Origin of the sequence: Paenibacillus sp. TC-CSREp1 (assembly GCF_050171015.1) — a bacterium.
GTDB lineage: Bacteria > Bacillota > Bacilli > Paenibacillales > Paenibacillaceae > Paenibacillus > Paenibacillus silvae.
In genome coordinates this window covers 173,015-230,685 of sequence record NZ_JBNOKM010000001.1, presented here as the reverse complement: position 1 = coordinate 230,685, position 57,671 = coordinate 173,015, and the positions used below count along the sequence as shown (strand labels likewise).

At 48.8% G+C, this 57,671-nt stretch carries 48 protein-coding genes (2 of these 48 running past the window's edge); 38 read left to right on the top strand and 10 right to left on the bottom strand.

The window, feature by feature from the left end; genetic code table 11:
* Positions 1-509: the 3' portion of a shikimate kinase gene (locus tag ACQSGY_RS01050; RefSeq protein WP_253299272.1), read on the top strand. Its footprint begins 1 nt before the window's first position; 509 of the gene's 510 nt are visible here — the last part of the coding sequence; the start codon is cut by the window's left edge — 2 of its three bases fall inside, at positions 1-2; its stop codon occupies positions 507-509.
* A gap of 127 nt (positions 510-636) precedes the next feature.
* Here ACQSGY_RS01050 and ACQSGY_RS01045 read toward each other — a convergent pair whose 3' ends face one another.
* Positions 637-942, bottom strand: a complete 306-nt coding sequence (locus ACQSGY_RS01045) for a rhodanese-like domain-containing protein (protein WP_111271090.1) — start codon at positions 940-942, stop codon at positions 637-639.
* Between the two features lie 158 nt (positions 943-1,100).
* Here ACQSGY_RS01045 and aroA point away from each other — a divergent pair, with 158 nt between their 5' ends.
* The 4 genes from aroA (at position 1,101) to ptsP (ending at position 6,679) form a co-directional block, all read left to right on the top strand.
* Positions 1,101-2,396, top strand: coding sequence for a 3-phosphoshikimate 1-carboxyvinyltransferase (gene aroA, locus ACQSGY_RS01040; RefSeq protein WP_111271089.1), 1,296 nt, complete (start codon positions 1,101-1,103; stop codon positions 2,394-2,396).
* Between the two features lie 36 nt (positions 2,397-2,432).
* Positions 2,433-2,867 carry a CoA-binding protein gene (locus tag ACQSGY_RS01035; protein WP_111271088.1) on the top strand — a complete coding sequence of 145 codons (435 nt, stop codon included), beginning with the start codon at positions 2,433-2,435 and terminating at the stop codon, positions 2,865-2,867.
* Between the two features lie 174 nt (positions 2,868-3,041).
* A complete protein-coding gene (locus ACQSGY_RS01030; RefSeq protein ID WP_111271087.1) occupies positions 3,042-4,922 on the top strand; it encodes a glucose PTS transporter subunit IIA in 1,881 nt (626 codons plus the stop codon).
* A complete protein-coding gene (gene ptsP / locus ACQSGY_RS01025; RefSeq protein ID WP_427050328.1) occupies positions 4,919-6,679 on the top strand; it encodes a phosphoenolpyruvate--protein phosphotransferase in 1,761 nt (586 codons plus the stop codon). The genes ACQSGY_RS01030 and ptsP overlap by 4 nt, the downstream gene beginning before the upstream one ends.
* Before the next feature lie 205 nt (positions 6,680-6,884).
* Here ptsP and ACQSGY_RS01020 read toward each other — a convergent pair whose 3' ends face one another.
* Positions 6,885-7,418 (bottom strand): type 1 glutamine amidotransferase domain-containing protein, encoded by a 534-nt coding sequence (locus ACQSGY_RS01020; RefSeq protein ID WP_111271093.1) that lies wholly within the window; start codon positions 7,416-7,418, stop codon positions 6,885-6,887.
* Between the two features lie 287 nt (positions 7,419-7,705).
* On the opposite strand from ACQSGY_RS01020, the gene ACQSGY_RS01015 reads away from it, so the two are divergent.
* From ACQSGY_RS01015 to ACQSGY_RS01000, 4 genes are all read left to right on the top strand, one after another.
* Positions 7,706-8,119, top strand: coding sequence for a hypothetical protein (locus ACQSGY_RS01015; RefSeq protein ID WP_111271085.1), 414 nt, complete (start codon positions 7,706-7,708; stop codon positions 8,117-8,119).
* 122 nt (positions 8,120-8,241) lie between these two features.
* Positions 8,242-8,589: a bacillithiol system redox-active protein YtxJ gene (gene ytxJ / locus ACQSGY_RS01010; protein WP_111271084.1), complete on the top strand. Its 348-nt coding sequence runs from the start codon at positions 8,242-8,244 to the stop codon at positions 8,587-8,589.
* 92 nt (positions 8,590-8,681) lie between these two features.
* Positions 8,682-9,689: a catabolite control protein A gene (gene ccpA / locus ACQSGY_RS01005; protein WP_110898550.1), complete on the top strand. Its 1,008-nt coding sequence runs from the start codon at positions 8,682-8,684 to the stop codon at positions 9,687-9,689.
* A 166-nt stretch (positions 9,690-9,855) separates the two neighbouring features.
* Positions 9,856-10,551 carry a 5'-methylthioadenosine/adenosylhomocysteine nucleosidase gene (locus ACQSGY_RS01000; RefSeq protein ID WP_427050327.1) on the top strand — a complete coding sequence of 232 codons (696 nt, stop codon included), beginning with the start codon at positions 9,856-9,858 and terminating at the stop codon, positions 10,549-10,551.
* A gap of 99 nt (positions 10,552-10,650) precedes the next feature.
* On the opposite strand, the gene ACQSGY_RS00995 is transcribed toward ACQSGY_RS01000, so the two are convergent.
* On the bottom strand, positions 10,651-11,283 hold the full coding sequence (locus ACQSGY_RS00995; RefSeq protein WP_111271082.1) for a GNAT family N-acetyltransferase: 633 nt from the start codon (positions 11,281-11,283) through the stop codon (positions 10,651-10,653).
* Between the two features lie 269 nt (positions 11,284-11,552).
* On the opposite strand from ACQSGY_RS00995, the gene acsA reads away from it, so the two are divergent.
* Positions 11,553-13,277, top strand: coding sequence for an acetate--CoA ligase (gene acsA / locus ACQSGY_RS00990; RefSeq protein WP_111271081.1), 1,725 nt, complete (start codon positions 11,553-11,555; stop codon positions 13,275-13,277).
* A gap of 291 nt (positions 13,278-13,568) precedes the next feature.
* Here the strand turns inward: acsA and ACQSGY_RS00985 are convergent, their stop codons facing one another.
* From ACQSGY_RS00985 to rpsD, 3 genes are all read right to left on the bottom strand, one after another.
* Positions 13,569-16,670 (bottom strand): transglycosylase domain-containing protein, encoded by a 3,102-nt coding sequence (locus ACQSGY_RS00985; protein ID WP_111271080.1) that lies wholly within the window; start codon positions 16,668-16,670, stop codon positions 13,569-13,571.
* 247 nt (positions 16,671-16,917) lie between these two features.
* Complete coding sequence (locus tag ACQSGY_RS00980) at positions 16,918-19,023, bottom strand: methyl-accepting chemotaxis protein (protein WP_427050326.1); 2,106 nt, start codon at positions 19,021-19,023, stop codon at positions 16,918-16,920.
* 185 nt (positions 19,024-19,208) lie between these two features.
* Positions 19,209-19,808, bottom strand: a complete 600-nt coding sequence (gene rpsD / locus ACQSGY_RS00975; RefSeq protein ID WP_111271078.1) for a 30S ribosomal protein S4 — start codon at positions 19,806-19,808, stop codon at positions 19,209-19,211.
* A 463-nt stretch (positions 19,809-20,271) separates the two neighbouring features.
* On the opposite strand from rpsD, the gene ACQSGY_RS00970 reads away from it, so the two are divergent.
* The 5 genes from ACQSGY_RS00970 to ACQSGY_RS00950 all read left to right on the top strand — a co-directional run bounded on the left by ACQSGY_RS00970 (position 20,272) and on the right by ACQSGY_RS00950 (position 25,314).
* Positions 20,272-22,263: a sensor domain-containing diguanylate cyclase gene (locus ACQSGY_RS00970; protein WP_111271077.1), complete on the top strand. Its 1,992-nt coding sequence runs from the start codon at positions 20,272-20,274 to the stop codon at positions 22,261-22,263.
* 102 nt (positions 22,264-22,365) lie between these two features.
* Positions 22,366-23,223 carry a hypothetical protein gene (locus ACQSGY_RS00965; protein ID WP_427050325.1) on the top strand — a complete coding sequence of 286 codons (858 nt, stop codon included), beginning with the start codon at positions 22,366-22,368 and terminating at the stop codon, positions 23,221-23,223.
* Positions 23,224-23,333: 110 nt separating this feature from the next.
* On the top strand, positions 23,334-24,449 hold the full coding sequence (locus tag ACQSGY_RS00960; RefSeq protein WP_145404006.1) for an aminopeptidase: 1,116 nt from the start codon (positions 23,334-23,336) through the stop codon (positions 24,447-24,449).
* A 95-nt stretch (positions 24,450-24,544) separates the two neighbouring features.
* Positions 24,545-24,790, top strand: coding sequence for an HPr family phosphocarrier protein (locus ACQSGY_RS00955; RefSeq protein WP_090923662.1), 246 nt, complete (start codon positions 24,545-24,547; stop codon positions 24,788-24,790).
* A 230-nt stretch (positions 24,791-25,020) separates the two neighbouring features.
* Positions 25,021-25,314, top strand: coding sequence for a YlaN family protein (locus ACQSGY_RS00950; RefSeq protein WP_111271074.1), 294 nt, complete (start codon positions 25,021-25,023; stop codon positions 25,312-25,314).
* A gap of 189 nt (positions 25,315-25,503) precedes the next feature.
* On the opposite strand, the gene cax is transcribed toward ACQSGY_RS00950, so the two are convergent.
* A complete protein-coding gene (gene cax / locus ACQSGY_RS00945) occupies positions 25,504-26,574 on the bottom strand; it encodes a calcium/proton exchanger (protein WP_145404005.1) in 1,071 nt (356 codons plus the stop codon).
* Between the two features lie 184 nt (positions 26,575-26,758).
* Between cax and ACQSGY_RS00940 the strand changes: the two genes are divergently transcribed.
* On the top strand, positions 26,759-27,121 hold the full coding sequence (locus ACQSGY_RS00940) for an Asp23/Gls24 family envelope stress response protein (protein ID WP_105410238.1): 363 nt from the start codon (positions 26,759-26,761) through the stop codon (positions 27,119-27,121).
* 68 nt (positions 27,122-27,189) lie between these two features.
* On the opposite strand, the gene ftsW is transcribed toward ACQSGY_RS00940, so the two are convergent.
* Positions 27,190-28,476, bottom strand: coding sequence for a putative lipid II flippase FtsW (gene ftsW / locus ACQSGY_RS00935; RefSeq protein ID WP_427050324.1), 1,287 nt, complete (start codon positions 28,474-28,476; stop codon positions 27,190-27,192).
* Between the two features lie 11 nt (positions 28,477-28,487).
* A complete protein-coding gene (locus tag ACQSGY_RS00930) occupies positions 28,488-28,835 on the bottom strand; it encodes a YugN family protein (RefSeq protein ID WP_090923657.1) in 348 nt (115 codons plus the stop codon).
* 209 nt (positions 28,836-29,044) lie between these two features.
* Here ACQSGY_RS00930 and ACQSGY_RS00925 point away from each other — a divergent pair, with 209 nt between their 5' ends.
* From ACQSGY_RS00925 to ACQSGY_RS00890, 8 genes are all read left to right on the top strand, one after another.
* Entirely contained in the window at positions 29,045-30,217 is a 1,173-nt protein-coding gene (locus ACQSGY_RS00925; protein WP_426333082.1) for a M20 metallopeptidase family protein, read from the top strand.
* A gap of 106 nt (positions 30,218-30,323) precedes the next feature.
* Positions 30,324-32,045: a DNA repair helicase XPB gene (locus tag ACQSGY_RS00920; protein WP_427050323.1), complete on the top strand. Its 1,722-nt coding sequence runs from the start codon at positions 30,324-30,326 to the stop codon at positions 32,043-32,045.
* Positions 32,046-32,065: 20 nt separating this feature from the next.
* Positions 32,066-33,898 carry a hypothetical protein gene (locus tag ACQSGY_RS00915; RefSeq protein ID WP_427050322.1) on the top strand — a complete coding sequence of 611 codons (1,833 nt, stop codon included), beginning with the start codon at positions 32,066-32,068 and terminating at the stop codon, positions 33,896-33,898.
* A gap of 158 nt (positions 33,899-34,056) precedes the next feature.
* Positions 34,057-34,494 carry a YlbF family regulator gene (locus tag ACQSGY_RS00910; RefSeq protein WP_111271068.1) on the top strand — a complete coding sequence of 146 codons (438 nt, stop codon included), beginning with the start codon at positions 34,057-34,059 and terminating at the stop codon, positions 34,492-34,494.
* 101 nt (positions 34,495-34,595) lie between these two features.
* Entirely contained in the window at positions 34,596-34,859 is a 264-nt protein-coding gene (locus tag ACQSGY_RS00905) for a YlbG family protein (protein WP_056696929.1), read from the top strand.
* Positions 34,860-35,023: 164 nt separating this feature from the next.
* Positions 35,024-35,461: a hypothetical protein gene (locus ACQSGY_RS00900; protein ID WP_427050321.1), complete on the top strand. Its 438-nt coding sequence runs from the start codon at positions 35,024-35,026 to the stop codon at positions 35,459-35,461.
* Positions 35,462-35,602: 141 nt separating this feature from the next.
* Positions 35,603-36,514: a selenium metabolism-associated LysR family transcriptional regulator gene (locus ACQSGY_RS00895; protein ID WP_184187545.1), complete on the top strand. Its 912-nt coding sequence runs from the start codon at positions 35,603-35,605 to the stop codon at positions 36,512-36,514.
* Between the two features lie 96 nt (positions 36,515-36,610).
* Positions 36,611-37,480 carry a PHP domain-containing protein gene (locus ACQSGY_RS00890; protein WP_427050320.1) on the top strand — a complete coding sequence of 290 codons (870 nt, stop codon included), beginning with the start codon at positions 36,611-36,613 and terminating at the stop codon, positions 37,478-37,480.
* Between the two features lie 977 nt (positions 37,481-38,457).
* Here ACQSGY_RS00890 and ACQSGY_RS00885 read toward each other — a convergent pair.
* Positions 38,458-40,242: an Rqc2 family fibronectin-binding protein gene (locus tag ACQSGY_RS00885; RefSeq protein ID WP_427050555.1), complete on the bottom strand. Its 1,785-nt coding sequence runs from the start codon at positions 40,240-40,242 to the stop codon at positions 38,458-38,460.
* A gap of 355 nt (positions 40,243-40,597) precedes the next feature.
* Between ACQSGY_RS00885 and ACQSGY_RS00880 the strand changes: the two genes are divergently transcribed.
* From ACQSGY_RS00880 to ACQSGY_RS00815, 14 genes are all read left to right on the top strand, one after another.
* Entirely contained in the window at positions 40,598-43,456 is a 2,859-nt protein-coding gene (locus ACQSGY_RS00880) for a cation-translocating P-type ATPase (RefSeq protein ID WP_427050319.1), read from the top strand.
* Positions 43,457-43,715: 259 nt separating this feature from the next.
* Positions 43,716-44,549, top strand: coding sequence for a diaminopimelate epimerase (dapF, locus tag ACQSGY_RS00875; protein WP_111271062.1), 834 nt, complete (start codon positions 43,716-43,718; stop codon positions 44,547-44,549).
* A gap of 253 nt (positions 44,550-44,802) precedes the next feature.
* The gene (locus ACQSGY_RS00870; protein WP_427050318.1) at positions 44,803-46,692 is read left to right on the top strand and encodes a bifunctional homocysteine S-methyltransferase/methylenetetrahydrofolate reductase; all 1,890 of its coding nucleotides are present in this window, start codon (positions 44,803-44,805) and stop codon (positions 46,690-46,692) included.
* A gap of 19 nt (positions 46,693-46,711) precedes the next feature.
* Entirely contained in the window at positions 46,712-47,611 is a 900-nt protein-coding gene (locus tag ACQSGY_RS00865) for a YicC/YloC family endoribonuclease (RefSeq protein ID WP_111271060.1), read from the top strand.
* 51 nt (positions 47,612-47,662) lie between these two features.
* A complete protein-coding gene (remA, locus tag ACQSGY_RS00860) occupies positions 47,663-47,923 on the top strand; it encodes an extracellular matrix/biofilm regulator RemA (RefSeq protein WP_006209218.1) in 261 nt (86 codons plus the stop codon).
* A gap of 13 nt (positions 47,924-47,936) precedes the next feature.
* Complete coding sequence (gene gmk, locus ACQSGY_RS00855) at positions 47,937-48,509, top strand: guanylate kinase (protein WP_110898576.1); 573 nt, start codon at positions 47,937-47,939, stop codon at positions 48,507-48,509.
* A gap of 159 nt (positions 48,510-48,668) precedes the next feature.
* Positions 48,669-48,881 (top strand): DNA-directed RNA polymerase subunit omega, encoded by a 213-nt coding sequence (gene rpoZ, locus ACQSGY_RS00850; protein WP_110898577.1) that lies wholly within the window; start codon positions 48,669-48,671, stop codon positions 48,879-48,881.
* Between the two features lie 157 nt (positions 48,882-49,038).
* The gene (gene coaBC / locus ACQSGY_RS00845) at positions 49,039-50,304 is read left to right on the top strand and encodes a bifunctional phosphopantothenoylcysteine decarboxylase/phosphopantothenate--cysteine ligase CoaBC (protein ID WP_427050317.1); all 1,266 of its coding nucleotides are present in this window, start codon (positions 49,039-49,041) and stop codon (positions 50,302-50,304) included.
* A 3-nt stretch (positions 50,305-50,307) separates the two neighbouring features.
* On the top strand, positions 50,308-52,857 hold the full coding sequence (gene priA, locus ACQSGY_RS00840; RefSeq protein ID WP_427050316.1) for a primosomal protein N': 2,550 nt from the start codon (positions 50,308-50,310) through the stop codon (positions 52,855-52,857).
* Positions 52,858-53,011: 154 nt separating this feature from the next.
* Positions 53,012-53,500 carry a peptide deformylase gene (gene def, locus ACQSGY_RS00835; RefSeq protein ID WP_110898580.1) on the top strand — a complete coding sequence of 163 codons (489 nt, stop codon included), beginning with the start codon at positions 53,012-53,014 and terminating at the stop codon, positions 53,498-53,500.
* A gap of 12 nt (positions 53,501-53,512) precedes the next feature.
* A complete protein-coding gene (fmt, locus tag ACQSGY_RS00830; RefSeq protein ID WP_253299273.1) occupies positions 53,513-54,472 on the top strand; it encodes a methionyl-tRNA formyltransferase in 960 nt (319 codons plus the stop codon).
* A 119-nt stretch (positions 54,473-54,591) separates the two neighbouring features.
* A complete protein-coding gene (gene rsmB / locus ACQSGY_RS00825) occupies positions 54,592-55,953 on the top strand; it encodes a 16S rRNA (cytosine(967)-C(5))-methyltransferase RsmB (RefSeq protein WP_427050315.1) in 1,362 nt (453 codons plus the stop codon).
* 268 nt (positions 55,954-56,221) lie between these two features.
* Positions 56,222-57,262: a 23S rRNA (adenine(2503)-C(2))-methyltransferase RlmN gene (gene rlmN / locus ACQSGY_RS00820; RefSeq protein WP_111271055.1), complete on the top strand. Its 1,041-nt coding sequence runs from the start codon at positions 56,222-56,224 to the stop codon at positions 57,260-57,262.
* A 7-nt stretch (positions 57,263-57,269) separates the two neighbouring features.
* A protein-coding gene (locus tag ACQSGY_RS00815) for a Stp1/IreP family PP2C-type Ser/Thr phosphatase (RefSeq protein ID WP_184187566.1) crosses the window boundary here: on the top strand, positions 57,270-57,671 show its 5' portion. The gene runs 375 nt beyond the window's last position; only the first 402 of its 777 coding nucleotides appear in the window; its start codon is at positions 57,270-57,272; its stop codon lies off the right edge, out of view.

Sequence of the window (57,671 nt, the reverse complement as noted above, 5' to 3'; positions counted from 1 at the left end):
TGAGCAAGTCTAAAAATATTATTCTCATCGGCATGATGGGAACCGGCAAGTCAACTGTTGCCCAGATGCTTTCACAGGAACTGGAGTATCAGCTCATTGATGTGGATGCTGCGGTGGAGCAGGAGGAAGGCTGTACGATTCCGGAATTATTTACGGCTAAGGGAGAGTCCTATTTCCGTGATGCCGAGAGCCGAATGTTATGCTCGGTACTGGAGAACGATGCACAGGTCATTGCAACTGGTGGCGGCGTTGTGCTTCGGGCAGAGAACTGCGAAGTGATGTCGACCAACGGATGGGTCGTTGCCTTGACAGCAGACCCTGCAGTTATTGTAGAACGTGTTAGCGGCTGTGATAATCGTCCATTGCTGGCGGGCAACGCGGAGGAGCGAATTCGCACCATTATGGAAGAACGCAAAGATGCTTATCGATTCGCACATTATACAGTGGATACAACGGCGCTGTCTGCGGCCGAAGTGACTCGTTTAATTTTAGCGCATTACCGCGTCTAAGCTTGTGATCGCTGCAGTTGAATGAGTTGTAAATTGAATTGAAGATGTAAATAACAGTTCAATTTATATAGAATTGCGTAGCAAGTAGAACGTATCAAAAAACGGGCCCTGCGGCCCGCTTCGGAGGTTAGCTTTCTTGCTCCCATTGAAGCATGCCGCCAACCATATTCGTACAGCCATCATAGCCGAGCTGCTGCAAATATTCACAAGCTCGTTCGCTGCGATAACCGCTGCGGCAGATGATAATGATCTCGCCTGACTTATCAATCTCGGACAAGCGATCGGGAATCTGTCCCAGCGGAATATGCTTGGCCCCCTCGATCATACCTTGTGCGACTTCTTCATCCTCGCGGACGTCGATCATCTGCAGCTTCTCTCCTGCCTGTAAACGGCGGCGCAGCTCAGATGTTTGAATTTCAGCGACTTGTGTCATATTCAGGTCCTCTTTTCTATATGGACTTAACGCCTATTCATGATACCCAAGGGATACGGGGGATGTCAATTTGGCCTTATCTGACCCTGCTCCTTGGTACAGCCTTACACTAGTTATTACAGCTTTCTCACTAACATTATAAAAGGAGAATATCATCCATGGACGTTATCGTTAACCCTACCCCTGAGCTGAATGGGGAAATCGGAGCCTTGTCCTCCAAAAACTACACAACTCGTTACCTGCTAGCTGCTGCGCTGGCGGAAGGAACGAGCACCATTCACTTCCCTGCACATAGTGAGGACAGTGACGCTATGCGCAGATGTATTCGCGATCTTGGTGCGGTACTGGAAGAAGATGACAGCAAAATCGTTATTCAAGGCTTTGGCAGCCACCCTCGCGATGTGCGCGAATTAAATGTTGGCAATGCCGGTGCGGTGCTTCGTTTCCTGATGGGTGTTACAGCGCTGTGCCCTGAGGTCACCTTTGTGAATACGTATCCCGATTCTCTGGGTAAACGTCCCCATGACGATCTGATTGATGCTCTGGGTCAAATGGGTGTACAGGTCGAACATCAGCAAGGACGTCTTCCAATCACCATTAAAGGCGGCGAGGCCAAGGGTGGACACATTCGGGTGTCCGGCTCGGTAAGTTCCCAGTATTTGAGCGCCCTGCTGTTTGTGACACCTTTGCTTGCTGAAGACAGCACAATCGAGGTTCTGAACGATTTGAAATCGAAAGTGGTCATCGGGCAAACGCTGGAAGTGCTTGAACAAGCCGGCATCGTTATTCATGCAAGCGAGGACTACATGTCGTTCCAGGTTCCTGGCCGACAAGCATACAAGCCAACAACATACACCGTTCAAGGAGACTATCCGGGCTCGGCTGCTGTACTTGCTGCTGCAGCGGTTACCCATTCGGATGTGAAAATCCTCAGATTGATGGAGCGGAGCAAACAAGGGGAACGTGCCATTGTTGATGTGCTGCGCATGATGGAAGTACCGCTTACTCATGAAAATGACATCGTTCACGTTCAAGGAAACGGCCGATTAAAGGCGATTGAGTTCGACGGAGATGCTGCTACAGATGCTGTATTGGCCATGGTAGCTGCGGCTGTATTTGCGGAAGGCACGTCACGGTTTTATAATGTAGAGAACCTGCGTTACAAGGAATGTGACCGTATTACGGATTATTTGAATGAACTGCGCAAGGCAGGAGCAAACGTGGAGGAGCGTCAGGCCGAGATTATCGTGCACGGACGTCCTGAAGGTGTCGAGGGCGGCGTAGAGATTAATGCTCACTATGATCACCGCGTTATTATGGCCCTTACGGTCGTAGGTCTTCGTGCCAAGCAGCCTCTCCGTATTCGGGATGCACACCATGTAGCCAAGTCATATCCGCAATACTTTGATCATTTGCAGGCGCTTGGCGCCTCGGTTGAATGGGTAAAAGAGTAAATTAACACGTTAAGCAGAAAAGGATGGTGCTTGAACATGGAATTTAACAACCCTACTCGCGAAGAAATCGGACATATTTTGCGCAATGCAGGCAACATCGCTGTTGTCGGCTTATCGGACAAATCGGATCGTACCTCGTATATGGTTGCGGAAGCGATGCAGAGCAGGGGATATCGCATCATTCCTGTGAATCCACAGGCACAAGGAGAGATTCTTGGCGAGAAGGTGTATGCCACACTTGCAGATATCCCGGAGCCGGTGGACATTGTGAATGTTTTTCGGCGTGATGAGTTTTGTGCGGAAGTAGCTCGGGAAGCTGCTGCAATCAAAGCTAATGTGTTATGGCTCCAGCTCGGTATTCATAGCGATGAGGCTGTCCAGATTGCCGCAGAGAACGGTATGACGGCAGTAACCAATCGTTGTATCAAGGTAGAGGATTCCATCGTTCTGCGTGGCGCTGGCCGGGGCTAACAGGCCGTGCTGAAGTTATCAATTCGTTCATGGCATCGCAGATTCAACTTAAAATTCTAATGAGCATCCCGTGATCTTTCGAAATCACGGGATTTTTCATGTTCGACATGCCGCTTTTGCTTTGACAAAATGCTGTTCAAAGCTTACCATCTAGGATAGAAAGGAGAGGTCGCCATGAATTGGCTCGGATCCTTGCAGCAGCTCGGAAGAGCGGTTATGCTGCCTACAATGGTCCTGCCCGCTGCCGCCATTCTGCTCAGTGTGGGTAGTCTGCCCTGGAACGCCTGGGGTTTGGGAGTGGTTGGTGAAGTGTCTACCGTGGCCGGACACGGTATTTTTTATTTTTTGCCGTATTTGTTCGCTGTTGGCGTGGCGCTTGGACTCTCCAATCAGGCCGGGCAAGCGGGACTCGCGGCGCTGGCTGGTATCGTTATTTATGATCAGGTCACCAAACACTTCGGTGATGGTACAGTACAGCCTGCTTCATTAATTGGAATTATTCTCGGCGCCTTTGCCGGAGGCATGCATAATCGGTTCAAAAGCATTAAACTGCCCGAAATATTACAATTTTTTGGTGGTTCAAGGTTTGTTTTATTGATCGTCGGGCTCTGCTCGGCCCTGTTTTCTTGCTTTATGTTGTGGCTTGCCCCCATCCTGCAAGAGGGCTTGAACTCCATTGCAACCTGGGAATACAGTCTTGGCGGCTTCGGGCTGTTCATCTATGGCGTATTATACCGGGTGCTGGTAGCTTTTGGACTTCACCATCTGCTTAATAACGTATTCTGGTTCCAGCTGGGAACTTACGAAACACCGGGCGGTCAGATTGTACAGGGAGATCTTCCGCGCTTCTTCGCGGGTGATCCGTCAGCCGGATTTTTTATGGCGGGGCTTTTTCCTATTATGATGTTTGCTATTCCTGCTATCGCACTTGCGATTATTCAGGAGGCCAGGGAAGACCTGAAGCCAAAGATCAGAAAAACATTTCTCACGTCTGCACTCGTCTGTTTTTTAACAGGGGTGTCGGAGCAGATTGAGTTTGCCTTTCTTTTTGCGGCGCCGTATCTGTTTATCGTACATGCAGTGATGTCCGGGGTAGCGATGTGGCTCAGTTATTGGCTGGATATTCGTCACGGCTTTTCGTACTCGGCGGGTGTCATTGACTACATACTCAATTTCCATCTGTCCGAGAATGCTTGGAAGCTTATTCCGATTGGCATACTATATGGGCTGGTTTATTATTTCTTGTTCCGCTGGGCGATTCGTACGTTCAAAATACCGACGCCTGGACGGGAAGAAGGGTCTATGCTGGAAGATTGGGTAGGCAATATCCCTTATCAGGCGCCGTTGATTCTCGAAGCGTTGGGCGGAAAAAGCAATATTGTGCAGGTAGAGGCGTGTATTACACGTCTGCGTCTGACGGTTCATGACGATCGTTTGATCGATACAGGCGCGATGAAAAACCTGGGATCCGCAGGTTTGATCAAGCTGGGCGGCGGCAACGTGCAGGTCGTATTTGGCACCTATTCCGAATTGATTCGGGAGGAGATTGCCAAGCTGCTGGAACGGGATTTGCAGCAGGTATTGTTTGCAGCGCCAGTTCAAGGCAAGATGCTGCCGATTGAGGAAGTGCCGGATCAGATTTTTGCAGCCAAACTGGTGGGAGACGGTGTTGCCTTTGTGCCGGAGCGTGGAGAACTGGTGTCACCTGTGTTCGGAACGATTATGCACTTGTATCCGACGATGCATGCCCTTGGCATCTCCACGCGAGAGGGGCTGGAGGTCCTGCTTCATATCGGGATTGACACCTCACAGCTGAAGGGGCATTTTGAAGCGTTTGTACAGGAAGGCGATACAGTAGAGCCTGGACAGCTGCTCATCAAATTTGATCTGGCGGTATTGCGTGAGCAGGCGGCGTCACTCACGACTCCGATGGTGATCACCAACCCGGATCGTGTTAAATCATGGAGTTTTGCTCCATTCAAGCAAGTGAAGAAAGGTCAGGCATCCGTCATGTCCGTGGTGCTCTATGACAGGAACGTTGGAGGGGTAGAATGAAGATACAAGGCATCAATGGAGCTGCAGGCATCGCCATCGGCAAAGCATTTGTCCTGCCCAGCTGGGAATGGGATCTGCCGGACCAGAAGATGGATTCGGTGGATCTCGCCCAGGAATTCGAACGGCTGTACGAGGGTATACGGACATCGAAGCATGAGATTGAATATATCAAAAATGAGTTTAGGGAAGTGGTGGGCCCGGAGGAATCCAGCATCTTTGATGCACATCTGGCGATTCTGGAAGATCCGGTGTTTATGAACGAAATTCGCGGTATTATTGAGCGCCAGTACAAGGCGGCAGAGGTTGCGGTAAAAGAAGCGATAGACCATTTTGTCACCATGTTTGACCTGCTGGAGGACGAATATATGAAGGAGCGGGCGATCGACATCAAGGATGTCGGCAACCGCCTGCTCAAGCACCTGCTGGGCGCACCGGAGATTACACTTCCGTCAGATACACAGCCGTACATTCTCGTTGCGAAGGAGCTGTCTCCGTCACAGCTTGCGCATCTGAATCCAAGTTATGTATTAGGCATCGTTACACTGATTGGCGGCAAAACCTCACACTCGGCCATTATGGCACGTGCACTGGGCATCCCGCTCGTTTCCGGGCTGGAGGCGAGTCTTGACCTGCCCGTGGAGACTGGGGACTTGCTGGTGGTGGATGGGGATAATGGCCTGGTATTTACGGAGCCGGACCGCAAAACGATTGAGCGATATACGATGCTGCGCAGCAAAGAGCTGAAGAAAAAAGAGCAGCTACAAGTACTTGCTACGGTGGATGCCGTAACCAAAGATGGGGCTGTGCTGCAGCTTGCTTCCAATATCAGCTCTGTGAAGGAGCTTGATCTGGCGCTGAAGCATGGGGCCAAGGGCGTTGGATTGTTCCGCACCGAATTCCTGTATATGGATCGTGCAACCTTCCCGGGTGAGCAGGAGCAGTATGAGGTGTACCGTCTGGTTGCCGAGAAAACAGCCGGACAGCCCGTTGTCATACGTACTTTGGACATTGGGGGCGACAAACAGCTGGATTATTTCGAATTGCCAGAGGAGGATAATCCGTTCCTCGGGTATCGTGCCATTCGGATCAGTCTGGATCGCAAAGATCTGTTCAAAACACAGCTGACGGCGATTCTGCGCGCCAGTGCAGCAGGCAATGTGAAGATTATGTATCCGATGATCTCATCCGTCGAGGAGCTGCAGCAAGCCAACGAAATCCTTCGGGAAGCGATGGCTGATCTGGATGAGCGGGGCTTGGCCTATGATGCAAACATTCAGGTAGGCATCATGATTGAGGTCCCGGCTGCCGTGATGATTGCAGACTTGCTTGCTGAAGAAGCGGACTTCTTCAGTATCGGGACCAACGATCTCGTTCAGTATGTGCTGGCTGTAGACCGGATGAATGAACAGATTGCTCATATGTATCATCCGTATCATCCCGCTGTCCTGCGTATGCTAAGGGCAACGGTGGATGCGGCGCATACGGCAGGCATCGATGTCAGTGTGTGCGGCGAGATGGCAGGGGACGAGCGTTCCATACCTTTATGGCTGGAGCTGGGGATTCGTCACTTGAGCATGTCTCCACAATCCCTGCTGCGTGTGAAGCACAGAGTATTGAATACCACAGCTTCGGATGCGAAAGAGGAAGCGCGTAAATGTTTCGCACTAAGAACAAGCAGTGATATCGAGGAGCGCTTGCAGAAATTCAACGACGCTAGCGGCAGCCCTGACGACCAGAGTGGATCAAACGCTTCGTAATCAAAGTTACCGGGTGTCTCACAACCAAATTTACTTGGTACCAGATGTCAAATCTCTTAAAGTTAATATATTCATTTTTGTACCACTTTTTCCAAAAGATACAAAAACCGCTATGCATGTAAAACTGCACAGCGGTTTTTTGGTATGTGTTCTTTATCACATACATTAATCACGACCTTGATTTCGCTTACTTCACTTCAACCTTTTACTTTGCTGGCAGGGCAGCAAGTGCATCACAGAACGCCTTTCCATACGGAGGAAGATCAGGTGGACGGCGAGCCGAGATAATATGTCCATCCACAACGACAGCTTCATCCTTCCAGATCGCCCCTGCGTTTTCCATGTCATCCCGAATACCCGGTGTAGAGGTAACTGTAACGCCATCCAGTATTTTGGCAGAGATCAGCACCCAGCCTGCATGACAGATTTGGCCGATGGGCTTGCGGTCCGCATGCATTTCCTTCACAAGCTCCAGCACTTTGGAATAACGTCGCAATTTGTCAGGGGCCCAGCCGCCTGGCACCAGTATTCCATCATAATCGGAGCTGCTGAGCTCATCGAAGCTGTATTCAGCGACAGCGGGCACACCGTATTTGCCGATGTATGTTTTACCTTTTTTTTCACCAGCCAGATGTACTTCCGCACCTTCCTCTCGAACCCGATGCACCGGGTACCACAGCTCCAGATCCTCGAATTCTTCATCGACCAGTGCAATGATTTTTCGTCCTGTTAATCTCATTGTTGTTGCTCCTTCCTGTTCCTGGGATAGTTGTCCTTTCATCGTACTGTATATTGTAACAGATTCTTTGCTCTGCTTCATACACAGCATAACGTTTACATCAATGGACCGTTTCCAATCCAGTAATGTCTGAGTTTCGACAGCCTTCATCTGGTGACAGTGGTAATTTGTGCAACCTTTAGTTTACAGCAGGATTTAAGCAGAAATAGGTCGAATGGTACTTATATAGAGAGCAGAGTTGAATGAGGTGACGGATAGTGCGTAAGTCGTGTAGATGTGGACATGTAATGGAATTGGAATTAAGAACGGTGGTATACGCCAAAAAGGTAGAAATACACAATGTACCTGTCTTTGCGTGTACAGCGTGTGTAGCCTATGAAGTGCTGCAGCCGGTGAAACCGGATCTGACCGAATGTATCAGCAAGCTCGGGGAACGCCCTGCCAAGCAGGATCTTTCGTTTGGAGAGCAGAATGAACTGGCCGATCTGTTTCATGAACAGCTGCTCGCCTGGCCGGATGCAAGCGATCAGGAGATGGAATATCGAATGAAAGAGGCCGTGCAAGAGCGAATCAATCTGCTGCTGGATATTATGGGATACGCTCACAAAGCCGAAGACAAAGCGTGGATGGAAGACACCCAGCGCAGACTGGGACAATTGTCCGGGTTTGTGTGGCGGGCGCATTTCTCAAATGCCGTCTAGTTTTGACGTGCCCAATGCTTGCTTTCATGAAAATTGGATTTTTTGCTCACTTTTTGTTAAGATATCGGAGAGTGAAAACGCTCAACACGGCGGTATTGCTGATAAAGGGGGATGTATAACGAATGGCTGACATGACTAGAATGACAAGTATTGAACAGCTAAACTCCGCAGTGCAGGCAACGGAGGATCAACCCTTGCTTCTGTTCAAGCATAGCACCCGCTGTCCAATCAGCGCGCATGCTTATCAGGAGATGAATGATTATTTGCATAACTCTCCGAATGAAAGCGTGAAATATGGCATGATTTATGTGGTAGAAGACCGCCCTGTATCCAATGAAGCGGCAGAGAAGCTGAGTGTGAAGCACGAATCGCCCCAGGTCATTCTGGTCAAAAATGGCATGCCCGTATGGCATACTTCCCATTCACAGATTACCAGCAGGACGCTTGCTAACATTTTAAGTGAGGCTTAGAGCCTATTTTAATTGATTAATGCTATAATTTGTCGTAATATAAACCTTAATGAAAATGGAATGAAAATTTACTGGTAATGGAGCGAAGTACTGTGACGGTAACCATTTATGATGTGGCACGTGAAGCTGGAGTGTCTATGGCAACGGTATCACGGGTAGTCAACAATAACCCTAATGTCAAACCGCAGACGCGGAAAAAAGTATACGAAGCAATTGAACGACTTGGATATCGCCCGAATGCGGTAGCCCGTGGTCTGGCTAGTAAAAAAACGACTACGGTCGGAGTCGTGATTCCGGACATTTCGAACTCGACCTTTGCGGAGATTGCTCGCGGGATTGAAGATATTGCGAATATGTACCATTACAATATCATTTTGTGTAATGCGGACAAAAAGAAGGAAAAAGAAATTCGTGTAATCAACACATTGCTGGAGAAACAAGTAGACGGTCTGCTCTTCATGGGTGGAACGGTAACGGATGAACACATTCAAGCGTTCCAATCTGCAGCGGTGCCGATTGTATTGTGTGCGACAAGTGATGAGAAGGGCACATTCCCTTCTGTTGATATTGATCATGAAGCAGCAGCTTTTGATGCAGTCAACACGCTCATTCGCCATGGTCACAGAGAAATTGCAATGATTAGTGGTACACTGCAGGACCCTGCTAACGGATTTGCACGTTTCCAAGGTTACAAGAAAGCACTGGAAGCTGCAGGCATTGAATACCAGGAGGATCTGGTGCGGATCGGTAACTATCGTTATGAATCCGGTGTGGAAGCGATGAAATATTTCCTTGGACTCAAGAAAAAGCCGACAGCGATCTTTGCGGCAACAGACGAAATGGCGATTGGTGCCATTCACAGCATTCAGGATGATGGGCTGAAAGTACCGGATGACTTCTCAATCATTAGTGTGGATAACATCCGTATGGCTTCTATGGTACGTCCGCAGTTAACGACAGTAGCCCAGCCGATGTATGATCTGGGTGCGGTAGCGATGCGTTTGCTGACCAAGCTGATGAAGAAGGAAAATGTGGAGAATCCGAGAGTGATTTTGCCGCATGAAACGATTCTGCGTCTGTCTGTAAGCCACGCGGGTTAATCTGTTTATTTACTGGATTAAAAGAAAGGGAGAAGGCGTTCTCTCTACATAGAGTTTGGCTGTGCATAAGCTCCGGAAACGGGGCTTTTGTGCTGAAAACGGCTTGGTGAACATGCTTCGATGTCACATACAGGATGATTGAATTGCAAACAGGGAGGATACAACAATGCGTGAAACGATAGGCATTATGGGTGCTATGGATGAAGAAGTGCAGCTTTTGCTTCAAGGGATGAAGCAGCATGAAACGGTGAAACAGACGGGCATTACGTACGTTGCTGGCGAGTGGCTTGGCAAGCGGATTGTTGTATGCAAGTCAGGCGTAGGGAAAGTCAATGCGGCGGTAACGACGCAGATTCTGATTGATCGTTTTCAAGTGAATCGTGTCATCTTCACAGGTGTAGCCGGAGCGGTGCATCCCGACCTGAACATTGGAGATATGGTGATTTCTTCCGTATGTGTGCAGCATGACATGGACGTAACGCCGCTGGGATTCGAGCGTGGAGTCATTCCATATCAGGAAACATCAGCATTTCCAGCCGAGGCTTCATTGATTGCGCTGGCCGAGGAAGCCTGCAAAGCGCAGGGGGCCCATTACCGCATTGGCAAGGTGTTGTCAGGGGATCAGTTTATCGCGAGCAAAGAGACCGTGAACATGCTGTACACGGAGATGGATGGAGCGTGTGCCGAGATGGAAGGGGCAGCCGTTGCCCAGGTATGTTATATGAACCGTGTGCCTTTTGTTGTACTGCGCAGCATGTCTGACAAGGCTGATGGCTCCGCGCATGTCAATTTTGCCGAATTCACCGTACAGTCTTCACAGCGTTCCCACCGCATTGTGGAGCATATGCTTGAACATATGTGATTCTATATATAAACCGCCTCTCAGAGCCACTTCCATTCAGATGGAGAATGTTCTGCAAGGCGGTTTTTATGTATAAAATGAACGGCACTTCGTATCGTGTTAATACATAAATCGATGACGGAAGCGCACACGGTCAAATTGTTCTTCCGAGCTCATAGGGACTTGATTACCGATCCGAACCATCAGGCAGTTCGCGGGGTGAGAGCAGATTTCAGGATCATCCGTTGCATACCAGGTCATATCAATGTTCTGCATAAGCCGCTCCATCATTTTACGGTAGTCCCATACGGTCAGCCCGCTGCCCTTCAGGTCCCAATGCCAATAATATTCTGTCGTGAAAATAATATAATTCTCCATATACTTGTCTTCCATTGCAGTAAGCAGCATTTCACGCCCCACTCCAAGGGAACGGTAATCGTCGGCGACTTCGATGGCCCCAAGTTCGATCAGGTCAGTCATGTTGCCCTCAGACCAGCGTTCGCATTCATCAGCATAGTGGAACGTTACATAGCCGATAATGACGTCATTCTCATGTGCGATAATAATGCGTCCTTCAGGTAAATCAGCAATCTCGGCAAGAGCCTCCTGCTGTTCTGCCGGACGCCGAAAGGCATCCAGATCGGCATGGAAAGCCATACGTCTAATCTGGTCGGCTTGCACAGGGCCCTCAACCGTAATTCGGTGGTCGGACTTGAAGATGGAACGCATGTGATGCTCCTTGATATGCTCCATGGTTCATACTCCTTTCTCCCCCTACTTATAGCAAAAAATCGAAAAGTTGAAAAGCCATAGACGATGTTTGATCAAATTTGATATAATTGCGTTGACAAAAATTGTTCACAATTCAACACCGTTTATGTGCATCAGTTGGGTCAGGCAAGTACGTGAAAGTAGTTTTCTCTCTACTAATGTAAGCGCTAACTGGAAGTTCAGTCAACACAAAGGCAATACGAAGCAACCCTGTCGGGAATCGAATGTCGAGTTGAAGGAGGCTGGCAAGCATGAGTCAAGCACATAATGAGATGCTGCAAACGGTGGTGTCTGAGTCGAATCTGGGCGATTATACGGAAGCTAGAAGCCGGTTCGATTGGGAAACGGTAGAAAGGCACTTTACGTGGCACGCCAGCGGAAAAGTGAATATGGCACATGAGGCGATTGATCGCCATGTGTTGGAAGGCAGAGGCGGGAAGACGGCACTGCTGTACAGCGACGCTTCACGTGAGGAAGCATACACCTTCGCTGATCTAAGCGAGCAGTCCAGCCGCTTTGGTAATGTACTGCGTAAATATGGTGTAGCCAAAGGAGATCGTGTCTTTATTTTTATGCCGCGAAGTCCAGAGCTTTATTTCAGTCTGCTGGGTATTCTGAAGGTAGGGGCTGTAGCTGGCCCGTTGTTTGAGGCTTTCATGGAAACGGCGGTGAAGGATCGGCTGGAAGACAGTGGAGCTGTGGCACTGGTGACGACACCAGAACTGCTGGGGCGGATTAAACGTTCCGAATTGCCGGACTTGAAGCATATTTTTGTCGTCGGCGGAGGTCCGCAGTCTGATGCGGGACTGATCGACTTTGATGCAGAAATGGCGGCTGCTGCAGATGATATCGAGGTCGAATGGCTGACGCGTGAGGATGGACTGCTGATTCATTATACGTCCGGCTCTACCGGAAAACCTAAGGGTGTATATCACGTCCAGAATGCGATGATTCAGCATTACTATACAGGCAAGGTCGTGCTTGACCTGCGAGAGAATGACGTATACTGGTGTACCGCTGATCCGGGCTGGGTAACAGGCACTTCTTACGGCATTTTTGCGCCTTGGCTGAACGGAGTAACCAATGTGATCCGCGGCGGCCGGTTCAGTCCACAGGATTGGTACAGCACGATTGAAAAAAACAAGGTCAGTGTATGGTATAGTGCTCCTACAGCTTTCCGTATGCTCATGGGTGCAGGGGATGAGACGATTGCCCAGCATGATTTGAGCAGCCTGCGCCATGTGATGTCGGTAGGCGAACCGCTCAATCCTGAAGTGGTACGTTGGGGCTGGAAGGCTTACGGTCAGCGAATTCATGATACGTGGTGGATGACTGAGACTGGCGCACAATTAATCTGTAACTACCCGGGTATGCCGATCAAACCGGGTTCGATGGGACGTCCTCTGCCAGGCATCGAAGCAGCCATTATAGATGACCGGGGACAGGAGCTGCCGCCGTACAGCATGGGCAATCTTGCCATTCGTGCACCATGGCCGTCCATGATGGCCAAGATCTGGAACAATCCAGCCAAGTATGAGGAGTATTTCAGGCTAACCGGCTGGTATGTATCCGGGGATTCAGCCTACATGGATGAGGATGGCTACTTCTGGTTCCAGGGACGTATTGATGATGTGATCAACTCCTCTGGCGAGCGAATTGGGCCGTTTGAGGTGGAGAGCAAGCTGGTAGAGCACCCAGCAGTTGCTGAAGCGGGCGTTATCGGCAAACCGGATGTAACCCGGGGGGAAATCATCAAAGCGTTTGTCGCGCTTCGTGAAGGGTATGAGGCCACCCCGGAGCTCAAGGAAGAAATCTATCGATTTGTCAAAGAAGGTTTGTCCGCTCACGCAGCCCCGCGCGAGATTGAGTTTAAGGAGAAGCTTCCGAAGACACGTTCAGGCAAAATTATGCGTCGTGTATTAAAAGCATGGGAGCTTGATTTGCCAACCGGTGACTTGTCTACAATCGAAGATTGATCATCTACTAATTATCTAGATTGAAGGGCTCGCTTGAAAGAACAGAAGCCTGGCTCATGCGTATAGCGTGAACCAGGCTTCTTTGAACGTTGTTGAAGAGAAGCGGTAACTAAACTAAACTAACTAACTAACAACTAACGAAGGTATCGCGAATCATGTGATGACGCACAAAACATAAACAAGCATGCTTACACCTTTTATAACACGAACAAGCCGCATGTCCAGTGTACTTAACTCACTGGACATGCGGCTTGTATATTGTGGATATGAGGACTCAGAGAGACCGTCATATCAAGGCTGATAATGTACCGCTGCAGAAGCGTCCGATTCGCCAACACTGTTGATGGCAGATACTTTGAACCAGCCGCTGGTGGATGAGGGCACACCATAATCCATACTTGTACCGGAGGTTGTTCCGATTTTGGTGTAAGCTCCAGAACCTGTCTCACTGTAATAGACTGCGTAACTTTGTACCTTGTCTGCTTCCTGATTGGATGACCATTGAATCCGAAGGCCTTGGGAGAGCGCAGAGACACCGACTTGACCTGGTGTGCCTGGAACGGTTGTTGGGGCGTTGTCATTCACTGCCTCTCCTGGTGTTACCACAGTGCCCGGGACTTCAATTGGCTCCTTATCTTCATTCGCAGGCGGAGTAACACCTGCACTGCTCACAATTGCACTTGGTGCGGATTCCTTGCCTGCAACGTCTACCGCAGTGACATAGAATGCAAAGTTGCCGCTTAATGTTGCGTAAGCAGAGAACGATCTGGACTCACCTGTCAGCACGACCTGGCCCTGGTTTTGGAAGCCGGCACCATTGACTGAGCGATAGAGGCGATAACCAACTACATCACTTTCAGGTGTAGCATTAAATGTGATCGTTGCACGCTCTCCCGAGATGGAGAGACGCACGTTGCCTGGTGCGTCAGGTGCTTTGCCGTTATCGCTACGCGGATCAACCTCTGTCGGCAGATCAGCACCAGCATCTTCTGGCAGGTAGTAGGCCAGTGACTCGTGACGGCTCATTCGTTTAAAAGCATTTTGCAATTCTTTAATGAGATCCGAGATTGGCTTTTTGCGTTTGATGACCGTTTTTTCTCTCAGCATATCATCTGGTGTTTCATCTCGAGGGATGTAATTAACACCATTGTACGTAATATATTTTGCTTTAGCGACAGCATCATCGCTCTCCTTCGGAATAAATTTGCTGTTGAAAATGTCAGTAACAAATTTATCGGTCAGCGATGTAGGCAGCTTGCCGCTGTATGCAGATACCGTCCGGGTTTCGATGCCTGACGGCTTTTTGAATGAATTGGTCACGAAAAGATCCTTCTGTGATTCCACCACTTCATTCATAATTTTTGCCCAGAGCTGCTGAGCGCGTTTGCGTTGTGACTTGGTCTCCAGTGTGTTAATCGGCTGTTTATAACCGACCCATACACCGAGCGTAACATCTGGCGTGTAACCTTCAAACCAGACATCCGCATAGTTTTGAGTGGAGCCTGTTTTACCTACAATCGGTACACTTGATCTGTACTTGTAGTTTTCCCGCACTTTATCGGCTGTACCTTCAGTGATGACGGTACGCAGCATATCTGTCATCAGATAGGCTGTTTGCTCCGAAAACGCCTGCACAGGCTCACGATCATGCTGATATACGATATTACCCTTGGAGTCGACAATTTTGCTGATCATGTAAGAATCGTTGTATACGCCTTTATTGGCAATCGCACCATAGGCACTTGTCAGCTCTTCAACCGTTACACCGTATTGAAGTCCGCCAAGAACACCAGTCTGTGCCTGATAATCCTGCTTCTGAATCGTCGTAATTCCAAGCTTTTTCGCAAAAGCCCAGGCTTTGTCGATTCCAACCTCCTCATTGAAAAGTTTTAGGGCCGGAATGTTCAGCGAGTAATTCAATGCTCTGCGGGCTGTTACCAGACCTTGGTAGCGGTTGTTAGCATTTTTGGCAATATGGTAGCCGCTAGAGCCGTCTTTAAGGATGATTGGTGAATCATCAATAATGGAGGCGGGTTGAATAAGACCTTCCTCCAGAGCTGGCAAGTAGGCAGCAATCGGCTTCATTGTTGAACCTGGCTGACGGACCATCTGTGTTGCATAGTTCATCTGCTCGTCTTTGAAGCTGCGACCTTCAATCATGCCCAGAATAGCACCTGTTTTGTGATTAATGAGCATGGCTGCAGTCTGCTCTTTTCCCTTGACAGGATCATCAGCAGAGAAATTGCTGTCATCCTCGGCAATCGTACGCATCGTTTTGTAAATATTTTTGTTAATCGTTGTATAGACACGATACCCGCCAGTACGCAGCTGGGATTGCGCTTCCTCCAGCAGTGCGCTGTTCTCCTTGCTGCTTGTTTCTGCGTCTGTACTTTTGCCACTAGCCTTTGTTTTGTTCTCGCTCAGCTGCTGCATCAAGATCTGCGCTGCCTGACGTTCCGTTTCCATCATAAGGTATGGATAAGTGTTATAAGCTTTAACGGTTTTCGGCGCGAGCGAACTTTTGATATCAAAGGCAAGAGCATCACTGTATTCAGATTGCGAGATTTTGCCCAGTTCAAGCATTCGGCGAAGAACGAGACGTTGACGATTGATGGCGCGATCAAACTTTTCCTCTACAAAATCCCCTTTACCATTAAAGGCGGAGTAGGAAGAGGGCGACTGAGGCAATCCAACCAAATAAGCAGCTTGAGCGATGTTTATTTTTTCGAGATCATTGATATTAAACAGTCCCTTGGCTGCTGCTTTGATTCCATATACGTTGTAACCGCTTGAGCCATTACCGAAAGGTACTTTGTTCAGGTAGGCTGTCATGATCTCGTCCTTGGTCAGAAAACGTTCCAGTCGGAGAGATAACAAAATTTCCTTCACTTTACGATCTTCTGTACGATCCAGATTTAGAAATACACGTCTTGCTAATTGCTGTGTAAGTGTACTGCCGCCTGTTTGTACTGATTCTTTCAGCACTTTCTGCTTCACGGCACGGAGCGTTCCGCTCATGTCTACACCTTTATGTTCGTAAAAATGATTGTCTTCAATCGAAACAACGGCATCAATAACCTTTTGTGGAATCTGGTCTAAGGTGACCGGACGCCGGTCTTCTTCCGTTCGCAGTTGACCAATCGGACTGCCGTCGGAAAAATAAGCAAAGCCTGTGATGGAGTTTTCGCTGACTTTTTGTTCAATCAGGGCCCTGGAACGCACGGGTTCGTCTTTAACGATGGAACTGACGTAACCCATCAGAGCACCGCCCACGAACAGTACGCCCATTAATCCAAGCACAGCCATCCATAGAACAAAGCTGCCCAGTCTGCGAGCAAAGCTACGCTTGCGTACAGGCTGCTCTTCAGGCTTTTTCTTAGTAACATCACCCATTCAGTGTCTTCCTCCTTTTAACAGCACTTATTATAGCATAAAAAGGTCCGTTTGCATGCCTGAGAAATACAAGTATTGGTCGAAATTTGCCAATCTGGCATGGATTATGCTATATAGCATGTGATATCGGGGGACATTTCATGAGTTGAAAAACAAAGGAAAAAGGCTGTCACTGCATGAGAGCAGGACAGCTTTGAAGAGATACAAGTTCCCATTTGTTTCAGAAAAATATTACATTAAACTGTCATTACGTTCTGAAACGCTGGATGAGTTCCAGCAGCTCCTGAGTGAGATGTGCCAGAGCAGCGGAGGCGGCAGTGATTTCCTCCATAGATGCCAGCTGCTTCTCGGAAGCGGAAGCCACCTGATTGGCATGGTCAGCCGTTTCATGACCGATCACTTTAAGTTGTTCTAGAGAGGAGTCGACTTGCTGCGATTCGTCTGACATCTGCTTGGCGATGGTGGAAACTTGCTCAATCTGCTCGTTCACGTCTGCAATCTGGGAGGAGATGGATAAGAAAAGCTCACCGCTCTCGTTCATTACCTCTGCGATGTGAGTTACTTCAGCACTTCCCGTTTCCATATTGTCCACAATAGCTCGAACCTCATGCTGCACCGATTGAATCAACGCTGCAATGTCGGAGGCCGATTGATTGGACTGCTCAGCAAGCTTGCGAATCTCGGCAGCGACTACGCCGAATCCGCGTCCGTGTTCACCCGCACGCGAAGCTTCTATAGAAGCATTAAGTGCAAGCAGATTGGTTTGACGACTGACTTCCGTAATCATACCTGTAATTCGTCCAATTTCCTCCGAGCGCTGCTGGAAATGCTCCAGCGCGGTCATAGAGGACTGGACAGAAGAATTCGCACGTTCAACCATATCCATAGCTGCCTTCATCTTGTCAGTACCAGAAGAAGTCCGTTCTGTGACCGACTTGGAGGCCTGGCTTACCTCGGCAGCCGCATCTGCTATCTTTCCGATCCCTGTGGATATTTCATTCATCGAGCGGGAGGAATGCTGCAGCTCTTCGACCTGCTTCTCAGCCTTTTTGGATACCTCGAGTCCGGTGAGTGCCATCTGCTCTGCAGCTTTGCTTGTATCTTCCGCACCGGCTGTCAGTTGCTGCGAAGTTGAACCTACAGATAAGGCATGCTCGGAAATAACGGAGATCGTATGACGTAGCGTAGTCATCATGTCATTCATATGAACAGCCATAACTCCGAATTCATCCTTCGATCTTACAGGTAATTTTTGCGTCAGATCTCCACCTGCCAGTTGTCCGGCAACCACATTTACACGGTTTAATTGCTTCACAATGGAGAGGATGGTATACGTCACAACGCCAGCAAGCAGAAGCACTGCGAATATAGCGATAATGACAGACCACTTCAGGCTTTCGTAGAACGGCTTCAGAATGACATCTTTGGGCAAGGCAGATACCAGAAACCAGCTTGATTCAAGTCCAGGCATTTTCGCCGGCTCAGCGATAAACAAATCTGGCTTGGCATTGTCGATTGAACTGTAGAATCCAGACTCGCCTGCTGTAATACGCTGAATAACGGCTTGAGTATCCGCGGTGACCTGAGCGTTTTCCTTGACAAGCTCGGGCCTGGAGCCGTGGGCGGCAATGCGTCCCTCGCTTGTAATCAACATCGCATATCCTTGGTCAGGGTTAAGGGCTGAGATATTTTGCTGGAAGCGTTCAATTGTAAAATCAACTCCGATGATGCCCAGGAATGTATTATTCTCGTCCAGGAGCGGGAGAACAATGGAGACGAGAGAGATTTCTTTGCCGGCTACCTTGTAGGTTGTAGGTTCAGTCCAGTACAATGCTTTGGTGGCCTTGGGCTGCTGATAATATTTACTTGTGTCACCTGTTCCTTCGTAGGTGGTCAGCGGCTCGTAATGTAACGAGTTACCATCTCTCACGATATAAGGAATAAATCGTCCGGTCGCATCATCATACTTGCTTTTGTTGACATGCTCGGCGTCTTTGCCGTCAAAGGCATTTGGCTCAAAGCCGGTATAGATCCCGAACACCTTGTCATCCTTCTTCAGATGCTCCTCCAAAATACGAACGATATCTTCACGGCTCATCGATCCGTTTTTTGCGGCATCAACGATGGTTGTACCCAGGCTGTCCAAGGAGCTTCTTAACTGATTGATATCGCCCATAAAATCATTTACTGCTGTATTTGCCGATTGTGCCGCAACAGACTCGCCGTATTGCAGGCTTTTGTCATAGATGGCTTTGGTGTTAAAAGCGATTAACGCACCGATCGAACAGAGGAGTACCACCCCAAGCAGCACACCAAGCTTTACCCCCAGTTTAATATTTCTCAAAAATTGCATATGCAGCCCCCCCCATGATGTCTTTATGAACTGTTCTCTAAAGATCAATCTGTATTTATGTTTAATGATAATATCGTTATGTAAAGGTTAATAATGAAGATACGCTATGAAAAAACAAAAAAAGACACAAAAAAACAACTGCCGAGAAGTTCTCAAGCAGTTGTCTTTGTGTTGTGGTGCAACGATTAACGGTTGTAGAACTCGACGATTTGTTTTTCATCGATGTCTTGGGACAATTCAGCACGCTCAGGCAAGCGGATGAATTTACCTTCTACAGCTGCTTCGTTGTATTCAACGTATGCTGGAAGATGCGTACGGTTTTCCAAAGCTTCCTTAACGGAAGACAAACCGCGGCTTCTTTCACGCAAGCCGATTACATCGCCAGGGCTTACTTGGTAAGAAGCGATATCGACTTTTTTGCCGTTTACAGTTACGTGACCGTGTGCTACCAATTGACGCGCTCCAGCGCGGGAGTTAGCAAAGCCAAGACGGTAAACGAGGTTGTCAAGGCGGCACTCAAGCAAGAACATGAAGTTCTCACCGGCAATACCTTGCATTTTTTGCGCTTTGGAGAACAATGTGCGGAATTGTTTTTCACCCAAACCGTACATGTGGCGCAATTTTTGTTTTTCTTGCAACTGCATACCGTAGTTGCTCATTTTTCTGCGTTGGTTAGCTCCGTGCTGACCTGGAGGGAAAGGGCGTTTCAATTCTTTGCCTGTTCCGCTCAGGGAAATGCCGAGGCGACGGCTCAATTTAAATTTAGGACCAGTGTAACGTGCCATGTTTAAAGTAGCTCCTTTTTAGTTAAAGTTCATATAGGGCTCTGTTTGCGCTCCAATTTGTTGATGCGGGCTTGGCCTCGCATAGAACAATCAGGAAAGTTCAGCCGCTGTCCTGAAAGCAACAAAAAGAATGAGGGTGACACAACCGGTAACGCCCAAATTTAAAGACACCGAAGTAGTCTTCATCAACAATTTATTTTACCTTCTGTAAGCGTCAAAGTCAAGCAATAGATAAAGTCAGAAAATAGTCTAAATTTGTCGATAGGTCATTGGGCCTAAAATAATGGGACAATTTTCTGAAATATGGATGCAAAAAAGCTTTAAACAGAGTAAAATAGATGGTATCTTAACTTTAAACAATCTTGTGTACCAAGGTTTTGCGATTGTTTTGCAGATTTGCGATAGTTAAATGCAGATTAATGCATCCACCCGGATGCAAAAACGGTGCAAAGGAGCGCCTGACATGTTGGAACATCTAAGAAGTATACCTGCCAGCCTGAACTCGGGAAGTGCGGGCGATTCCACATCGTTTAATGTGTCGCCATCTCATGATGATCACGCGTTGTGGATGCAAAAAATGGACATTACCCCTTTTGATTTTTCATATTTAAGCAGTTTGTTGGGGCAAGCGTACAAGGATTGGACAAGCCAGCTGCATTCCCCGCTGGACAGGGCTTTTACTGTATACAGTGTATGGAACACAGAAGGTGAGTGCGTCGGGCAGGACCCCGGTCAGGAGTTCGACCCAGCCATCAATGTACGTTTGCTGGCTTTGGAATGTGCAGAGAAAAAAAGTACGCTGTCCCGAAGCGGGACCAGCATACAAGGAGACTATCTGCTTATTGCCGAGCCGTTATTTTCGAGATCAAATAGAGATTTGTTTGCCGTGTTCATTGCTCTTGTTTTTGAAACCAGCTTATCCGAAACTTCAGAAGCTGTGGTTCGATCTGAGGCATTGCACTATCGTACTTGCTTTTACCGAAGATTCGAATACATATTTATGACGGATTTGCTGCATGCACACGAACAAACAGCACGCGAGGAGCACCGGAGATCTATTCTTTTTCAGATTGTACAGCGGATGCACGACAAGATGGATGTCGGGGCTATACTAGACGAGGTTTTTGTAAGTATGGATTATCTCTATCCTTCAGCGAACATTATGTTGTATATGTCTCAGGATCAAAGGAATTTTAATCCAAGAATCAAGCCTTTGCTTGTACAGGAGCGCGGAGAGGACATTTGCGTGCGATCCTTTATGGAGGGCAAGCTAATCGTATCCCGATCTGAAGGAATGGAGAGGCGTATCATTGAAGTGGGCTTGCCGCTGAAAGGCAAACAAGGCATCTATGGTGTTTTTCATATCGAGATGAACGAGGAATTGATAGAGGATTCCGATCTGCAGCTCATTGCAATGATGGCGGATACGGCCGGGACTGCTTTTGAGAATGCTAAGTTGCATGAACAGTCCCACATGCTCATCCAGGAACTTCGTGTAATCAATGATCTCACACAACGTCTCAACAAAAGTTTGCAATTGATGGAGATTTATCAATTTTCCGGGCAAGAGCTCAAGCATACGTTTCAAGCTGATTTTTGCTGCATTTTGCGCTTGAATGACAGTACGAACCGATTTGAGGTCATGTCCACCAATGTTAAAGAAATCAGTCATAAAACGTATCCGGTGGACTCCGGCATTGCTGGTTATATGTATCAGACGGAGGAGCCGTTAATCATATCCGATTATACGCAATTTGACAAAGTTACCTCCAGCTTTATGGAGCTTACTGGCGCCATGTCTTTGATTGCAGCTCCAATCCGGGTAGATGGTCAGGTGAAGAGCGCAATTCTGCTGGCCCATGAACGGGAGCATTTTTTCTCATATGACAACTATCGCCTGCTTCAGATGTTATCCATTCATCTTGGCCTTGCAATAACGAATGCCACCTTGCATGCAGAAGTACGACGTCTGGCTAATCTGGATATGTTAACAGGACTGTACGTAAGACACTATCTGGATAACATCATTCACGAGCGTCAGGCTCATGATTACTGCGGTTCATTGGTTGTCGTTGATATTGACCAGTTCAAACAGGTGAATGATACCTTCGGTCATCAAACCGGAGATCAGGTATTGAAGCAAGTGAGTGACATTGTCACCAGTTCGGTTCGGCCTGAGGATATATGTGCAAGGTGGGGTGGGGAGGAGCTGGCCATCTACATGCCGCAGATCGGAATTCATCAGGCGCTGGCTTATGCTGAGCTGATTCGTACACGAGTGGAGGCTGAGACCCGGCCGTCTGTGACGGTGTCGAGTGGTATTGCGGAATGGAATTGGATGGACGAGAGAGTAAGTGTGGAGTCCCTGTTTTACCGTGCAGATATGGCACTGTACAGTGCGAAGAACGGGGGACGAAATCGAATTGTTATCGAAGAGCAGGAAGCCACACGTTAAGAGAGCTATTCCCGTTGCGGAGTCGGCTCTCTTTTTTTTGTAAGTATAAGTGTATACGGTGGGGGCAATCTATGGAGAAAATGACCGAAAGGTGGATTGCATATGCTGAGCCGTCAGTCGATGCGGACTTTGTTGTTAACCTTGTGTGTTATGCTGGCAGTCGTTCCGGGTTGTGGCATACTCCAGCGGGATCGGACACCGGAAGAGATCTTTGCTTTGGCCTTATCAGGCATAGCGGGGAAGGAGACGATGACGTTTGAAGGGGAAGCAGGACTACGACGAGAAAACAGTGCAATGTTTGAAAATCAGTTCAAATTCCAAGGAAAGCTGGAGGAGCATGATCGGCTGATGCTGCAGACCCGCTTGCCTGGCTCAGTAGCTGCAGCAGGTTCAGGCATCTCCATGAATGCAGTTAACCATAACGGACAACCAGGCGGCTTCAGTGCTTCGTATGAGCGGAAAAGAGGACAATGGACTGCCTTGGCAGCGGAGCATGAGCCATTGCGCGGATCACTATCCCGTTTTAATCCTATTGCCCAACTGGAGCAGATTGATATGATGAAAAAAACAATTCAATCCGAATATGGATCGGGGCGCCAAACGCGTATATTACGCATTGAACTTGCGCCAGAGGACGCCAAAGCCTGGGCAGCAAGTCAGCTGACCGACGAGATGGATGCGATTCGGACAGAGTATATGCATAAGGCGACTCAGGTAAAAGGTGCAAATCAGGGAAAGCTGGAGGAGGAGCTGCAGAAGGTGTGGCAGCAGGGAGAGACTTCCATGCAGAAGATGTTCGAGAAGGCGGAGGTTCATACGGTGTACCACCTTACAGTTGATCGTAAAACAAGCTTGCCCATGCGCCTTTCTTCGGAAAGTCAGATGAAGTATAAAGATAACAGCAACCGAAATAATGTGGAGGCCCTGGTCACCGATGTCAATTTCAAATCATATCAATAAATTAAAACCTGTGACTGCCTGCTGACGGGATGCCTGGTGCGTGCTACAATAGTAACGTAATTTACCGTTGTTCAATTCATTGAATGGCAGATGACAGGAGGATTTATCATATGAAGGACCCTAGAATTCAGAAGCTTGCAGCAAACCTGGTCGGTTATTCTGTTGATGTACAGCCCGGTGAAAATGTATTGGTTGAGATGATTGGATCAGAGCGTGATCTGATGAATGCCATTATTGAGGAAGTGGGCAAAAAAGGCGGTAACGTTTTCGTGCAATTGACGGATCGAACGGTTCAACGTGCGATGCTCAAACATGCTACAGAAGAGATGATGAAAACGTGGGCAGAGATTGATCTGAACCGTATGAAACAAATGCAGTGTTACATCGGTATTCGTGCCGGAGAGAATGTAAACGATCTGTCCGATGTACCGGAAGAAAAGATGAAGCTGTACAATGCTCTATACTCTCATCCGGTACATAGCGAGCAGCGTGTCAAACATACGAAATGGGTGGTGCTTCGTTATCCGAACGCAAGCATGGCACAACTCGCCAATACAAGTACAGAAGCATTTGAAGACTTTTACTTTGACGTATGCAACCTGGATTATGCGAAAATGGATAAAGCACAGGATTCACTTGCGAGTCTCATGAAACGCACGGACAAAGTGCGGATTACAGGACCGGGAACAGATCTGAGCTTCTCGATCAAAGACATTGGTGCAGAGAAATGCTCCGGGCAAAAAAATATCCCGGATGGCGAGGTGTACAGCGCGCCTGTTCGCGATTCCGTGAACGGTACGATCAGTTATAATACCCCAACGCTGTATAACGGGATTACGTTCGAGAATATTAAATTTACGTTCAAGGATGGTAAAATTGTTGAGGCATCCAGCAATGATACGAAACGTCTGAATGAAATTCTGGATTCGGATGAAGGCGCGCGCCATATCGGTGAGTTCGCTATTGGATTCAACCCGCACATTTTGCACCCGATGAAGGATATTTTGTTTGATGAAAAAATTGCAGGTAGCCTGCACTTTACGCCTGGTCAGGCATATGAAGAAACAGATAACGGAAACCGTTCATCCATTCACTGGGATCTCGTATTAATTCAGCGCCCGGACTACGGCGGTGGGGAGATTTATTTTGATGATGTGCTGATTCGTAAAGATGGCATTTTCGTCATCCCTGAGCTGGAATGTTTGAATCCGGACCAGTTGAAATAGGAGCTGCATTTTGCAGTTGCTAGGAAAGCGGATTCACGGTATCATGTAGTGGTAATTAATAGATGATACTAAAGTGAAAAGACGGAGGGATTCCTATGTCGAGTAATAATGCGGCTGTAGTAGAAATTGCTCAAACAGCAGGCAAGTTTACTTCTTCAATCGTGCTTCATTCAGAGAACAAGTATATCGATGTAAAAAGTATTTTGGGTTTGTTTACAACACTGATCAGCACACACAGCTATGAGCTGCACGTTCATGGCCCGGATGCTGATGAGGCGAAGGCGGCAATGTCCGAAGTATTCGCCAAGCATGGTCTGAATGTAAACATCGCTTCTGAATAACAACGTTTAAGAACACCTCTGCTTTAGGGCAGGGGTGTTTTTTAATAAAGAAAAAACATTGTGGGGAGAGTTCCGCAACGTGCAAAGAGTGCAGAGCACAGAATGGTCGCGAGGTACTTATAGCTTGTGTGCTTATTTTGGTCAGGTTCTTGTATTAGCTCTTCATTTCGTCTAATATTAGGTATAGAACGTCTTTACGCGATTTTTGGGACATAGGGGGGAAATGATGCATGACTTCATCTGATCTGCAGGACCAGCTGAACCTGAAAGCAATCAGTCTTCTTCAAGAAGATGCAGATAAAATACAGAAGCTTATCGAAGTACAGATGGAGAATCTGGCTACCCGCTACTGCCCTCTCTATGAGGAAGTATTGGATACACAGATGTATGGGTTCTCCAAGGAAGTGGATTTTGCTGTTCGTGCAGGGCTCCTTCCGGAAGGTACAGGGAAGCAGATGGTTAGCGCGCTTGAACGGAATCTGGCAATTTTATATGAAGCACTGAACAAAAAGAATGAGCAATAGCCTGCGTCGGGGCGGGTCAGTATAGAAGGCATGCACATGTTCGCTGCATGCTTTTTTTGTATGTGGGATGACAACAATGTGAACTCAAAAAGGCATCTACGGGCAACGAGTTTCCCATAGACGCCTTTTTGAGTTGTGCCAGCTCATGTTGTTTCATATGAGCAAGCATATGGAAGCAGGGCTGCTCGATTATACAAGGAAGAAGGAGACCCCCAGAATGATATAAACGACCAGCAGCAGCAAGCCTTCGTACCAGTTGGTGGAGCCGTCCTGTGTGATCGACTTGGCTATGAACACAGACACACCGATCGCAACCAGCTCAATGGTGGTAAACACGATGTCCATTGTACGCCCGGTAAAGTAACTGACAAAGATGAGCACAGGGGCGACAAACAGGGCGATCTGCAAGCTGCTGCCTACGGCAATTTCCACCGCTGCCCCGATTTTATTTTTCATCGCAAGCATGATAGCGGCGCTATGTTCAGCTGCATTCCCGATAATTGCCACGAGGAATGCACCGACGAACAGCTCGCTCAGGCCAAACTCGGAAGTGAATACTTCCAGCGTGCCGACCAGCCATTCACTGACAAAAGCAACCATCACCGTTGCGATGACGAGATACAGGATGGATTTTTTCTTCGACCACTCCGGTGCATGCTCATGAGGCAGTTCCTCATCATTATCGTCAGTTACATCTGCAAGATAGCTTTTATGCGTAACCATGGAAAACAGCAGCCAGGCGATGTAAGCAGCAATGAGCAATCCCGCAACGATGAGACTGAGTGTATTTGTATCCCGTTGAGTGATGGAATGTGTGTTCAGGAAGACAGCCGGAACAAACAGGGCGATAATGGCAACAATCATCAAGGAGCCGTTTAGCCCCGCAAGGGATACGTTGTAGTTCTGAATTTTAAACTTCAGACCTCCGGCGAAAATACTGAGTCCAAGCACAAGCAGCAGGTTCCCGATGATTGATCCGGTCAGACTGGCCTTGACCATGTCGAACAGGCCCTCTTTGACAAGGAAAATGGCGATGATCAGCTCAGCCGCGTTGCCAAACGTAGCATTTAAAAATCCACCCAGCCGCTGTCCGGCATAATGGGCAACATTTTCGGTAGCCTTGCCTAAAAAGCCGGCGACAAAAATAACCGAAATGGCAGATAAAATGAACTGCAGAATCGAATCCCATTTCATGTAGTGGGCGATGGCGCTGAGTACAAAAAATGCAATCAGCAAATAGGATGAAATCCGGTTTCTCACAAAAAACACCTCGGTTATGTACTTTATTTTGTTTGGAAAATGACACGATGTACTTATGCGATTAATTTCATATTTCAATATAACCAAATGGTGGCAGGTTGTAAACGCATCTTTTTCAGTTAAATTTGCTTTTTGGGGTGGAAACGATTTAAAATACGAGTAACGAAGTGAAGGAGGATGTGGCATGGCAGAACAACTTCAATTGGAGAGCGGAAACATCCGGATTGCCGATGACGTGGTTGCGAAAATTGCTGGAATGGCTGCAATGGAAACGCCTGGAATCGCCGCAATGTCTGGAGGTTTGTCAGAGGGCTGGGCGAAGCGTCTCAGTGGTAAAAACGTGCAGAAGGGCGTGAGCGTTGAGGTCGGCCAGCTGGAAGCAGCCATTGATCTGCGCATCATCGTCCTGTACGAAACCCCGATTCATGAAGTTTCACGTATGCTTCAACAGAATGTGAGAGAAGCGGTAGAGACGATGACCGGATTACGTGTCGTTGAAGTCAACGTAAAGGTCGAAGGTGTATCTTTCCGAGGCGACGACCTGTAAAAAGATGACCCTATAAAAAAAGACTCTGCATCAACTGATGCAAAGTCTTTTTTTATGCTTTTCCAGCCTTATCGAACCCGGCGAATAGAGTCCCGGGAACGAAGTGCAGGAGATGTACGCGTTTGAACCGTCACGGATTTGGTTTTTTCTTCTTTGATGGCTTCAAGGTTGTTCGTGCGTGAGATGCTCAGCACAATTCCCATCGCGACCATCATGACGAAGAGTGACGTTCCCCCATAACTGATAAACGGCAGTGTAACCCCCGTTACAGGGATCGTTTGAGTGACGCCTCCGATATTGATGAAGGCCTGGATCGCGATCAGACCCATAATGCCTATACCCACCAGTGTACCAAACGGATCTGGACACCGCAGCGAGACAATGATTCCCCGCCAGATAAAATACAAATATACCAGCAGGAACAGGGTACTTCCAATAAAGCCGAGCTCCTCTCCGATTACAGAGAAAATAAAGTCATTATAGGCATTAGGCAAATAATGCAGCTTCATGGTGCCTTGTCCAAGTCCCGAGCCTGTAACGCCGCCGTCACCAATAGCTACAAGAGAGCGGTAGAGGTTAAGGCTTCCACCGTTAATATCGGACAATGGATTGAGGAAAGCCTGAATCCGGCCGATTTTGTAGTTCTGTTCGGCTGTTACTGTTGTTGCGGCATCCAGTGCGGGAGCGCTTGGAGACATGGAGGAGAACAGGGCATTTGCACCAAAGGCAAGACCTCCACCAAGCACTACGAGCAGAATGGAGCCCATAATGTGTTTCATGCTGGCCCCACCGGCATAAATAACAAGACCGCAGGTGGACACCAGGATGAAGCAGGTACCGAAGTCAGGCTGCAGCATGATCAAACCTGCGATAAAGCCAACGATAATTAAGACGGGGAAATAACCGGTTTTGAAATCTCGGAAACGTTCCCCTTTTTTGGTGATCAATGCAGCCAAATAAAGAATGATAGCGATTTTTGCAAATTCTGCAGGCTGTAGACTGAATCCGAACAGATGAATCCAGCTTTTTGCACCGTTCAGCACTTTTCCTGTAATCAGTACGAGCAGCAGCAGCGCCGTGGTGAACAGGAAAAAGGGAGCATACAGCTTTTTGTACTTGTTAAAGCGGATGTTCATGGCAAAAAACATGCCAAACAGACCGATAATCGCCCACATAAGTTGTTTTTTCGTGAAGTAAAGGGCATCGTTGTTAAAACTTTTGCTTGCAATTGCAATGCTGGAACTGGAGCTGAATACCATCACCAGTCCAAAGCCCACCAACAATAAAGTGAGGATTAGCAGTTGAAAATCCGGCGTGCCTCTCTTCGTTCTCGTCTGGGCCTTTTGTTGTTTCATAGCAGGCCCGCCTAAGCTTCGAGCAGTTCTTTGAGCTGCTGTAATTTTTGGGTCGCCAGCTTCACGACTGGCTGCGGAACGGAAGAGTCGTAATCAAGTCCATGCGGAAAAGTGGCTTTGCCAAGATAAACGGCTTCAACGGCCAGAACCGTATCCGGTTTCTCAAGCTTGCCTTCTACCGCGCGCGTATTAATGCGTACAAAGTATTCTGAGTTAGTTTGTTCGTCTTCGATTTTGTAGTCATATGTAGCACGGTAATATTCCCACTGCCACCGGACAAATCCGACTTTCTCGGCGCTCTCATCCAGGTATGCCAAGTCGCTTTTCAAGCCATCCAAGCCTGTGTTCTCAAAAATCATAAGCGTTTGATCCTCCTCATAAGCTTCCGAGTATATTTCTCGTATGTTACTCTAGTTTATGATAGTATGTTTCACCTTCCCGTGCAAGCTTTCCAAAGGCCTTTCGTATCGGATTTCATGCAATTCTGCTACAATATACTGCAACAGGTTTGAAGAGGAAGGTTAGCTACTGTGAAAAGTGCCGTTAATGATCGAAAGGATGGGGTTACATGACAACGAATATATGGTGGGAAGATCTGCAGATCCACATGGTGGAATGGCGGCGTCACCTTCATCGCAATCCTGAGGTTTCCTTTCATGAGGAGAAAACATCCTCTTTTGTGGCAGATATGCTGGAGAGCTTTGGTATTGAGGTTAAACGACATGTAGGCGGTCATGGAGTGATTGGTGTACTGCGTGGAGACAGGCCAGGGCCTGTTGTGATGCTGCGGGCGGATATGGATGCACTGCCTATTCAGGACGAGAAAAATGTAGCATATGCTTCTCAGCAGGCTGGGGCTATGCATGCCTGTGGTCATGATGGTCATATTTCAATGCTGCTTGGAACGGCGTTATATTTCAGCCGTCACAGGCAGGAGGTGCAGGGAGAAATCCGCTTTCTGTTCCAGCCGGCTGAGGAACTGCTTCCAGGCGGTGCTGTTCAAGTTATCGCAGACGGAGCGCTGGAAGGGGTAGACGTTATCTACGGAATCCACCTGTGGACGCCAATTCCTGTAGGTGTGGTTGCAAGCACAGCAGGACCAATGATGGCGGCGGCCGATGATTTTTATATTGATATCAAAGGTAAAGGCGGTCACGGCGGGATGCCTCAAGCTACAGTAGATAGTGTAGTCGCTGGCTCTGCCCTTGTCATGCAGCTGCAGACGGTAGTCAGCCGCTCGGTTGATCCGTTACGCCCGGCTGTGCTGACGATTGGTACGATGCAAGCGGGCTCGGCGCAGAATGTTATTGCCGAACAGTGCAAATTAAGCGGTACGGTGCGGACCTTTGATGAAGAGACCCGAAACGCAATGAAGGAACGTGTGCTTGCGATGGTAGCGCAGACTGGGGCTGCTTATGGTGCAGAAACCCAGGTGAAATACATTATGGGCTACCCTCCTGTTGTTAATGATGAGCGAGAGACAGCGCGGTTCTTCCGCGAGGCTGAAGCGACATTTGGTGCGGATCGGGTTCAGAACTCTCCTATGCTGATGCCGGCAGAAGACTTTGCATATTATTTGCAAAAAGTTCCGGGGTGCTTCATGTTTGTCGGTGCAGGCAATCCGGAGAAAAATGCAGTGTATCCACATCATCACCCGATGTTTGATTTTGACGAGGACGCCATGCAGACAGGTGTTAAGCTGTTTGTGTCCATGGTGAAGGGGTACGCAGCCGAATTTTAAACCTTATAGTTGGGCATCCTGATCATACCGAGGTATGGACAGGGTGCTTTTTTGGGTTTTGGAGAAACAGAGACAGATTAGCAGATAGTGAGGGAGGGAGAGAAAAATGAAGACGTTTAATCCGTCAGGTGCCTGCATTGTTCAGCGGGATTTCACGGTGCTGCTTGAGACTGGACATGCTGAATTTGAAGCGGCGAGAGCACAGATTTCCATGTATGCGGAGCTTGTAAAAACACCTTCAGCCTTTCACACCTATCGTATTACGCCGTTGTCCCTATGGAATGCGGCAGCACTGGGCTGGCAGTCGGAGCAAGTCATCGCCAGTCTGGAGCAGGTGTCACGCTGGAGTGTGCCTTCGGCGCTCATGCAGGACGTGCGGAGAATTATGGACCAGTATGGCAAATTAAAGCTGCACGCTGAGCCGGATCATGTCCGCATGCGTTTGGTTAGTGAAGATGAGCAGCTGCTGGATGAGCTGAACGGGATAAGGTCGATTGCAGCATTTCGTATGGAACGGGTAAATCGCCATGAACTTCTGCTATCAGGGGAGAAACGTGGCTTGCTGAAGCAGGAGCTGACACGTCTTGGTTATCCGGTGCTGGACTATGCAGGTTATCGGAGAGGCAGTGAGCTTTCATTTGGCTGGCGTTCTGATGCGGAATTATCCACGGGAAGTGCATCCCGAAAGAGAGAACGAGATGGTGGCTTTACGCTGCGTCCATACCAGGAAAAAGCCGTTGATGCTTTTACAGGTGGCGAAGGCACTGGCGGCAGCGGGCTGCTCGTGCTTCCCTGCGGAGCAGGCAAAACGGTTATTGGCATAGCCGTGCTGGAACGGCTGCAATGCGAATGCCTTATTTTAACGTCCAATACAACATCTGTCCGGCAGTGGATGCAGGAAATTCAGGATAAAACAACGATTACTTCCGACCAGATCGGGGAGTATTCCGGTCAGAAGAAACAGGTGAAGCCGGTGACAGTTGCTACGTATCAAATTTTGACTCATCGCAAGTCCAAGGATGCGGAGTTCAGCCATATTCACCTTTTGCAGGAACGAAAGTGGGGGCTGATCATCTATGACGAGGTGCATCTGCTGCCGGCTCCGGTATTTCGGGCTACAGCAGACATTCAGGCAACGCGTCGTTTAGGGCTGACGGCTACACTTGTGCGTGAAGACGGATGTGAACAGGATGTGTTCTCACTGATTGGCCCGAAATTATACGATATGCCATGGAAAGAGCTGGAGCAAGAAGGATGGATTGCCGAGGTGAAGTGTCAGGAGGTCAGGGTCCCGTTGTCGCCTGAATTAAGATCGACCTATGTGCAAGCCGAGGGCAAACATCAGTTTCGACTTGCAGCTGAAAATCCTGCCAAAATCAATGTTGTTAAACGTTTGCTTGAACGTCATGCCAACGCACCAACGATTGTCATCGGTCAATACCTCGACCAGCTGGAGATGATTGCCCGGGAAATTGATGCTCCGCTTATCTCAGGATCGATGTCCCAGCAGGAGCGAATCAAGTGGTTCTCCGCCTTTCGTCAGGGGGATATACGCACGATTGTTGTATCCAAGGTTGCCAATTTTGCTGTTGATTTGCCGGATGCAGCGGTGGCACTTGAGATTTCAGGGAGCTTTGGATCAAGGCAGGAAGAGGCTCAGCGGCTCGGCCGCATTTTGCGTCCCAAGGCAGAGGAGAATAAAGCCTTTTTCTATGCGCTTGTTTCTGAAAATAGCAAGGAACAGGAGTTCGCACTGCATCGCCAGATGTTTCTGGTTGAGCAGGGGTACGAATATGCGATTGTGCAGGAATCAGATGTGATCCATTAAATGTTGCAGAGGAGGAGCATATGATGTCTGATTTAGAATATGAGATGGAGCAGGAAGCCCCAACGAGAGAAGAGCACGGTCTGGAATCATGGGCTGCGATTGGAACAGCAGAGCGGCGGGTGCTAGGTTTGCTTTTTCACAAACATGCGGGTCAAAGCTTTTCTTCTCTTCTGCCTCCTGAAGTGTGGGCCAAGGAAGGTTTAAGCGGAGCGGAAGCCAACCTGGCCTTTGCCATGCTTCGGCGTAAACGGTGGATTAGCTCGGTTCACAAAAGCTGGGGCGAATGCACGTATTATATCCCGCAAAGACATCTCATCGTGCTGACACTGGTCTGTACTGATCATGCCAATCCTTTGGTTGAAGCGATGAATGAACCTGTTATGCGAGTGATATGTGAGGCTAAGCCGCATGTAGCGGCAGAGCTGCTTCATCTGGTCGCCTGGATCGAGAGGGAGGCATTACCTCTCACGTCCAAGGGCACCATACATAAACGAAGTGTGCAGAAGTTAAGCACATTAACGATTTTATCTCCTGCTGATTTTGAAGACCTGAATATTGCTTATGACCATGCTGATTTATATCCTGTACATGTCGTTATCCTGCTGGATATGCTGCTTTGCCTGAATTTGGTAACGCAGACGGACAAGGGATTCGAGATCAGACAAGAGCGTCTGCAGCAATGGATCTCGCTGTCCTGGTCAAAAATGCATCGGAAGATTTTCCAGGTGTGCATGGACCGATATGGAGACTCAGAGCCAGTGATGCAGCATTTTCGTTATCAACTTTCCTTGTTAGCACCGGGCTTGAATGGATGGTATCGAATTAGAAGTGAGCATGACCATACAAAAATGAAGAGCTGGCTGGTGGCTTTGGCAGGCTGGGGGTTTGGCGAGGTTGGCGAGACGGCAGATGGAGCGCTGGCGTTTCGCTGGCTGATGAATCCGGCTGAGCTTATGGATATCCATAGCTCAGCTCGGAGCGTTGAAGCGGATGTTGCGCGGCATCATACTCAGGTAGAGGTCGAGGAAGCATCCGCCAGAGTGTATGTGCAGCCTGATTTTGAGGTGATGGTCCCCCCTGACGTGTCTCCCGCAGTCTGTTGGGGGCTGGAGCATTACTGTGAACGAATGATACGTGATCAGATGTCGATCTATCGGCTGTGCAAAGAGCGGGTTGAGAAGGCCGAATCAATAGCAGGAGGACAAGAGAGACAGTCGGCAGTTCAATTTCTGGAGAAATATAGTTATGGCCGTTTGCCAGAGCATGTGATGGGTGCCTTGAAGGATTGGACAAGAAATTGCGAAGCACAGATGATGAAACAAACCCAAAAACAAACACAAACACAAACACAAACACAAACACAGACGCAGAATCAGAATCAGGACACTGTTAGTCTCGTTAAAAAAACGGGATCGAATTCGAGCCATAAGTCGTCTTCTTTTGTTTATCGTCCTGGTGTGCAAGGTTTACTTCAAGGACGCATGAAGACAGCCATGACAGCAGGCCCAAATTCCGCTTCGCTTCATATGGAAGGGGTTCAGCAGGAGGAACCCGCCTGGTCCCTTAGAAAAACGGATGTACCCGAGACATGGCACAGGGAATGGAGGAAGTATCATATGTCCACGGCGCGTCAGATTGCACTGCAGGCTATCGAATGGCAGGTGAAGCTCGGCGTAAGAAAAGGAGGGGATACGTTCGTCCTGATTCCTCAGCACGTTAAGGGACACGAGCGCTGGACACTTGAGGCCTGGTGCCTTCTGGACAGCGGGGAATCGATATGCACGCCAGAATGGCGAACATTTACACCCGAAGGCTGGGATACAATGCGTCTTATTCTGCCAGATCATGTCTAAACCTGAGGCTTTGCGTGATAAAATGAAACCAAAACCGAATTTTGAATACTTTCTCACTTGCAATTACAGGAAAAACTCTTCTTAACCTTTCATGGATATGCTATGATGAAGGAGTCTACGTTAAGTAGAACTTTATATATAGATAGGATGAATAATTCATGAGCGTAGCGGAAATAAACACGGTCGATATGGCCCAAGTGTTAACGGGCGCATATGAACTGGGTGACATGATTAACCAATCTGCCGAAGTATCGGATTATTTATATTGGAAGCAGCAAGTGGAGACAAGTCCCGAGATTCAGGAGGGCATCCGCCGGCTGAATGCCAAGAAAGAATTATTTGAGGAAACACAGCGGTTTGGCCATTTTCACCCAGACTATCATGCAGCGAAGGATCAGGTAAAAGCGCTGGAAAAGGAACTGGAGTCCTTTGAAGCAGTAGCGCGGTTCAAGCAAGCGGAGCGAACATTGGACGAGATGCTGTTTCAGATGTCGGAGACGATTGCCTTCGCCGTATCCTCCACCATTAAAGTACCGAGTAATGACCCAAATCCCAAAGGTGGCTGCGGAAGCGGCGGCAAATGTGGATGCAGCTAATCGCTGCCAAATGATCAGATTTATGAATGATTAGATTTACATTGTGAAGGACCGGGCCTTTCGAGGGCCGGTCTCCATTTATAGAAGGGCGGGGAACGATGATGTTTGCGGAAAGAACTGGATTCATTATTTGGGTTAGTGATTTGAAAGCGGCCCGCAATCTCGAAAAATATGGAACCGTGCATTATATCTCCCGCCGTATGCATTATGTTGTCATGTATGTTAATGCAGAACGAGCTGAGGATACGATGAAAAATGTAAAGCGGCTTTCCTATGTGCGCAAAATCGAGCGCTCTTATCGTAACGAGATCAAAACCGAGTATGCCAGCAAAACGATGGACAAAACAAGCTATTACGGAATATAGCACGAAACGCAGGAGGGGCCCGGTGGGTCGCTCTTTTCTTAAACGCGGTATAAATAGAATTTTATGAAAAAAGTTAAACTTACGCCTTGAGGTTGCGGGACTTATGTTGTAATATATTTGGTAATAAATAGATAGAAAGTCCTATCTGGTGGAGAGTGATTCCCATGCGTGATAAGGTGATGCAACGTTGGAGCACCTACGAGCCGTTTTTTGTGGCTCTCGGAGACAAGAAAGTGGCTGACATCGTCATTACCCATCATGCAAAGATGCGGTATGCAGATCGTGTTGAGGCTGCACGTAGTGATGATGACCATATTGCGGCATGGTTATGGGAGTGTCTGAAGCAGGACCGGGTAACACCATATTACCGCAATGAACAGGACGTTTACCTGATTGATGATGATTTGGTTATGGTCGCTGAGTTTTCCGAGCTTGAAGGAGAATATGATATAACAGGCAATCCATTGCACAAAATGATTGTAGTGACGTTTTTGGGACGTATGTCGGAGACGATTGAGCTTCGAGATTTGAAGTCGTATTATTCCTGGCTTAGACACTCCAGAAGAATGACACTGGTCAAGAATAGCCGGAAGCACAGATAATAAGTTGTTCGATATTGCAATCATAGATTTAATGCGAGATTCTATGTACTTACGCATGCAGACAAGCTGCATGCTTTTTTATGTTGCAGAACGGGAAATCGGCTACAATATAGAGAGAGCAAGTGGAAGAGGGGCGAACATATGAATTTTCATCAGCTGCACATTTTTTACACGGTGGCAGAGAAGGGCAGTTTTTCTGCGGCTGCACAGGCACTACATATGACACAACCGGCGGTGACGATGCAGATTCAATCGCTGGAGGATTATTTCGGAACCAAGCTGCTGCATCGATCTACCAAAAAAATAGAATTGTCAGAGGCAGGCCGCACATTACTGCCTCATGCCAAACGAAGTGTAGAGCTGGTCAGACAGACCGACGAAGCGATGTCTGCTTTTACTCAGAAACTGCAGGGGAGATTGCAGCTTGGGGCAAGTCTGACCATCGGGGAATATGTGCTGCCTCGTATGCTTGGACCTTTTGCAAGGCAGTATCCCGATATATCCATTGTTATGAAAGTGATGAATACAACCCAGATCATGGATGAGATTTTGAAGCACCAGTTGAACTTTGGATTAATTGAAGCGCCGATACATCACCCCGATATGATTGTGGAACCTGTTATGCAGGATGAACTGAAGCTGATTGTACCTGCGGGACATGATCTGGCAGGCCGTGGCAAAGTCAATCTTGAAGAAGTGATGAATTATCCTTTTGTACTGCGGGAGGAAGGCTCTGGCACACGTCAAGTGATGGAAGGGCAGCTGCAGAAGAAAAAAATTGACCCAAGTGACATGAATGTGGTCATGGAGCTTGGCAGTACAGGGGCGGTCAAATCGGCTGTGGAAGCAGGGGTAGGCATTACGATGCTGTCTCCCTCTTCTGTGCAGCATGAGCTGGCTCTGGGGCTTGTTCATATGGTGGACATTCGCGGGCTGGAGTTCAAGCGTCAGTTTTATGCCATTCATCTGAAATCCTCTTTGCTGCCGCTGTCCGCTGTAGCTTTTCTGGGGTATTTGCGTCAGCAGGAGCATGAGACGGGAGAGCAGGCTTAGGAAGTATGTTCTGTAAGATGGATTTACTTGAGGATTGTGAAAAAGAAACGGTAAGAATCAACAGTCCAGCATTGGATATGAAAGGAAGGATTGCCCATGAATCAGCATCAGGGACGCTGTGATCTTCATACACATAGCCAGGCTTCGGACGGAATGCAGTCCCCGACAGATAATGTGAAGCTTGCGAAGCAAAAAGGGTTATCCGCAGTAGCTCTGACAGACCATGATACTGTGGCTGGAGTGGCCGAGGCCCGGCAGGCCGGACAGCTCCTTGATATTGAGGTTGTTGCCGGGGTAGAGATCAGTACACGCGCGGGCGGCAAGGAGATCCATGTCCTTGGGTATGAGGTGGACGTAGATGATGAACGTTTTCTGCAGCGATTGCGCGGTTTGAGAGAGGCGCGAGAGGAGCGCAATCATCGGATGATTGCCAAGCTTCAGGAGCTTGGTCTCGATATCACTTGGCAGGAGGTGCTGGACGAGCTGGGGCGGCCACTGGAGCCGGATGAAAGTGTTGGCAGACCACATATGGCAGATGTGCTTGTAAAAAAAGGGTATGCCGCCGATATGCGGGATGCTTTTGATCAGTATCTGGCGGAAGGCAAGCCTGGTTTTGTATCTGTACCTCGTGTTGCACCGAAGGATGCTTGTGTCTGGATTAGAGAAGCAGGTGGTGCTGCGGTTATAGCGCATCCGGGTATTTACGGAAATGACGAATTGGTAAGACAGATCATCATGGACGCTAAACCGGACGGTATCGAGGTGTTTCATTCGGATCATGGCCCGGAGGAAGAGCAGCGGTATTTGGAGCTGGCGAGGGAATTTGATCTGATTGTTACAGGTGGGTCAGATTATCACGGAGAACGGCAAGGTGTTGTTTTTCACGGAGATTTAGGCAGCAAGACGGTAGCGATGGAGGTCGTAGAGCAGCTTCGGGCTGTGTCATCGATGAGAAAATCGAAATAGGCGCATGAAGTGTAGCGGACAGTAAACATAAGACAAGGTAAGCATAAAACAATGTAAGGATAAAATGTAAGGATAAAAGGAAAGCGAAGTAAGTATAGAAGCAAGGGTTTAGGGCGTGTCTGAAAACTCTGAAGGCGGCAGATTTTGCTGAATTTTCGTTCCAAGCCAGGAAGTTTTCCGCAGGCGTGCCGGGGCACGTCAAGGGAAAGTGACGCAGCATGGGGCGAAAAGGCGGTAAAAGATGCACTTCAGTAGGTTTCAAGACACGTCTTAGATAAAAGGAAGGCCATAAACACGTTGAAGGAGTTCTTCAGGGTGCTTATGGCCTTTTTATGATATGTTTCGCTCGGTTCGCTCAGCCTGTTAGGATCTCTGAGAGGAGCCGAGAGAGAAGGGCGAGATTAAGGATTCAAGACAATTGAAAAGGAGGCAATACTGGTGTGAAAACCATAGTCCATAACAGAATGGCCACACAATCGGACACAACAGAATAGCCCACACAATCGGAGGGCTGGTCGAGTCAAGTTGAGTCAACTCCGACTAAATATGACTGACGGGGCATAGAAGCACCAGCCTTAAAGATGGACTACCAATCTAAAGATTCTAACGATTCTCACGAACCTTATTTGCCTTCGATTCGGGCTGTTTGAATTCTAACGATCCCCAGGAGCCTTATTTCAGCCAAAACACTAAAAAATGGCCACCGGTGGAGCGAATTCAGGGAAATAACGTCTCTGTGAATCGTTAGAAATATAAAATGCCTGAAAACGCCCAAATAAGGCTTCTCCTGATCGTTAGAGCTCACAGCCGGTTGCGTTGGTATGTGATGGGCATTCGCAGCAATATATTACCGAAAATGTATTGCCGAACTGTATTACTAAAATGTGTTACGGTACTATATTGCAGAATTGTATTACTAAACTGTTTTACCAAATGTACTATTAAGCGTACCATCTGACTAGATGCGCTACGCTACCTTACCCGTTTTTGATCGTTGAGGGCAGGCTTTTGATCAACTCGTCATTCGGTGTGACAAACAGCGTTTTCTGATGGTCATAAATGACAAAGCCGGGCTTTGCACCGCTTGGTTTACGTACATGACGAATGTAAGTGTAGTCTACAGGCACGCTGCTTGATTCCTTTGCTTGGCTGAAATAAGCTGCTAGCTGTGCTGCTTCCTCCAGCGTAGCTTCACCATAATCCGTGCTGCGAATGACCACATGTGAGCCTGGAATGTCTTTGGTATGCAGCCATGTATCATTTGCTGAAGCGAGTCGGTTGGTTACATACTCGTTCTGAAGATTGTTTTTGCCAACCAGAATGTCAATGCCCTCCGAGGATGTGAATTGATGCACGGTCGGGCGGTCATTTTTCTTTTTCTTCTTGCCCTTTTTGTTTCGGTCACGCAAGTACCCCTGTTGTACAAGCTCGTCCCGAATTTCTTCAATATCGTTCATGGATGCGATGGAAAGCTGCTGCAGCAGGTTGTCGAGATAGGCGATCTCGTCCTTCGTTTTGCCAAGCTGCTCATGAATGACAGCCAAGCTGTTTTTGTATTTGTTATAACGCTTGAAGTAACGCTGCGCATTATCGGATGGTGTAAGCAACGGATCAAGCTGAATGGTGATGCTGCGCTGCTCTTCGTCGTAAAAGTTGACAAGCTCTACACTTTTATCGCCCTTGTTGACCAGATGCAGGGAAGCAAATAACAATTCCCCCCACAGTCTGTACTTGTCGGCATCGTCTGCTTCAAGCAGATCCTTGTTCAGGTTGTCGAGCTTTTTAATGTTTTTGCTGCGCTCATTTTGCAGGAACCGGAGCAGGTCGCTGACTCTTTGTTTGACTGTGTCCCGTTCGGCCTTGTCTCCGTAATAATCCTCCATACATTTACTCATTGTATCGTACGTTTTTTCCTGTTCCTCAATGCTCTGCAGACGAATGGCAGAGAAGACCATTTTGCCTTTGGCATTCAGCCCGGTTACAGGGGTGTACTGATGTTCTTTGACAGGGGCCAGCACGGATTCAAAAGCAGTCCAGAGTGTTTCCGCATCCAGACCGTTTGCTTCTGAAGCTGAGCGAGCTGTGATCTCTCCCGCAATGAGCGGACTCATACCGCTGAATGCATTGACCAGCCAGCGAGAAGGATGCAGGTCTGTTTCATTCCCCGCTTCATCGCCTGACGTTTGTTTGTTCTGCTCCACTGCCGCAGAGATCAACTGCGCAAACTCATTCGAAGTGACCTCCAGCGGATTGCTTTTGTGCTGCTCCGGCGGGGCCGTGTATGAGAAACCGGGCATGATGACACGGTAACTGCTGATGGATGGAGTAACATGGTGAATACCGTCCAGAATCGTGTCTGTCGCAGGGTCGAGCAAAATGATATTGCTGTGACGTCCCATCAGTTCAATAATGATGCGTTTGACCGAAACATCGCCAAGCTCGTCCCGTTGCCGCACATCGATATGAATGATCCGTTCCATGCCAATCTGGCGGATGTTCTCAATGATAGCCCCTTCGCAGTGCTTGCGCATCAGCATGCAGAACATCGGCGCTTCTGTCGGATTCAAAAATGTTTTCTCGGTAAAATGCACACGCGGGTATGTCGGGCTTGCCGAGACAAGCAGCTTGCTGTTGCCGCGCTGGGCACGCAGGGTGAGCACTACATCATGACCGTTTGGCTGATGGATTTTGCTGATTCGTCCTCCGATGCAGCCCCGCAGCTCATGTACGATGGCGCGGGTTACGATGCCGTCAAGTGCCATATTGTCCACTTCCTCTCTATTCAAGCATCTGCACGGTTCTTGCAGATTGCCTTATCTATAACGAATTTACAGACAGCCAGACATATGTAATCAGATGGGTCATAACAAAAGGATGGCTGCCCTCTTTCTTACTGCAATCAGGAGTTACCCATAAGCTTCGCAGACTTATATTTTAGCTTATTCTGTCCATCAGGGAAAGGATTCACCTTCCGGGTGCTATTCACGGACATGTCCGAATACATATAGAGCAGGTAGTTTGTCCGGCACAGTGTACAGCTTGCCCTGGCAGCATGCCGGTGAAACATGTGAGAGCTTGCATTGCAGATGAAATGAGACTGGGAGGGAATTCTGTAGCATGGAACATACCAAGTGGCATCAACTGGTTGACGAAGAGCTTCGTGACACTCTTGGAGTCGATCCGCAGGAGGGATTAACAGAGGAAGCGGTGGAAGAAAAACGAAAAACAGCTGGCTCGAACGAGCTGAGTGAGGCAAAGCGGATATCTCCGATCACGCTGCTGCTGAATCAGTTCAAGGACTTCATGGTGCTGGTGCTTATGGGAGCAACGCTGGTATCCGGTTTGCTTGGAGAGTATCTGGATGCGGTGACGATTGTTGCCATTATCGTGCTGAACGCCATCTTAGGCTTTGTACAGGAATTCAGAGCAGAACGTTCCCTGCGCGCACTCAAGCAGCTGTCGGCCCCTCTCGCCAAAGTACTCCGTTCAGGTCAGGAAGTGCATCTTCCGGCAAAACAGCTCGTTCCTGGAGACATCATTGTGGTGGAGAGCGGGGACCGCATTCCCGCCGATGTACGCTGGCTGGAAACGAGCAGTCTCGATGTAGAGGAGTCTGCACTCACGGGAGAATCCGTGCCTGTCAGCAAACATAGCAGACCCATTGCCAGTGATGATGTTCCGCTGGGAGACCAGCGAAATATGGGATTTATGGGCACAATGGTCACACGGGGTACAGCTAAAGGCATCGTTATTCGTACGGGTATGGACACAGAGATGGGTAAAATTGCTGACCTGATCCAGAGCACGGAGGAGCAGGAGACTCCGCTGCAGCACAGACTGGAGCAATTGGGTAAAATTCTGATCTTTGTTGCGCTGGGGTTAACGGTGATGGTTGTGGTCGCAGGTATTCTGCATGGACAACCCGCTGTAGGCATGTTCCTGGCAGGTGTCAGCCTTGCTGTGGCTGCAATCCCGGAAGGCTTGCCTGCGATCGTGACGATCGCCTTGGCGCTGGGTGTACAGCGGATGATTAAACGCAAAGCCATTGTACGCAAGCTGCCATCGGTAGAGACGCTGGGCTGCGCCTCCGTAATCTGCTCGGATAAGACAGGTACCCTGACACAAAACAAAATGACGGTCACGAATGTGTGGCTTGAAGGACGCAGTATCAAGGTCACAGGAGACGGTTATGCACCGGAAGGTTACATGCTGGAGAATGATCGAATCATTGAGCTGAAAAGTGACCAGTCCCTGCGAAGAATGCTTCAGATCAGTGCACTTTGTAACAATGCGAGCATTGTAGAAACGGTTCTGAACGAGCCAGGCAGCAAGAAAAAAAATAAAGATTCCAAAAAAGAGAACAAAAAAGGCCGCAAGAAAGGCCAGCAGCAGGAAAATCAGGATTATATCGGCCAAGTGCTTTGGGAGTTGAAGGGTGATCCGACGGAGGGAGCTCTGGTGGCAATGGCTTCCAAAATGGGCATTACTCCGGCAGGACTTAAGGAATTGTATGCGCGAGAGCAGGAATTTCCGTTTGATTCCGAGCGGAAGCGTATGTCCGTAATGATCAAACATCAGGGCGGGCGAATGATTTATACCAAGGGAGCGCCTGACGTACTCATTGAGCATTGCAGCTATATTCTATGGGAGGGCAAAGTCGTTCCGTTCACCGGCACACTGCGCCAGAAGGTGATGGCTGCCAACGAAAGCATGGCTGGCAATGCGCTGCGGGTGCTCGGGATGGCTTACCGTGAAGTCAGACCGAAGGAACATGTCGCTGACGAACATGCAGCAGAAAGCCAGCTTGTATTTGTCGGGCTTGCAGGTATGATTGATCCCCCTCGTCGTGAGGTTCGTGATGCCATTGCTACATGCCGCAAGGCGGGCATACGTACCGTCATGATCACGGGAGACCATGGCACAACGGCAGAAGCCATCGCCCATCAGCTGGGCATTCTGCCTCGCGGCGGAGCTTCACTGAGTGGACAGCAGCTTGCGGGCATGACGGATGAGCAGCTGGATAAACAGGTGAACGACATTTATGTGTTCTCCCGAGTATCACCCGAGCACAAGCTGCGCATCGTCAAGTCACTGCAGCGCAGAGGACATGTGGTTGCCATGACCGGAGATGGTGTCAATGATGCACCTGCGATCAAGGCAGCAGACATCGGCATCGCAATGGGCATTACCGGTACGGATGTAACCAAGGAAGCCTCTTCCCTTATTCTGAGTGATGACAATTTCTCCACGATTGTGGCAGCTATTGAAGAGGGCCGCAACATCTATGAGAATATTCGCAAGTTTATCCGTTATTTGCTGGCATCCAATGTAGGCGAAATTCTGACGATGTTTTTTGCAATGATGATGGGCTTGCCTCTTCCGCTTGTGCCTATTCAGATTCTATGGGTAAACCTTGTGACGGATGGCCTGCCTGCCATGGCGCTTGGAGTCGACCAACCGGAAAAAGATCTGATGGAGCATAAGCCGCGCGGAGCGAAGGAAAATATTTTTGCCCGCAGATTAGGATGGAAAATTGTTAGCCGTGGTGTGCTGATCGGGTTATGTACGCTCGGTGCATTCTGGCTTACTCTTCAGGCGGCTCCGGATAATCCGGGTCAATTGATCAAAGCGCAGTCTGTTGCTTTTGCAACTCTGGTGCTCGCGCAGCTGATCCATGTGTTTGACTGCCGGAGCTCGCGTTCCATCTTCCATCGAAATCCGCTGCAGAACAAATATCTCGTGCTTGCTGTCATTTCCTCTGTTGTGCTTATGCTGGTTGTCATGTACGTTGAACCGCTGCAGCCGATTTTCAAAACCGTTCCTCTCGGCCTGCGTGAATGGGCAATCTGCATCGTAGCCGCAGGTATTCCTACCTTCCTGATGGGGGCAGGCAGCGTGTGGGGAGGTCGTCGTAATCGCCGCCGTATGGGTGGTCCCGGGCGCTTCGTACCGAAAAGTACAAAGTTTTCAGCATAAAATCAATAGTAATTCCTGAGCTGTTTCGGTATGCTATCCTCAAAATGATTCAAAGCGAGAGCTTTGACATTTTGCAGGATAGCTTTTTTGTATGCATGAACGTGGATCAAAGAAAGCTTCCTGGTTTTACGGGTAACACCCTCAATCGGTTTTGACTGTAAGAGCTTCAATCGGGTTTGACTGTAACAACCTCAATAAGAGAGAATAATTTATAAACTAAAGCTTTGGCAGCAGACTGCCAAAAGGAGTGGGCAAGGATATGGAATTTACGAAAATGCACGGATTGGGCAACGATTTTATTATTGTATTTGGTGAAAAGGAGCTTCCTTCAGATGCGGCTGAGCTTGCGGTAAAATGGTGCAATCGCTTCTTCGGCATCGGAGCGGACGGCCTGGTATATATACTTCCTTCTGAGAAGGCAGATTTTCAGATGCGTATTATGAACTCGGACGGCTCGGAAGCGGAGCAGTGCGGCAATGCTATTCGCTGCGTGTCCAAGTACGTATACGACCACGGTCATGTTGACCGTGAACAGATTACCATTGAAACGATCGGCGCCGGGGTACAGCCTGTGACCCTCAACCTGCGTGATGGCAAAGTGGAAACGGTGCGGGTAGATATGGGCGAGCCAATCCTCGATGGTCTTCAGGTGCCAACCACAGTAGATGCGAATCCTGTAGTTGATCATTACATTGAAGCCAATGGACATGCATTCAAATTTACGGCGGTATCTATGGGCAACCCTCACGCAGTTATCTATGTGGATGATGCAGTGAACTTTGATCTGACGACCTGGGGGCCGCTGCTTGAAGTGCATCCGATGTTCCCGAAAAAAATCAATGTTGAATTCGCGACTGTACGCGACCGAGGATATGTAGACATGCGAGTGTGGGAGCGCGGAGCAGGACCAACGCTGGCTTGTGGAACAGGCGCCTGTGCAACACTCGTGTCATCCGTGCTGAACGGTCATACAGACCGCACGGCTGTAATCAGTCTGAAGGGCGGAGACCTCAACATTGAGTGGAGCGAGGCAGATAACCACGTCTATATGACTGGACCAGCCGAAGTTGTTTTCAAGGGAGTTACTTCATAATCAAGTTCATACGATGAAATCAATAATCAAGTTCGTACGATGAGATTAATGATCACGGAGGCCTGCGGGCCTCTTTTTTTACTCGTAGTGTTAACCTCTTCTGTACACCCCTCAAGGGCGCTTTCAGAGGCTCAATAGCAGGAATGTCCACTGGAGCCGGACAAACAGCAAAATCCTGTGTTTTTCTTCGTTTTTTAGCGTTTTTTGTGTTACATTAGTATGAAATGATCACAGCTAGGCGGGGGGAAATGGGATGAAGGCGGATTTACGCACTGCAATGAAACAACGTGTTCTTGTTGGTGATGGGGCCATGGGAACGTTTCTATATCAAATGGGATTCCCGGTTGGGATTTCCTATGAAGAATTGAACTTGATTTCACCGGAAGTTGTGGCAGACGTGCATCGCCGTTATCGGGATGCTGGCACAGAGATCTTTGAGACGAACACATACTCGGCCAATTTTGACAAGTTGTCCAAGTTTGGACTGGAGTCCAGAGTCGAGGAAGTGAACCGTGCAGGTGTACGCATCGCAAAGGAAGTGGCCGGTACAGACGGATACGTTCTCGGCGCTGTGGGCTCTATTCGCGGCGGCAAACGAACGAACGTGTCTACCAGTGAATTGAAGCGCTTCTATCAGCAGCAAATTTCTGCTTTGCTGGATGAAGGTGTGGACGGCATACTGCTCGAAACCTTTTATGATATTGAAGAGATGGACATTGCTCTTCTGCAGGCGCGTAAACTGAGCGATCTTCCGGTTATCGGGCAGTTCGCTGTGGAAGATGTGGGGCATACACTGGACGGTTTCACGATGCCTGAAGCCTTTCGCATTATGCGCGAGCAGGGAGCTGACGTCATCGGCTTCAACTGTCGTTCTGGTCCGAACGGGATTATGCGTGCGATGGAAACCGTATCTGGTCGCATCGGTGTCCCGATGTCCGTGTATCCGAATGCGGGTGCGGCAGATTATGTGGACGGTCAGTTCCGTTATGGCGCAACTCCTGAATATTTTGGCCAAACTGCCGTACAGTTTGCAGACCTTGGTGCCCGTATTATCGGTGGATGCTGCGGTACAACGCCTGATCATATTACAGCCATCAAACAAGCGCTTGCGGAGTATGTACCGCTGCCGATTGCTGAGCCTGATCCAGCCGAGAGCCAGCCGCGAATCGTGCTTCATGAGAATTTGGATGAACGTGCAGGGCGCGGGGGACAGCCAACGATTGTGGATCTGGTCAAGCAGCGCCATACGGTCATTGTTGAGCTTGACCCGCCGCGTGATCTGGACATTGCCAAGTTCATGAAGGGTGCTGAAACGCTGAAAGCTGCCGGAGCAGATGCACTGACGCTGGCGGACAACTCTCTTGCCGTGACCCGCATGAGCAACATGGCCCTCGGACATCTGGTTCAGGACCGCACCGGTCTGCGTGCACTTGTGCATATTGCCTGCCGTGACCGTAATCTCATCGGCACCCAGTCCCATATGATGGGATTCGATGCGCTGGGCATTAATCATGTGCTGGCGGTAACCGGTGATCCTGCCAGATTCGGTGATTTACCTGGTTCCAGCTCGGTGTACGACCTGACCTCATTTGAGATTATACGAATGATCAAACAGCTGAATGATGGTGTAGCCTTCTCGGGTAAACCGTTGAAACAGAAGGCCGGTTTTGTAATTGGTGCCGCGTTTAATCCAAATGTTAAACATCTGGACAAAGCGGTGCAGCGGCTTGAGAAGAAAATTGCCTCCGGGGCAGACTATATTATGACACAGCCTGTATATGATCCGGAACTGATCGTAAAGATGAGTGAGGCAACCAAACATCTGAATATTCCTATTTTTGTCGGTGTTATGCCGCTGGCAAGCGGACGTAACGCGGAGTATTTGCACAATGAGGTTCCCGGGATTCAGCTGTCGGATGAGGTGCGCTCTCGGATGGCAGGACTTGAAGGCGAAGAGGGCCGTGCGATGGGAGTAACGATTGCGAAAGAACTGCTGGATATAGCTACAGAGCATTTCAAGGGGATCTATTTGATGACTCCGTTTATGTTCTATGGCATGACCGCCGAGCTGACCCAATATGTCTGGGAGAAATCGGAGCATCAATGTCCTACTTGTTTCCACCCTAATAATCAATTACAATAGTAAAACGGATGTGATGCCGATGTCATTCAGTATGACCGGATACGGTCAATCCGCCTTTCATTTTGGCGGCTACAAGGTACAATTGGAGATCAAATCAGTCAATCATCGTTATTGTGAAGTCATGATGCGCCTGCCGAGAGAGTGGACGTACTATGAGGATGGTTTGAGGAAGATCGTACAGAGCCGCTTGAAACGAGGGCGGATTGATGTTTATGTAATGAAAGAAAAAGAGGAAGACCAGGCTCTTCCCGCTGTTCTGAATGAGCAGGCGGTCAGGGCCTATCTGCAGGCTGCAGAGCAGCTGGAACGTCAATTTGGACTGCAGGGCAAACCAAGCATTGTGGATATGCTGGGGCTGCCGGATGTCATGGTTCAGTCGGACGGGACGAGCTTCGTGCCAGATGAACAGAAGCATGAATGGGAGCAGGTTTTGCATGCAGGTTTGAATGAGGCTCTCTCCAGTCTGGAGCAGATGCGCGCTCGCGAAGGTCTTCATCTGGCCACTGATCTGGAACGGCGGATTACCCGTCTGGAGTCACTGCATACCGAGATGCTCGCGCTTGCGCCAACGGTGGTAAGTGATTACCGCAACAAGTTAAGGCAGCGGCTTACGGAAATGCAGGAAGAGGGCTCTTTCCCTTTTGATGAGCATAAATTGGGTATGGAAATCGCAGTGTTTGCGGATCGTTCCAACATTGAAGAGGAGCTTACACGTTTACTCAGTCATTTTGGACAGAGCAGGGAATTGCTGAAGAGCGAGGACCCGGTAGGCCGCAAGCTGGACTTTTTGATTCAGGAGATGAATCGGGAAGTCAATACGATTGGATCAAAAGCCAACCACTTGGCTCTGGTGAACCGTGTTGTCGAGATGAAGGCGGAGCTGGAGAAGATTCGTGAGCAAGCAGCGAACATCGAATGAACGGCCAAATTTCGGCAGAAGAGTCGCATGTATAGGGGGAAGAACCTGATTATGGCAATCAAACTCATTAACATTGGATTCGGTAACATCGTATCGGCGAACCGGATTATATCCATCGTGAGTCCGGAATCGGCGCCGATCAAGAGAATTATACAAGAGGCAAGAGATCGTCACATGCTGATAGATGCAACTTACGGAAGACGTACCCGTGCCGTTATTATTACGGATAGCGATCACGTTATTCTGTCTGCAGTTCAGCCTGAAACGGTCGCCCATCGTCTTTCTTCGAAAGATGATGATAACGACGAATAAAATGGAGTGTAATATGTCTAAGGGATTACTGATAGTGTTGTCCGGCCCATCCGGGGTCGGGAAGGGTACAGTATGCAGCGAGCTGCGTAAACGGGTGCCGAATCTGACGTATTCGGTATCAGCAACCACGCGTCAGCCACGTTTGGGTGAAGAGCATGGGGTAAACTATTTTTTTCACTCGCATGATGAGTTTCTGAAGATGATTGCCGAGGATCAACTGCTGGAGCATGCGGAATATGTAGGCAATTATTACGGTACTCCGCGTGATTTTGTGGAGAAAACAATTAACGAAGGCCGCGATATCATTCTGGAGATTGAAGTTCAGGGTGCGCTCAAAGTGAAGGAGAAATTTCCGGAAGGAATCTTTGTGTTCCTGCTTCCGCCTTCTCTGGACGAGCTGAAGGATCGCATTCAGGGCCGTGGTACGGAAAGTCAGGCGACGATTGATCACCGGATGTCCGTTGCGGTGGATGAGATCAATCTGCTGGAACAGTATGATTATGCGGTGGTAAATGATGAAATCGAACTCGCTTGCAAGCGAATAGAAAGCATCATTATTGCCGAACATTGTAAGATCAATAAATAATCCCTTTTGCCGCCGTATACAGCGATATTCATGGGGCAGTTGTCATATCATGTTAAGGATGGGTTAAGCCCGCATGCCTTGATGTGAAGACGCGCAACATAAAGGCTCTGTCCGGCGGCAACTTGTGATTATACTAAAGCAAAGAGGTGTTTTATTAATATGCTGTATCCTTCAATTGATGAAATGATGAATAAAGTTGACAGCAAGTATTCCCTGGTTGTCGCTGCTTCCCGCCGTGCCAGACAACTTCGCGAAGGCGAAAAATCCGAGCTGAGAAACGCAAAATCCCATAAACAGGTTGGCGTTGCACTGGAAGAAATCTACGGAGATCATCTGGTTGTACTCAAAGGACAGGATGAAGAAGAAGAGTAAGCCCTGGCGGCTGCTCTTCAACTGCATACGGCGAAAGCCCAAATTATTTTGACAACCGCGAGGTTGTTATTTTTTTACGAATAAGCCTTTAATCCTTATTTAAAGACTGTTATTTTTTATTGATATCGACGTCCTAACATGATCGGGGGATATACACATGTTGAACGGTAAAAGAATTGTGCTCGGCGTAACAGGTGGCATAGCGGCTTACAAGGCGGCAACATTATGCAGCAAGCTGGTGCAGAAGGGAGCGGATGTTCACGTTATTATGACGGCTTCTGCAACACAGTTTATAACCGAATTAACGCTGCAGACATTAACCCGTAACCCGGTGTACACAGATACATTTGATGAACGGGAACCGGCTGTGGTATCTCATATTCATCTGGCTGATCTGGCCGATCTTGTGCTGGTCGCTCCTGCGACTGCCAATGTCATTGCCAAGATGGCACATGGAATGGCTGATGATATGCTGACAACCACTTTGCTTGCTACCACTGCACCTGTAATGATTGCACCGGCCATGAATGTACATATGTACGATCATCCGGCGGTCAAGCAAAATATGAATCTGCTCGTTGAACGAGGCGCATTAATGATTGAACCCGGCGAAGGGCTGCTGGCCTGCGGTTATGTTGGCAAGGGGCGTTTGGAAGAACCGGAGACGATTGTCGACGTGGTGGAGCGTTTCTTTGCGCAGCGTAATGTTCCTTCGATGAGACGTTCGGAGCAAGCTCTGAGCGAGGTTCAGACACAAGGCCAGGATTTGCTTTTAAAAGGAAAAAAGGTCGTGGTTACCGCTGGCGGTACAGTTGAGCGAATTGATCCCGTTCGTTATATTACCAACGACTCATCGGGGAAAATGGGCTTTGCCATCGCCGCTGCCGCGCGTGATCTGGGCGCCGATGTAAAGCTTGTGATGGGCAATACACAGGCGCAGCCGCCGGAGCAGGTGGAGGTTATCCCCGTGCAGTCCGCGCAGGATATGTATGAAGCGGTATCCAAGGAGTGGCAGGATGCGGATATCGTTATTAAAGCAGCGGCTGTCGCTGATTATCGACCAAAGGAAGTTTACACAGAGAAGATCAAGAAGACAGGTGACACACTGTCACTGGAGCTTGTGAAAAATATAGATATTCTGGAGACGCTGGGCAAACGGAAAACCCATCAGTATTTGATCGGTTTTGCCGCTGAGACGCAGTCGCTGGAAATATATGCACGTGAGAAGCTGGAACGGAAAAATTGTGATCTGATCGTAGCCAATGATGTCACCCGTTCGGGAGCCGGATTCGGGACAGACACCAATGCGGTTCATATTTATGACCGGGATGGATTGGTAGAGGAGCTTGAATTGATGTCCAAGCAAGATGTGGCGCATCGCTTGCTTCGAATTGCGGCAGAGCGCATTGCCGGGAGGAATTGATAGATGGAGATTGCCAAGGTCATTGTCGATGTGCCTGTGAAGCAGACCGACCGGCCTTTCGATTACCTGGTTCCCGACTCCATGAAGGAATGGATTGAGGTAGGAAGCAGGGTAGGTGTACCTTTTGGACATCGCACGGTGCAGGGATTTGTCGTTGATCTGGTTCCGCGCACAGGTGAGGAATCATTCAGGCTGAAGCCTATTCAGGAGCTGCTGGACATTGTGCCGCCACTTTCGAAGGACCTGGTAGAGTTGGCAGAATGGATGAGCGAGCGTTATGCGAGCAATCGCATTTTGTCCTTGCAGGTGATGGTGCCTACGGCGCTGAAAGGAAAAGCCGAGCGTTATATTTCGCTGGGAGATGCGCTGGATGGGCGTGCCTTGGATAAAACCTCTGACGAAGACGTGTTGTTTGTGTGGGGAGAAGAGTCGAGCGCCGAGAAGGTGCAGCAGGATATTATTCGTTTTGTGCAAAACAGGGGGCAGGTTCCACTGCAGCAATTAAGCCGGAAATATCCGAATCATGCCGCTTTGATCAAAAAGCTGCTGCTGAGTGGTGTTCTGCTGGAAAGTCAGGCGATCAAGGACAAGCTTAGCAAAAAAACGATGAAATCCGTCAATCTGGCTGTAGATATTGCTGCCGCAGAAGAGGCGCTTGATTCGTTCCCGGCCAAGGCACAGCGACAGAAGGAAATTCTTTCTTTTTTGCTGGAGATGAAGGACTTGCTGCCTATGCCTATGAAAGAAGTGCTGGCTACTTTGCAAGTATCAGCGGCAACCGTCAAAGGGCTTGAGGACAAAGGACTGGTTGTTACGGAGGATGTGGAGGTTTTCCGCGATCCGTATCAAGGCAGACGTTTTAAACCAACAGAACCACTGGCATTGACCGATGAGCAGCAAGGTGTTTATGCCAGCATAAACGGCCGTTTGCAGGAACATCGTCACGGCGTTTTTCTATTGCATGGGGTTACAGGCAGCGGCAAAACAGAAGTGTATCTGCAGACGATCCAGCAATGTATTAATCAGGACAGGCAGGCGATTGTGCTGGTGCCTGAGATTGCCCTTACGCCACAGATGGTGGAGCGTTTCAAGGGACGTTTTGGCGATCAGGTAGCGGTCATGCACAGCCGACTTTCCGGCGGTGAGCGTTATGATGAATGGCGCAAAATTCGTGAAGGTCAGGTCAAGGTGGCGATTGGCGCACGTTCTGCGGTATTCGCTCCCTTTAGCCGGCTGGGACTGATTATTATGGATGAGGAGCATGAAACCTCGTACAAGCAGGAGGAGACGCCTAAATATCATGCGCGGGATGTCGCTGTCAAAAGAGCACAGCAGCATCAGGCCGTGGTTGTTCTCGGCTCCGCCACTCCTTCGCTTGAGAGTTATTATGCTGCGCGCTCGCAGAGCAATGACGAGTTTGCTCCGCTTTTGCTGGAAATGCCCACAAGGGCGCTTGGGAACAACCTGCCAACCGTCCGTATCATTGATATGCGCGAAGAACTGAAGGAAGGCAATCGTTCCATGTTCAGCAGGGCGCTGCACAAAGGAATCGAGGAGCGGATGGAGCGCGGAGAACAGACGGTGCTGCTGCTGAATCGCCGCGGATATTCCACGTTTGTGATGTGCCGCAGCTGCGGATATGTGGCCGGTTGTCCTGAATGTGATATCTCCTTGACGTATCATCAGCGCTCCAACAATCTGCGCTGTCACTATTGCGGTTATGCGGAGGCTGCACCTGAAACCTGCCCCGATTGCGGAAGCGAGCATATCAGGTACTTTGGTACAGGAACACAGCGGGTGGAGGAAGAGCTGGCCAAGCTTTTCCCCGGGATTCGTGTCATTCGAATGGATGTGGACACCACTACCGAAAAGGGTTCGCATGAAAAGCTGTTAAAGCAGTTTCGGGAGAAAAAGGCCGATGTCCTGCTTGGGACCCAGATGGTTGCCAAAGGACTCGATTTCCCCGATGTGACTCTGGTGGGTGTAATCACCGCGGACTCAGCGCTGAATTTGCCTGATTTTCGTGCTGCAGAGAAGACGTTCCAGTTGTTGACGCAAGTGGCGGGCCGGGCGGGCCGTCATCAATTGCCAGGTGAAGTGTTCGTACAGTCGTATACGCCTGAACATTATTCGATTGGACATGCAAGCCAGCATGATTACGTATCCTTTGTACGGGAGGAACTCCTGCATCGCAGAACTTTACAGTATCCGCCGTATTGCCGTCTGATTCTGGTGACGTTCTCCCATGAACAGCTCCCGGTATTGATCCGACTGGCCGAGAACTACACCCGATTGCTGAAAGAGAAGGCAAATGCAGCTGGCTGGCTGGGCAGTCTTGACCGTTTCAGCAACGATGCCTTTGATGTGCTTGGGCCTGTCGCTTCGCCGATCCCGCGGATCAAGAATAGATACCGATTCCAATGTATGATAAAATGGCGTGGGGATGTGGACGCGATCGGTCTGGCTCTGGCAACGGCCCGGCACATGGATGATGATGTTCAGGCCCAAAAGTTGCTCATTAGTCTTGATGTAGACCCGCAGATGTTAATGTAACATTTCACAGCTTTTTATATACAAAAAAATGTGGATGTGAACAAGCGGTATAAACATAGATTATAACCAGCATATGAAATAAAGTTGATTGCCGAGAAAACAAGCAGAAATGATTTTTAGAAAACAAGATAAGAATTAGGAAGGTGCTTACTACATGTCGATTCGTATTATCGTTAAAGAACCAGATGAGGTGCTACACAAGAGAGCCAAGGAGGTAACCAAGGTTACACCTAATGTGCAGAAGCTGCTGGATGATATGGCAGATACGATGTATGATGCAGAAGGCGTAGGTCTTGCTGCTCCACAGGTGGGCATACTGAAACGTTTGATCGTCATTGACGCAGGGGATGAGCAAGGATTGATCAAAATGATTAATCCCGAGATTATTTCCAGTGAAGGTGAACAGTTCGGACCGGAAGGCTGCCTGAGTATTCCTGGAATTAACGGTGATGTCCGTCGCTATGAGACGGTAACAGTTAAAGGGCTCGATCGTGAAGGTAAAGAGCTGATCATTACAGGCAGTGGCCTGTTGTCCCGTGCGTTCCAGCACGAAATTGACCATCTGAACGGTGTGCTTTTCACCGATATCGCCGAGAAAGTATATGAAATTGCAGCCGATCAGACTGGACCGCGTCGTAATTAAGGAGTGATCGATTTGAATATCGTTTTTATGGGAACACCTGAATTTGCTGTGCCTTCCCTGGATATGCTGATGGCCGAAGGTTACCATGTCGTAGGGGTGGTAACCCAGCCTGACAAACCGCAGGGACGTAAAAAAGTGCTGACACCAACGCCGGTCAAAGCAGCAGCTGAACGCTACGGTCTACCGGTGTTTCAGCCAGTCAAGCTACGTGACCCGGAAGCAGTAGCCCGTCTTGCGGAATGGAAGCCAGATCTGATTGTAACGGCCGCATTTGGACAGATCCTGCCCAAAGCGGTATTGGATATGCCCATTCGTGGCTGCGTGAACGTTCACGGTTCTCTCTTGCCGAAGTACCGGGGAGGAGCACCGATACAGCGCTCTATTATTAACGGAGAATCGGTGACAGGTGTCACACTGATGTATATGGCAGAAGGACTGGATACCGGAGATATGATCTCTCGGGTGGAAGTGCCCATTACAGATGAAGATACTTCGGGTACGATGTTTGCAAAGCTCAGTGAGGCAGGCTCCAGGCTGCTTCAGGCAGAAATGCCGCGCCTGATCGCTGGTGAAACGACAGCTGTGCCTCAGGACGATAGCGAGGCTTCATATGCTCGTAATCTGACCCGTGAAGACGAGAAGCTCGACTGGAGTCGCACTTCACGTGAATTGTTCAACCAGATTCGCGGCCTTGTGCCTTTCTCAGGGGCATTTACGATGTGGGACGATCAGGTATTCAAAGTTTGGGCTGCGGCTAATCCCGCGCAAGCTCAGACGGAGAGTTCTGCTGTGTCTGGCATTGGACAAGCCGAGCCGGGAACGGTGCTGCAGTTGAACAAAACGGGTATTGAAGTGCAGACAGGGAATGGCTCCTTATGGCTGACAGAGGTACAACCTGCCGGTAAAAAGGTAATGCAGGCCGCTGACTTTGCTCGTGGCGGAACATTGAAGCCTGGAACGGTGCTGCGATGAGTGGCAATAAATCAGGAAATAACGATAAGTCACAAAGTTACATTAAGTCAAAAAGTAACATTAGGGCAAACCGCTCTTCGGATAAAGGTGCCAAAAATGCGAGTAGCAGCAGCACGCGTATGCAGAAGCCGAAAGTTTCTGCACGCGCGCTTGCTGTCAAAGTGTTAAGCGCTGTTGAGCAGGACGGGGCTTACAGCAATCTGGAATTAAATCGCCGTCTCAAGGAAGCGGAGCTTAGTGCTGCAGATGCAGGACTTGCTACCGAGCTGGTATACGGAACGATAGCAAGACGAAATACCATTGATTATTATCTGGAGCGTTTTGTTGCCAAAGGCGTAGCCAAATTACAGCCTTGGGTACGAAGCCTGCTTCGAATCAGTGTCTATCAGATCATCTATCTGGATCGAATTCCGGAACATGCCGTTGTGAGTGAAGCTGTGAATTTGGCGAAGAAGCTGGGTCATCAGGGAATCTCCGGTATGGTGAACGGTGTGCTGCGGAATATGATTCGTAATCGGGAGCAGCTGCACATCCCTTCACATCTGCCTGCTGCTGAAAGGATTTCGCTGGAGCATTCTCATCCGCTGTGGATGGTAGAACGCTGGATTCGTCAGTACGGCGAAGAGACGACAGAAGCCATTTGCCGGGCAAATAATGAACCTCCAGCCGTGAGCGTGCGTGTGAATACGACGATGACCACACGGGAGAAGATGATGGAGGAAATGGCGAGGAGCGGAGCAGTTGTTGAGGCTTCACGTCTTAGTCAAGATGGCATTCTCGTGCGAAGTGGCGGTAATATGGCGCTAACGTCCTGGTATCGGGATGGACTGTTCTCCGTGCAAGACGAAAGCTCTATGCTGGTTGCCGAAGCTGTGGCTCCTGAAGAAGGACAGCGTGTATTGGACTGCTGTGCAGCTCCGGGCGGGAAAACAGCACATATGGCGGAGAAGATGCAGGATCGCGGTCATATTATAGCTAACGATGTTCATGCACATAAACGCGAGCTTATTCTGGAGCAGGCCGAACGTCTCGGACTTGGTTGTATTGATGCGGTAACGGGAGATGCACTTGATTTAAACAAGCGCTACCCCGAAGCTTCATTTGACCGGATTTTGCTGGATGCACCTTGCTCCGGTTTGGGCGTAATTCGTCGCAAGCCGGATGTAAAATGGAGCAAGTCGGCATCGGATATCGAGGATATCTCGAGCCTCCAGCGCGAGCTGCTGGATTGTGTAGCGCCGCTGCTCAAACCGGGCGGCATTCTGGTGTACAGCACATGTACCATTGAATCAGCCGAGAATGAAGATATGGTAGCTGACTTTTTGAGCCGTCATCCTGAATTTCAGGCTATGGAAACGTCTAATTGGTCGCAGCCCGAAACCAGCAGCTGGCAAGCTGTGAACGGTGGCGTTCAGATTCTGCCGCAGTATGCTCACAGTGACGGCTTTTACATCGCAAGGTTGACAAGAACCGTTAATTAGCCGTTTAATAAAGCACGGAAGGAAGGCCGCCGAGGGAAACCCCGGCGGATTTCTTTGTGAGAGGCAAGTTTGCTGAATGGTTCGGTGGAAATGAAGTGTTTGCTACGATGCCAAGATGCGATAGCAGCATTGAGGTGTTATAATGCATGAATAACGTGTCTCGCGGGTATACATGGATGTAACGTGGTGTTTGTGATAGAATAGGACGAATGCAGTAAAACGCTGGAAAGCAAATGAAAAGAAAAAAGGAATAGGTGTTGACTACAAAATGAAACCTTTTATATACGATTTTTCCCTGGAGCAGTTACAGCAATGGGCTGTTGAGAACGGGGAGCCTGCGTTTCGCGGCGGCCAGATTTTTGATTGGATCTATGTGAAGCGTGTGAATGATTTCAGTGAAATGACGAATCTGTCCAAAGCTTTGCGTGAGAAGCTGGCGGATCAGTTTGAATTTGTAACCCTCAAGGAAATTACCAAGTTCGAGTCCAAGGATGGAACCGTAAAATTCCTCTTTGGTCTGCATGATGATCATGCGATTGAAACGGTCATTATGAAGCATAACTACGGCAACAGCATCTGTGTAACGACACAGGTCGGCTGCCGGATCGGCTGCACGTTCTGTGCATCCACGCTGGGTGGACTCAAGCGCAACCTTACAGCAGGTGAGATTGTAGCTCAGGTTGTACAGGCTCAGAAGATTCTCGACGAGCGTAATGAACGTGTCAGCAGCATCGTTATTATGGGTTCCGGTGAACCGTTTGAAAACTATGAAGCAACGATGACGTTCCTGCGGATTATGATCCACGAAAAGGGCCTGAATATCGGTCAGCGTCACATTACTGTGTCTACAAGCGGAATTGTACCGAACATCTACAAGTTTGCAGATGAAGACACACAGATTAATCTCGCGATTTCGATCCATGCACCGAATGATGCTCTTCGTTCGAAGCTGATGCCGGTTAACCGTCGTTTCCCGTTTGATGATGTGATGGAGTCTCTTCGTTATTATCTGGCCAAGACAGGCCGGAGAATTACGTTTGAGTACGCATTGATTGGTGGCGTAAACGACCAGCCGGAGCATGCGGAAGAATTGGCAAGCGTACTGAAAAGCATGTTGTGCCATGTCAACCTGATTCCGGTCAATCATGTGCCTGAGCGCAAATATGTCAGAACGTCTAGAAAAGACATATTTAATTTCCAGAGAATTCTCTCGGAACAGGGAGTTAATGTAACGATTCGTCGTGAACAGGGACATGATATTGCTGCCGCTTGCGGCCAGCTTCGTGCAAAGCATATGGAGTTGAGGTGAGAGCGTTTTGATCAAAACAGTTCATGTGAGCCATATCGGACGAGTACGTTCGGTGAATGAAGATTCAGCCTGGATTCGTAATCTCGATACAGGATATATTCTGGGAATCGTCGCGGACGGCATGGGTGGACATCTTGCTGGAGATACAGCAAGTCGTCTCGCAGTGGAGACACTGGTACAGGATCTGGCCACACTTGAGCCAGGCCTGTCTCATGCTTCCCTGTCAGCTGCACTTAGCGATGCGATTCATCATGCGAATGAAGTCATATTCCGCACAGCGTCTACGGATGACAAGTATCATAATATGGGAACGACTGTGGTCGCGGCCCTATTGAATGATGCTGAAGGTGTGATTGGACATATCGGAGACAGTCGTGCTTATAAAATCACAGGCAAAGAAGTATTTCAG

Excerpts from the sequence above, each read along its gene's own strand:
- ACQSGY_RS00970 (WP_111271077.1), top strand. The coding sequence starts at position 20,272 with ATGTTGGAACATCTAAGAAGTATACCTGCCAGCCTGAACTCGGGAAGT.
- ACQSGY_RS01045 (WP_111271090.1), bottom strand. The coding sequence starts at position 942 with ATGACACAAGTCGCTGAAATTCAAACATCTGAGCTGCGCCGCCGTTTA.
- ACQSGY_RS00995 (WP_111271082.1), bottom strand. The coding sequence starts at position 11,283 with ATGGAGCATATCAAGGAGCATCACATGCGTTCCATCTTCAAGTCCGAC.
- def (WP_110898580.1), top strand. The coding sequence starts at position 53,012 with ATGTCGATTCGTATTATCGTTAAAGAACCAGATGAGGTGCTACACAAG.
- ACQSGY_RS00925 (WP_426333082.1), top strand. The coding sequence starts at position 29,045 with ATGACAACGAATATATGGTGGGAAGATCTGCAGATCCACATGGTGGAA.
- ACQSGY_RS00915 (WP_427050322.1), top strand. The coding sequence starts at position 32,066 with ATGATGTCTGATTTAGAATATGAGATGGAGCAGGAAGCCCCAACGAGA.
- gmk (WP_110898576.1), top strand. The coding sequence starts at position 47,937 with ATGTCTAAGGGATTACTGATAGTGTTGTCCGGCCCATCCGGGGTCGGG.
- ACQSGY_RS00865 (WP_111271060.1), top strand. The coding sequence starts at position 46,712 with ATGTCATTCAGTATGACCGGATACGGTCAATCCGCCTTTCATTTTGGC.
- rsmB (WP_427050315.1), top strand. The coding sequence starts at position 54,592 with ATGCAGAAGCCGAAAGTTTCTGCACGCGCGCTTGCTGTCAAAGTGTTA.
- ACQSGY_RS00885 (WP_427050555.1), bottom strand. The coding sequence starts at position 40,242 with ATGGCACTTGACGGCATCGTAACCCGCGCCATCGTACATGAGCTGCGG.
- ACQSGY_RS00905 (WP_056696929.1), top strand. The coding sequence starts at position 34,596 with ATGTTTGCGGAAAGAACTGGATTCATTATTTGGGTTAGTGATTTGAAA.
- ACQSGY_RS00895 (WP_184187545.1), top strand. The coding sequence starts at position 35,603 with ATGAATTTTCATCAGCTGCACATTTTTTACACGGTGGCAGAGAAGGGC.
- ACQSGY_RS00870 (WP_427050318.1), top strand. The coding sequence starts at position 44,803 with ATGAAGGCGGATTTACGCACTGCAATGAAACAACGTGTTCTTGTTGGT.
- ACQSGY_RS01030 (WP_111271087.1), top strand. The coding sequence starts at position 3,042 with ATGAATTGGCTCGGATCCTTGCAGCAGCTCGGAAGAGCGGTTATGCTG.
- ftsW (WP_427050324.1), bottom strand. The coding sequence starts at position 28,476 with ATGAAACAACAAAAGGCCCAGACGAGAACGAAGAGAGGCACGCCGGAT.
- ACQSGY_RS00910 (WP_111271068.1), top strand. The coding sequence starts at position 34,057 with ATGAGCGTAGCGGAAATAAACACGGTCGATATGGCCCAAGTGTTAACG.
- dapF (WP_111271062.1), top strand. The coding sequence starts at position 43,716 with ATGGAATTTACGAAAATGCACGGATTGGGCAACGATTTTATTATTGTA.
- ACQSGY_RS01015 (WP_111271085.1), top strand. The coding sequence starts at position 7,706 with ATGGAATTGGAATTAAGAACGGTGGTATACGCCAAAAAGGTAGAAATA.
- ACQSGY_RS00955 (WP_090923662.1), top strand. The coding sequence starts at position 24,545 with ATGTCGAGTAATAATGCGGCTGTAGTAGAAATTGCTCAAACAGCAGGC.
- acsA (WP_111271081.1), top strand. The coding sequence starts at position 11,553 with ATGAGTCAAGCACATAATGAGATGCTGCAAACGGTGGTGTCTGAGTCG.
- ACQSGY_RS00985 (WP_111271080.1), bottom strand. The coding sequence starts at position 16,670 with ATGGGTGATGTTACTAAGAAAAAGCCTGAAGAGCAGCCTGTACGCAAG.
- priA (WP_427050316.1), top strand. The coding sequence starts at position 50,308 with ATGGAGATTGCCAAGGTCATTGTCGATGTGCCTGTGAAGCAGACCGAC.
- ACQSGY_RS00960 (WP_145404006.1), top strand. The coding sequence starts at position 23,334 with ATGAAGGACCCTAGAATTCAGAAGCTTGCAGCAAACCTGGTCGGTTAT.
- ACQSGY_RS00890 (WP_427050320.1), top strand. The coding sequence starts at position 36,611 with ATGAATCAGCATCAGGGACGCTGTGATCTTCATACACATAGCCAGGCT.
- ytxJ (WP_111271084.1), top strand. The coding sequence starts at position 8,242 with ATGGCTGACATGACTAGAATGACAAGTATTGAACAGCTAAACTCCGCA.
- ACQSGY_RS00920 (WP_427050323.1), top strand. The coding sequence starts at position 30,324 with ATGAAGACGTTTAATCCGTCAGGTGCCTGCATTGTTCAGCGGGATTTC.
- aroA (WP_111271089.1), top strand. The coding sequence starts at position 1,101 with ATGGACGTTATCGTTAACCCTACCCCTGAGCTGAATGGGGAAATCGGA.
- ACQSGY_RS00950 (WP_111271074.1), top strand. The coding sequence starts at position 25,021 with ATGACTTCATCTGATCTGCAGGACCAGCTGAACCTGAAAGCAATCAGT.
- coaBC (WP_427050317.1), top strand. The coding sequence starts at position 49,039 with ATGTTGAACGGTAAAAGAATTGTGCTCGGCGTAACAGGTGGCATAGCG.
- rlmN (WP_111271055.1), top strand. The coding sequence starts at position 56,222 with ATGAAACCTTTTATATACGATTTTTCCCTGGAGCAGTTACAGCAATGG.
- ACQSGY_RS00965 (WP_427050325.1), top strand. The coding sequence starts at position 22,366 with ATGCTGAGCCGTCAGTCGATGCGGACTTTGTTGTTAACCTTGTGTGTT.
- ACQSGY_RS01000 (WP_427050327.1), top strand. The coding sequence starts at position 9,856 with ATGCGTGAAACGATAGGCATTATGGGTGCTATGGATGAAGAAGTGCAG.
- rpsD (WP_111271078.1), bottom strand. The coding sequence starts at position 19,808 with ATGGCACGTTACACTGGTCCTAAATTTAAATTGAGCCGTCGCCTCGGC.
- ACQSGY_RS00880 (WP_427050319.1), top strand. The coding sequence starts at position 40,598 with ATGGAACATACCAAGTGGCATCAACTGGTTGACGAAGAGCTTCGTGAC.
- remA (WP_006209218.1), top strand. The coding sequence starts at position 47,663 with ATGGCAATCAAACTCATTAACATTGGATTCGGTAACATCGTATCGGCG.
- ACQSGY_RS00940 (WP_105410238.1), top strand. The coding sequence starts at position 26,759 with ATGGCAGAACAACTTCAATTGGAGAGCGGAAACATCCGGATTGCCGAT.
- rpoZ (WP_110898577.1), top strand. The coding sequence starts at position 48,669 with ATGCTGTATCCTTCAATTGATGAAATGATGAATAAAGTTGACAGCAAG.
- ACQSGY_RS00980 (WP_427050326.1), bottom strand. The coding sequence starts at position 19,023 with ATGCAATTTTTGAGAAATATTAAACTGGGGGTAAAGCTTGGTGTGCTG.
- ACQSGY_RS01035 (WP_111271088.1), top strand. The coding sequence starts at position 2,433 with ATGGAATTTAACAACCCTACTCGCGAAGAAATCGGACATATTTTGCGC.
- ACQSGY_RS00900 (WP_427050321.1), top strand. The coding sequence starts at position 35,024 with ATGCGTGATAAGGTGATGCAACGTTGGAGCACCTACGAGCCGTTTTTT.
- ACQSGY_RS01020 (WP_111271093.1), bottom strand. The coding sequence starts at position 7,418 with ATGAGATTAACAGGACGAAAAATCATTGCACTGGTCGATGAAGAATTC.
- ptsP (WP_427050328.1), top strand. The coding sequence starts at position 4,919 with ATGAAGATACAAGGCATCAATGGAGCTGCAGGCATCGCCATCGGCAAA.
- ACQSGY_RS00930 (WP_090923657.1), bottom strand. The coding sequence starts at position 28,835 with ATGATTTTTGAGAACACAGGCTTGGATGGCTTGAAAAGCGACTTGGCA.